Annotated in this window: 32 protein-coding genes and 2 pseudogenes; 18 read left to right on the forward strand and 16 right to left on the reverse strand. The window is 70.3% G+C overall.

Annotated elements, in window-relative coordinates:
• Positions 1 to 368 precede the first annotated feature (368 nt).
• From ACLZN2_RS43935 to ACLZN2_RS43970, 8 genes are all read right to left on the reverse strand, one after another.
• A complete protein-coding gene (locus ACLZN2_RS43935; RefSeq protein WP_416985412.1) occupies positions 369 to 1,028 on the reverse strand; it encodes a nucleotidyl transferase AbiEii/AbiGii toxin family protein in 660 nt (219 codons plus the stop codon).
• Positions 1,025 to 1,387: a hypothetical protein gene (locus ACLZN2_RS43940; protein WP_416985413.1), complete on the reverse strand. Its 363-nt coding sequence runs from the start codon at positions 1,385 to 1,387 to the stop codon at positions 1,025 to 1,027. The genes ACLZN2_RS43935 and ACLZN2_RS43940 overlap by 4 nt, the downstream gene beginning before the upstream one ends.
• Positions 1,388 to 2,132: 745 nt before the next feature.
• A complete protein-coding gene (locus ACLZN2_RS43945; protein WP_416985414.1) occupies positions 2,133 to 3,563 on the reverse strand; it encodes an NAD(P)/FAD-dependent oxidoreductase in 1,431 nt (476 codons plus the stop codon).
• A gap of 76 nt (positions 3,564 to 3,639) precedes the next feature.
• On the reverse strand, positions 3,640 to 4,989 hold the full coding sequence (locus ACLZN2_RS43950; RefSeq protein WP_416985415.1) for a peptide ligase PGM1-related protein: 1,350 nt from the start codon (positions 4,987 to 4,989) through the stop codon (positions 3,640 to 3,642).
• A complete protein-coding gene (locus tag ACLZN2_RS43955) occupies positions 4,983 to 7,496 on the reverse strand; it encodes an amino acid adenylation domain-containing protein (RefSeq protein ID WP_416985416.1) in 2,514 nt (837 codons plus the stop codon). Before ACLZN2_RS43955 ends, ACLZN2_RS43950 begins: the two co-directional genes overlap by 7 nt.
• Positions 7,493 to 9,376: an ABC transporter ATP-binding protein gene (locus ACLZN2_RS43960; protein WP_416985417.1), complete on the reverse strand. Its 1,884-nt coding sequence runs from the start codon at positions 9,374 to 9,376 to the stop codon at positions 7,493 to 7,495. The genes ACLZN2_RS43955 and ACLZN2_RS43960 overlap by 4 nt, the downstream gene beginning before the upstream one ends.
• Positions 9,373 to 11,073, reverse strand: a complete 1,701-nt coding sequence (locus tag ACLZN2_RS43965; RefSeq protein ID WP_416985418.1) for an ABC transporter ATP-binding protein — start codon at positions 11,071 to 11,073, stop codon at positions 9,373 to 9,375. Before ACLZN2_RS43965 ends, ACLZN2_RS43960 begins: the two co-directional genes overlap by 4 nt.
• A 1-nt stretch (position 11,074) precedes the next feature.
• Positions 11,075 to 12,115: a methyltransferase gene (locus ACLZN2_RS43970; protein WP_416985419.1), complete on the reverse strand. Its 1,041-nt coding sequence runs from the start codon at positions 12,113 to 12,115 to the stop codon at positions 11,075 to 11,077.
• A 388-nt stretch (positions 12,116 to 12,503) separates the two neighbouring features.
• Between ACLZN2_RS43970 and ACLZN2_RS43975 the strand changes: the two genes are divergently transcribed.
• From ACLZN2_RS43975 to ACLZN2_RS44040, 14 genes are all read left to right on the forward strand, one after another.
• Entirely contained in the window at positions 12,504 to 12,764 is a 261-nt protein-coding gene (locus ACLZN2_RS43975; RefSeq protein ID WP_416985420.1) for an acyl carrier protein, read from the forward strand.
• Positions 12,761 to 12,904 (forward strand): hypothetical protein, encoded by a 144-nt coding sequence (locus ACLZN2_RS43980; RefSeq protein ID WP_416985421.1) that lies wholly within the window; start codon positions 12,761 to 12,763, stop codon positions 12,902 to 12,904. The genes ACLZN2_RS43975 and ACLZN2_RS43980 overlap by 4 nt, the downstream gene beginning before the upstream one ends.
• Positions 12,901 to 14,097, forward strand: coding sequence for a cytochrome P450 (locus tag ACLZN2_RS43985; RefSeq protein ID WP_416985422.1), 1,197 nt, complete (start codon positions 12,901 to 12,903; stop codon positions 14,095 to 14,097). The genes ACLZN2_RS43980 and ACLZN2_RS43985 overlap by 4 nt, the downstream gene beginning before the upstream one ends.
• Positions 14,098 to 14,111: 14 nt before the next feature.
• The gene (locus ACLZN2_RS43990; RefSeq protein ID WP_416985423.1) at positions 14,112 to 14,315 is read left to right on the forward strand and encodes a ferredoxin; all 204 of its coding nucleotides are present in this window, start codon (positions 14,112 to 14,114) and stop codon (positions 14,313 to 14,315) included.
• Positions 14,312 to 15,217, forward strand: a complete 906-nt coding sequence (locus ACLZN2_RS43995; protein ID WP_416985424.1) for a 3-oxoacyl-[acyl-carrier-protein] synthase III C-terminal domain-containing protein — start codon at positions 14,312 to 14,314, stop codon at positions 15,215 to 15,217. Before ACLZN2_RS43990 ends, ACLZN2_RS43995 begins: the two co-directional genes overlap by 4 nt.
• 38 nt (positions 15,218 to 15,255) lie before the next feature.
• Positions 15,256 to 16,002 (forward strand): hypothetical protein, encoded by a 747-nt coding sequence (locus tag ACLZN2_RS44000; RefSeq protein ID WP_416985425.1) that lies wholly within the window; start codon positions 15,256 to 15,258, stop codon positions 16,000 to 16,002.
• Between the two features lie 13 nt (positions 16,003 to 16,015).
• The gene (locus ACLZN2_RS44005) at positions 16,016 to 17,062 is read left to right on the forward strand and encodes an LLM class flavin-dependent oxidoreductase (protein ID WP_416985426.1); all 1,047 of its coding nucleotides are present in this window, start codon (positions 16,016 to 16,018) and stop codon (positions 17,060 to 17,062) included.
• A 55-nt stretch (positions 17,063 to 17,117) separates the two neighbouring features.
• Complete coding sequence (locus ACLZN2_RS44010) at positions 17,118 to 18,440, forward strand: condensation domain-containing protein (RefSeq protein ID WP_416985427.1); 1,323 nt, start codon at positions 17,118 to 17,120, stop codon at positions 18,438 to 18,440.
• 409 nt (positions 18,441 to 18,849) lie between these two features.
• Complete coding sequence (locus ACLZN2_RS44015) at positions 18,850 to 19,278, forward strand: GntR family transcriptional regulator (RefSeq protein ID WP_416985428.1); 429 nt, start codon at positions 18,850 to 18,852, stop codon at positions 19,276 to 19,278.
• Positions 19,275 to 20,186 carry an ATP-binding cassette domain-containing protein gene (locus ACLZN2_RS44020; RefSeq protein ID WP_416985429.1) on the forward strand — a complete coding sequence of 304 codons (912 nt, stop codon included), beginning with the start codon at positions 19,275 to 19,277 and terminating at the stop codon, positions 20,184 to 20,186. Before ACLZN2_RS44015 ends, ACLZN2_RS44020 begins: the two co-directional genes overlap by 4 nt.
• Positions 20,183 to 21,139 (forward strand): transporter, encoded by a 957-nt coding sequence (locus tag ACLZN2_RS44025; protein WP_416985430.1) that lies wholly within the window; start codon positions 20,183 to 20,185, stop codon positions 21,137 to 21,139. Before ACLZN2_RS44020 ends, ACLZN2_RS44025 begins: the two co-directional genes overlap by 4 nt.
• Before the next feature lie 128 nt (positions 21,140 to 21,267).
• The gene (locus ACLZN2_RS44030) at positions 21,268 to 22,071 is read left to right on the forward strand and encodes a class I SAM-dependent methyltransferase (protein WP_416985431.1); all 804 of its coding nucleotides are present in this window, start codon (positions 21,268 to 21,270) and stop codon (positions 22,069 to 22,071) included.
• A 75-nt stretch (positions 22,072 to 22,146) separates the two neighbouring features.
• Entirely contained in the window at positions 22,147 to 23,244 is a 1,098-nt protein-coding gene (locus ACLZN2_RS44035; RefSeq protein ID WP_416985432.1) for an acyltransferase family protein, read from the forward strand.
• Entirely contained in the window at positions 23,208 to 23,987 is a 780-nt protein-coding gene (locus tag ACLZN2_RS44040) for a polysaccharide deacetylase family protein (RefSeq protein ID WP_416985433.1), read from the forward strand. The genes ACLZN2_RS44035 and ACLZN2_RS44040 overlap by 37 nt, the downstream gene beginning before the upstream one ends.
• A gap of 93 nt (positions 23,988 to 24,080) precedes the next feature.
• On the opposite strand, the gene ACLZN2_RS44045 is transcribed toward ACLZN2_RS44040, so the two are convergent.
• The 3 genes from ACLZN2_RS44045 to mmsA all read right to left on the reverse strand — a co-directional run bounded on the left by ACLZN2_RS44045 (position 24,081) and on the right by mmsA (position 28,107).
• Positions 24,081 to 25,190: a substrate-binding domain-containing protein gene (locus ACLZN2_RS44045; protein ID WP_416985434.1), complete on the reverse strand. Its 1,110-nt coding sequence runs from the start codon at positions 25,188 to 25,190 to the stop codon at positions 24,081 to 24,083.
• 74 nt (positions 25,191 to 25,264) lie between these two features.
• A complete protein-coding gene (mmsB, locus tag ACLZN2_RS44050) occupies positions 25,265 to 26,563 on the reverse strand; it encodes a multiple monosaccharide ABC transporter permease (RefSeq protein WP_416985435.1) in 1,299 nt (432 codons plus the stop codon).
• Positions 26,560 to 28,107 carry a multiple monosaccharide ABC transporter ATP-binding protein gene (mmsA, locus tag ACLZN2_RS44055; protein WP_416985436.1) on the reverse strand — a complete coding sequence of 516 codons (1,548 nt, stop codon included), beginning with the start codon at positions 28,105 to 28,107 and terminating at the stop codon, positions 26,560 to 26,562. Before mmsA ends, mmsB begins: the two co-directional genes overlap by 4 nt.
• Before the next feature lie 219 nt (positions 28,108 to 28,326).
• On the opposite strand from mmsA, the gene ACLZN2_RS44060 reads away from it, so the two are divergent.
• Positions 28,327 to 29,571, forward strand: coding sequence for an ROK family transcriptional regulator (locus tag ACLZN2_RS44060; RefSeq protein WP_416985437.1), 1,245 nt, complete (start codon positions 28,327 to 28,329; stop codon positions 29,569 to 29,571).
• Between the two features lie 31 nt (positions 29,572 to 29,602).
• On the opposite strand, the gene ACLZN2_RS44065 is transcribed toward ACLZN2_RS44060, so the two are convergent.
• The 3 genes from ACLZN2_RS44065 to ACLZN2_RS44075 all read right to left on the reverse strand — a co-directional run bounded on the left by ACLZN2_RS44065 (position 29,603) and on the right by ACLZN2_RS44075 (position 33,341).
• Entirely contained in the window at positions 29,603 to 30,682 is a 1,080-nt protein-coding gene (locus tag ACLZN2_RS44065) for a hypothetical protein (RefSeq protein ID WP_416985438.1), read from the reverse strand.
• A 58-nt stretch (positions 30,683 to 30,740) separates the two neighbouring features.
• A complete protein-coding gene (locus ACLZN2_RS44070) occupies positions 30,741 to 32,405 on the reverse strand; it encodes a hypothetical protein (RefSeq protein WP_416985439.1) in 1,665 nt (554 codons plus the stop codon).
• A 144-nt stretch (positions 32,406 to 32,549) separates the two neighbouring features.
• A complete protein-coding gene (locus tag ACLZN2_RS44075) occupies positions 32,550 to 33,341 on the reverse strand; it encodes a DUF2249 domain-containing protein (RefSeq protein WP_416985440.1) in 792 nt (263 codons plus the stop codon).
• Positions 33,342 to 33,415: 74 nt separating this feature from the next.
• Here ACLZN2_RS44075 and ACLZN2_RS44080 point away from each other — a divergent pair, with 74 nt between their 5' ends.
• The 3 genes from ACLZN2_RS44080 to ACLZN2_RS44090 are packed head-to-tail and all read left to right on the forward strand — an operon-like array spanning position 33,416 to position 38,105.
• Positions 33,416 to 34,156, forward strand: coding sequence for a helix-turn-helix transcriptional regulator (locus tag ACLZN2_RS44080; RefSeq protein ID WP_416985441.1), 741 nt, complete (start codon positions 33,416 to 33,418; stop codon positions 34,154 to 34,156).
• Positions 34,153 to 35,367, forward strand: a complete 1,215-nt coding sequence (locus ACLZN2_RS44085) for a hypothetical protein (protein ID WP_416985442.1) — start codon at positions 34,153 to 34,155, stop codon at positions 35,365 to 35,367. The genes ACLZN2_RS44080 and ACLZN2_RS44085 overlap by 4 nt, the downstream gene beginning before the upstream one ends.
• Positions 35,364 to 38,105: a multicopper oxidase domain-containing protein gene (locus ACLZN2_RS44090; protein ID WP_416985443.1), complete on the forward strand. Its 2,742-nt coding sequence runs from the start codon at positions 35,364 to 35,366 to the stop codon at positions 38,103 to 38,105. Before ACLZN2_RS44085 ends, ACLZN2_RS44090 begins: the two co-directional genes overlap by 4 nt.
• Positions 38,106 to 38,193: 88 nt before the next feature.
• On the opposite strand, the pseudogene ACLZN2_RS44095 reads toward ACLZN2_RS44090, so the two are convergent.
• Together ACLZN2_RS44095 and ACLZN2_RS44100 are read right to left on the reverse strand one after the other, a co-directional pair.
• Positions 38,194 to 38,481, reverse strand: a pseudogene (locus ACLZN2_RS44095) (respiratory nitrate reductase subunit gamma); the annotation flags it as partial.
• Positions 38,482 to 40,919, reverse strand: a pseudogene (locus tag ACLZN2_RS44100) (molybdopterin-dependent oxidoreductase); the annotation flags it as partial.
• Positions 40,920 to 41,062: the final 143 nt, after the last annotated feature.

Raw genomic sequence — 41,062 nt, forward strand, 5'->3', positions numbered from 1 at the left:
TCGACCGCCGCTACCTGTCGGAAGCCTCCATGGCCGAGATCTTCACCGCCAAGCCCACCGAACCCGAACCGCAGATCACCCCAAAACCGGAACCGAAACAGCTGCCGTGACTACACCACACCGCGGGACATGACCTCCGGGGAGGATCGACGGCGCAAAACGACGTCATTGTGAAAGCCCCGGAAACGAACAAAGTCGCGGGGCAGCACGGGGCATCCAGCTATCCCCGCGGGCAGCACGCCGAGGGCGACGACTTCCAGAAGATCTTGCTGCAGGCTTATCAACAGCGATCGGGCCCGAGAGGGCCGGACCGACACGTACAAGGCGCTGAGCGAGGCCGTGGCACCGAAGCACCTGGTGCCCGCCTCTCAGGCGTTCTCGTCATGAATCCGTGCACCCAGATCCTCCGCCCACTCCAGCGCCCAGACCTTGAGTTCTTCGATCTGCCGGGAGGTGAGCCCGTACGCGGTGTAGTCCTCATCCTCGTACCAATCCGCGCCGATCAGCCGGTCCCGGAGGTCTTCGAGGCTGAACTCGTCGTGAGCGCGACGGCGGCCCAGGGATTCGAGGTCGGCGGTGGAGCGGTGGCGGGAGGCAGCCTGGACGTCGATGAGGTCGCGGACGGTGCCGCGGTCGGCGAGGGCACGGACCTTGGTGCCGATCACGTCGTCGAGGGAAAGAACGGGGCCGTAGGGGGTCTGGGCAGGCGGAGCCCAGAACGCCTCCTTGAGGACATCGACCTCGCACTCCTCGCCGGTGTCCGGATCGGTGACGAGGAACCGGCCGCTGAGCGGATCGGTCTGGACGTGCGTGGTCCGCCATCCGCGCGCGCTGAGGCCTGCCGTGAGTGAGGCGACGATCTCCTGCATCGGAGCGGGATTCTCGGTGGCGACGTCAAGGTCACGGCTGAAGCGTTCGACCAGGCCGTGGGCCTGCACGGCGTATCCGCCGGTGAGGACCAGAGGGTAGGGGGAGCCAAGGTCGAGGATGTCGGCGAGGAGACGCTCGTGGAGCGGAGTGAGCTTCACGCGGCTGTCGTGTCGGCCGGAGCGGTGCGGAGCAGCTCGGGGAAGGCGTCCTCCCAGACCTCGCGGATGTAGGGACTGATCAAGCGCCGCAGCACGGGCCACTGCTCGGTGAGCAGCCGGTGGTGCAGGAGGACCACCAGGTCCTCACTCAGTCCTTCCGCGAGAACGGTCCGGTAGAGCGTCATGCGGGACTTCGGACGGTCCAGGCTGTAGCTCGTCCGCCCGGACCAGACGATGTGGAGCGGCAGATCCACGTTGCCCTCGACGGGGCCGGCCAGATCCTGCAAGCGCTCGGGCAGCCGGCTGCGGTAGCGGTCCCGCAGCACCTCGGCGCGGGCGGCGGTGATCGTCGTGTCCATGCATCCAGTATCGCTGCTGGGAGGCGGCGGCATGGCGGATACGGGGTTCCCTGTCGGATACGGGTCAGGCAGCCGCCCGCCCTTCCCTCGGACATCTCACCCAGGGCGCGCTTAGCGCATCATCGCCTACCCGCGCAGGCCCCCCGGTGGCGCGGCAACCGGCTGCCCTGCAAACCGGGGACCAGCCCGCCCGCGGACGCAGGTGATCATGACGCAGCAGGTCACGCGGAGGGCCGCGGCGGTGGGACCGGCTGCGGCTTCGGTCTCTCTGTCGGAAGTGACGACGGTGCCGAGGCCGAGGCCCATGGCGTCGGCACAGTGGACGAGAAGGACACCGGGGCGGGCAAGGTCAGGACCCATGCCGCGGTTGACCTGTCGAGTACGCAGCGAACGTCCCCAGCGGGAGCCAGAGACCTGTCGAGGTCACCCGCCATGGCGGCCACCTGGTCAGCAAGCTGGGACGCTCCCACGCCCGATGCTGACCGTTTGCTGACCCGAGCGGGGTCAGCAAACCTCTGACCTGCGGAAACAGTCAAACGCTAGATCTTGGACCTGAACATGGTACGAAGCACGGAGAAACTCCCGACTTGTCTGCTCCCTGCCTGCTTTGTGCAGGTCAAGGGCGGTCTCCGGAGACTACAACGATTCGCGTGTACGGTCAGCCGTCACCGGGTGTTCCAGGGCTCACACTGCCCGCCCGGACCGGGCTCCCCCAGGTGTCCCCCAACGCGTGCGATCGGGTCCCTCATCGCCATGCGGCGTAGTAGCGCCGCAGTGCTGCCCTCTTGTGGTCGTTCATCGTCACGAGGAATTCCGCGGGAGGGGTGAACTCCTCGTCCAGGGCGTTGGCCGTGTCGAGATACTTGCCGGCCAGCGACTCCTCGATGATGGCCGGCCACTCGCCCGTGATGTTCCACTTGCGCTCATAGCCGGTGGCAACCATGTGCGAGACGGCACTGGACACCACCTGCTCCCGGGTTCCGGGGGCCAGCGGCGCACGCACGGGTGCGAAGGCCCTCAGCTCTGCTGTCCGCCCGACCCCGCTCTCGAGCATGTCGGCCATTTCCCGGGCCAGGAGTGGCGACTGGTGCAGACCGTCGCGGTACGTGCCGCTGGCCATCCACAGCCCGGCCACGCCGGTGGCTCCGAACAAGGGGTAACCGTCAGCGGGGATCGGCCGGTTGCCGACCTGGACGTTCACCAGGGCGGCCTCCTCCAGGTCCGTGTGGAGCTGGTCGATGGAACAGTCGACCAGGAACTTCAGGTCCTTGAGATCCGCGTGCTCGCGGGGGGTGTCGGAAATGATGTTCGTCGCTCCGAGGTACAGCACTCCGTCGGCGCGGGGCACACAGTGCAAGCCGCAGGCGAGCGCTCGGTTCGGCGTCCGCAGCACCGAGCGCGGCAGCGACCGGTCCTTGGTGCGCACGAGCGCCGAGACGCCGTAGCCGCTCACCATCGGGGGGATCCTGCGGTGCACGTCCTCCAGGTCCGCGAGCAGATCCACCGACTGTGCACCCGCGGCCACGACGACCTGCCCGGCGCTGAGCGTCTGGCCGTTCGCGAGTACCACCCCGGTCACGGAATCGCCTTCGACCACGAGCGAGGTGACGTGGTCCTCGACGATCGTGCCCCCGGCCTTGAGCAGTGCCGCGTCCAGCTTCTCGAACAGCCGGGCGGTGTTGATGGCGTGCTCCTGCGGCATGTACAGCGCACGAAGGGGGCGGAAGAGCTCATTGGGCCGCATCCAGTCGATGCTTTCGGCATCGACCGACTCGTAGGGCTCGTCGTACTGGTTCAGGGCTGCCTCGATGACCGCGAAGTTGGTCGTGTCGATCGCGGCCGTGCCCACGGAGTTCAGGAAGACGAACGTGCCGTCCGCGGTGATCAGTTCGGATTCGCAGCCGGAATACTCCGAGAGCGCCAGGAGCCAGTCCGCCCAGAGCCGCCGGGCCTGATGGTCCAGAGACAGCTTGGACCGCCCGTGCTCGGTGGACATCAGCGGCTCGGTGACTTCGCCGAAGCACCCGAGCATGGCGCCGGCCGCGGTCGACGCGGCGTGCCGCCGGGCCGAGCCTCCGACCCGCGCCACGTTGGTCCCCCGGCGGGCCAGCTCGAAGGCTATGGACGAACCCAGCGCGCCGTTCCCAATGACGATGACATCGTGATTACTCGGCATTCTCCGGCCTTTCCTCAACTCGATCGACACGTACGGTGGAATTGCGAATGGCCCATCGAAGGCCGGGGGCACGGGTTCACCTGGAGAACAGCGCCTTGAGCTCTCTGTCACAGGCCCAGGCCGCGTCGAGGTTCTCGGCCACGACGCAGTACATGACGCCGTTGGTGTTGTCGAAGGCGTTCGTGAACACCACGCCCGTACGGGAGTCGGGGTCGTAGGCGAGTCCGGCTGCCTCGACCGTGGTGCGCGCGTCGGTGAAGGACTCGGCCACGCATCCCTCGGGCCAGACCCGCTCCAGGATCAGCCGGTCCTTTCCGAAGCCCTCCCCCACGACCCGGCCGCCGATGCAGCCGTAGATGTGGGTCGAACCGGTCACCCGCCCGTTGAACTCGGTGAAGAGGACGTCGCGTTCGGGCGTCACGATCGCGTCCGGGCAGAGGACCCCTCGGTAACCGAGGCCGTGCAGTGCCACCGCGAGGCGGCGGCCGCCCTCGACGATCCGCTCGACAACCTCCGGCTCCAGGCCCTGCGAGGGCATGATCTGGCCCACCGCGTAGGGAGCGGAAAGCAGTTCACCGTCGCCGAGGAGTCGCACTCCGTCGTCCTGCACGAGGAACTCCGAGAAGAACGCGGAACTGTCGCGGACATAGCGCTCGACGACGGGTCGGCCACGGCCCGAGGCGGTCACCCATTCCCAGCGCTCGTCCAGCCACGCGCCGACGTCGGCCCGGTCCGTGACGGTGATCACGCGGCGTGCGCCGATGGGGCGGAACGGCTCCCCCAGGGTGAGGATCTCGTTGCCGCGGCCGCCGGACAGGTAGTCGTGCTTGACGACGACAGGGCCGTCGGGCAGGAGCCGCAGGATCGCGTCCTCGGCCGCCTGCTTGCCGGTGCAGACGGCCCCGTCGGGCAGAGGCACTCCGACACCGCCGGCGATGGTCCTGAACGCGGACTTGCTGTTGACCATGACCCCGCCGGCCTGGTCGACGAAACCGTGCCCCGGCATCGCGGACGTGACGCCGATCGTGCGTGCCAGACGGGCCACCGCCGCGTCCGGCCACAGTCCGGACAGATGGGTCACCTCACGGCCGCCGACGGCCTCGGCCAGGGCCTCGACGAACTCCGGGTCCGCGAGACGGGCCGGGGACAGCGAGCCCTCGCTGCCCGGATGCACGGGGGGCACCACGACGGTCAGGTCGGCCGGGGACAGACCGGTCAGGGAGGTCACGTAGTCGAGGAACGCGTCGTCCGGGCGCACGGGCAGCACCAGGATGTCTCCGGCCTCCGCGAACCAGGCGATGCGCTGGACCCACCATCCGGTCCAGCCGCGGTCGCTCCGTACGTCCTCGCTGAAGTCGTTCCCCACGAGAATCCGGGTCGTGCGCCCCCCGGGCGCGGGGGACGTGGTCGGTGTCGGATTCAGCATGGCTTCTCCCGTTCGACGGCGGCGGCCACCGTGGCGACGGTGGGTGCGGTCAGGAACTCCTCCAGGGCGACCTCGACGCCGAGTTCCTCGTGCACCGAGGACAGCATCAGCATCATCCGGATCGAGTCGCCGCCACTGGCCATGAAGTTGGCGTGCAGTCCGGCCCGGGGGATGCCGAGCACCCGGCACCAGATGACGGCCACCGCCTGCTGCACCTCGGTGGCCACAGGCGTCTCGTCGACGGCGGGGGTGTCGTCGGGCAGGGGAAGCCGGGCATGGGCGAGTTTTCCGGTGGGGCCGAGCGGAAGGCGCTCCAGGCTGACGACGCGCCATGGGACCGCGTACTCCGGGAGAGCTCGCGTCAGGTACCCGTGGAGCTCCTCCGGGTCGGGCGGGAAGCCGGTGGCCGGGGTCACATAGCCGAGCAGCCGGGGAGCGGAGGGCCTGCGGTCGACGGTCACCACCGCTTCCGCGACCGTGGGGTGCCTGCGGAGCACGGCCTCGATCTCGGCGGGCTCGACGCGATGGCCTCGCACCTTGATCTGCCGGTCGCGGCGCCCCTGGAAGACCAGGGATCCGCCGGCTGTACGGCGCACGATGTCCCCGCTCCGGTAGCGGGGCGTGCCCTCCCCGGTCACGTCGAAGGCCGTCGCCGTGGCGTCGGGCAGGTTCCAGTATCCGCGGGCCACCCGCTCGGTGTGGACCGTCAACTCTCCCAGTATGTCGGTGGGGTGACCGTCCTCGTCGAGGAGCTCGACCTCGACGCCGTCCACGGGGTGCCCCACGGGCAGGGTCGTGGACTCCAGATCGGCCGGCCCCGCCAGGTGCTGCAGGACGAGCGTGCACTCGGTGGGTCCCAGACCGTTGACGAGACGGCAGTCGGCCGGGAAGACCGAGCGGACCATGCGCAGATCGTGCTGTCCGGCCTCCTCCCCGCCGAGAACGACCGCGCGTACCGTCGTGAACGCCTGGTCCGGCTGCGTGGCGTCGGCGGAGAGGCCGTCCACGAGGTGGCGGAAGAGGGTGGGCGTGCAGTGCACCAGGGAGGCTCGGGCTTCGAAGAGCCGGGCTCGCAGCTCCGCGGGCGTTGCCACGGGGTCGATGACGTGCAGGGTCGCCCCGGTCAGCAGTGCCGCGTAGAGGTCCATGACCGCCGCGTCGAAGGTGTGGCGCGCCAGGAGCGGAAGCTGCGCACCCGGGCCGATGCGGAGCCTGGCCGCGTAGGTCAGTGTGTGCGTCAGTACGTTGTGCCGTGTCTGCAGGACGCCCTTGGGGCGGCCGGTGGAACCTGAGGTGTAGAGCAGGTAGGCGGGGTCGGACGCGGGCCCGGGAGCCGTGTTCTCGGAGTGCGGCGGACCGTCCGTCGCTGCTGCTGATGCCTTCGCTGAATCGATCTCCATGACAGGTGCGTCCCCTGCCAGCGCTGCCGCTCTGCCCTTCAGGGGGCGGTCGGTCAGGATCGCGCAGATGTCCGCGTCCCGCAGGATCGCGCGCAGTCGGCCGTCGGGCTGCCGCGGGTCCAGGGGGACGTACGCGGCGCCGGTCCGAAGAGCGGCCCACGGGGCGACAACGGCACCGAGATCGTGCTCGCACAGCAGAGCGACGCGTCGCCCCGGCCCCGCGTGCGAGCTCAGCCGGCCGGCGAGCCGGTGCGTGAGGGCATCGAGTTCGGCATAGGTGAGGGTGCCTGAGGGGCCGGTCACCGCGGTCCGTGTGCCGTGCGCGGCCGAGATCTCGGTGAAGCGGTCGACGAGGCATTCGTCGGGCGCGGCGGGAGGCGGGAAGGTGTAGCCGTCGGGGACGGGGAGGGCCCATGCGGGTGGTGAGGGCGTGGGCTGGACGCGCAGTTCGCGCAGCGTGGACTCGGGGCGCTCCACTGCCTGTTCGAGCAGCGTCGCGCAGTGTCCCAGGAGCCACGACGCCGTCCGCCGGGTGAACAGGGCGGCGTCGTAGCGCAGCGTGAGGAGGAGGCGGCCCTGGTCGCGCGAGACGGCGAGCGCCGTCTCGAAAAGGGCCTCCCGAAGGCCCGGGGCGTCGTTCCGTGTGATCACGGTGCGCACGCGGTCGAGGAGCGCGGGTGGCGGGGGCCCGGCGTCGCGGACGGTGGCGCGGGCGTCGGCGATCGCGTCCTGGCATCGCCGGCGTTCCTCGGCGAAGGGCGCGGTGGGACGCAGCGCGAGCCGTACCGGGACGACCCCGCCGGCGGTGAACGGTTCCGCCCCCACGCCGATCACCATGTCCCGTTGCCCGGTATGGCGATGGAGCACGGCCGCCCAGGCGGTCGTGATCGTCACCATGGCGGACTCGTCCACGGCGTCGGCCGCACCGCACAGCCGGGCGGCGGACCGCGGATCGAGGGCGACGCTCTCGGCTTGGGCTCGGTGTTCCCTGGCCGTGAGCCGGGGCCGGTCCGTGGCCAGTTCGGGTGCCGTTGCACCGTCCAGACAGGACGCCCAGGGGTCGCTCAAGAGGACTTCCGGCCCGATCGCTCCGGTGGCGCGCGTCATGTCCCACTCCCTGGCTCGACATGGGTGGCGGTGGGGTTCGAGGGCGCCGTTCCGCCTGCCATCGCGGCGTGGGTCCCGCTGTGGTCAGCCGTGTGCCAGGACGACCACAACCGTGCGTACGGGCCGTCGCGCGCGACGAGTTCGTGGTGGGTTCCCGTCTCGCTGATCCTTCCGGACTCCATGACCACGATGCGGTCGGCGTCGTGCGCGGTGTGCAGCCGGTGCGCGATGGCGATGACGGTGCGTCCGGCCAGGACTCGGGCGAGGGTGCGTTCCAGGCGGCGCGCCGCGTGGGGGGACAGCAGGGATGTGGCCTCGTCGAGGACGACGGTGTGCGGATCGGCGAGGACCAGCCGGGCCAGGGCGAGTTGCTGTGCCTGGTCGGGGGTGAGCGCGATGGCTCCGGAGCCGACTTCGGCGTCCAGGCCCGGACCGGAGCTCCACTCCTCGGCGTGCAGGCCCAGACCGGAGCTCCACTCCTCGGCGTCGACGACCGCGAGGGCCCGCTCGAGGTCGGCCTCCTGCGCGTCGGGCCGGGCGATCAGCAGGTTGTCGCGCAGCGTGCCCCGGAACACGTGGTGCTCCTGGGTGACCAGCGCCACCGACCGGCGCAGTCGGTTCAGCGGGAGGTCCGCGAGGGCGGTGCCGCCGAGGGTGACCGCGCCCGCCGTGGGTTCGTGCACGCCGGCGAGAAGGCGGCCGAGCGTGCTCTTGCCGGCTCCGGACGGGCCGACGACGGCGAGCCGTTCACCGGCCGCGACCCGCAGATCGATGTCGTGCAGCACGTCGTGTCCCGTCCGGTACGCGTACCTGACCCCCTCGGTGACGAGGTCGCCGCTCGCCGGTGCCTCGGTGTCCGCGGCGGGCACCGCCGGGCGCCGGGGGGCGCCGGGGGGCCGCACCCCGAGGATGCGGGCCAGGGAGGCGCCGCCGACCTGGAGTTCGTCCATCCAGTACAGGAACCGGTCCACCGGCCCGGTGAGTTGCTGGACGTAGAGGGTGGCCGCCGTGACCTCGGCGAGGGAGACGTGTCCTCGCAGGTACAGCAGTCCGCCGATGATCAGGGTGGCGACCACGGGCAGGGCGTACCCGGTGTCCGCGACGGGCAGGTAGACGCTGCGCAGATACAGGGTCCGGCGCTCGGCCGCGTACGACTCCGCGATGTCCTCGGCGACGCGCCGCAGCCGTCGTTCGCCCAGGCGCAGCGCGTCGACGGTGCGTGCGCCGTCGACCGTTTCGCTGAGCCCGTCCGTCAGCCGCGCGTAGGAGGCGTTCGCGCGCAGGTAGCCCGCTCGTGCCCGGCGCAGGTACCAGCGGGTGGACGCCCACAGCACCGGCACGGCGATCAGGCACGGCAGCGCGAGCACGGGGGCGGTCAGGAGGACGGCGCCGAGGGTCAGTGCGATCGTCGCCGAGGCCACGAGTGTGTCCGGGACGGCGAGTTGGACGGTGGTCGCGAGGACGTCGATGTCGCGCGTGGTGCGCGTGAGCAGCTCTCCCGGGCCGATGCGCTCGACGAGGGGAAGGGGGAGCGACAGCGCCCGGTCGATGAACTCTTCCCGCAGCCGGGCGAGGACCTTCTCGCCGAGGCGCAGCGACGCGCGGATCGCGTAGCGGGTCAGGACGGCCTGCAGGGTGAGGGCGGCGCAGATCCCCAGGGCGAACCGTCCGATGTGGTCGGAGCCCCGGCCCGCGTCCTCGACGAGACGGCCGAGCAGTTGCGGGGCGACGAGACCGGCTGCCGTGGCCAGGCAGTGCAGGAGCAGGGAGCCGAGCAGTTCTCCGGGATGGCGCAGCATCAGCCGCCGGGCGTGGGACCGCACTTCCTCGCTGGTCGCCACGGGCAGGTCGGCGCCGGACCGGGTGGTCGTGGTACTCACACCGTCGCCTCTCGGGTGATGGTGGCCCGGTAACGGGCGTCGGTGAGCAGTTCGTCGTGCCGGCCGGTGGCGACCGCCGCGCCGCCCTCCACGTGGACGACGTGGTCGGCCCGGCCGAGCAGGGCGGGGCTGGTGGTGAAGACGACGGTGGACCGGCCGCCGCGGTACGCGCCGAGACGCTCGGCGATACGTCCCTCGGTGTGCGCGTCCAGAGCGCTGGTCGGCTCGATCAGGATCAGCACCTCGGGATCCATGAGCAACGCTCGTACGAGCACGAGCCGTTGGAGCTGCCCGCCGGAGAACTCGCCGCTCCCGGTGATCTGTTGGTCCAGGCCGTCGGGCAGGGCGTCGACGATGTCGTGCGCGCAGGCGGCGTCCAGAGCGCGCCGTAGCCGGTCGGGGGCCGTGGCGGCTCTGCCGTGCGGATCGAGTTCCTCGCGCAGGGTGCCGGCGAACAGCCGGGAGCCGTGGTCGACGATCAGGATGTGCCGGCGGACCTCGCTCAGGGAGAGTTCGCGCAGCGGGACACCGTCCAGGTCCACGGACGACTCCGTGTAGCGGCCGAGCCGTTCGGCGATGGGGAGCGCGTCGGCGGCGACGGCGCAGGCCACCGCGGTGAGGCCGCCCCCGGGCAGGGTGAGCTTCGCGTCGGGATCGTGCAGCGTGCCGTCCCCCGCTGCGGCGGGGAGCGGGCCGTCGCGCAGGTGTCGGTCGAGTGCGAGGAACCCGGTGACGTGCTCGGCGGAGACGGCGCCTCGGGTCAGCTGGTCGAGCATGCCGGTGGTGCGGCGTAGTTGTTCGGCGAGGAACACCGCGTACCCGTAGAAGGAGACGAGCGCGCCGGCGCTCATCGTGCCGCCCGCGACCAGTTCGGCCCCCAGCCAGACGATGGCCGTGGTGAGCAGACCGGGCAGCAGCAGACGCCCCGCGGCGACCTTGCCCTCGACGGACGCCACCCGTACGCCCTGGGCGCGCACGCGCTGGGACTGGTCGCGGTAGCGGGAGGAGAAGACGTCCTCGCCGCCTATGCCGCGCAGGACCCGAAGGCCGCTGACGATGTCGACGGACAGGTCGGCCAGGTGGCCCTGCTGGGTGCGCAGTTCCTGCTGGGCGCCCTGCAGGAGGCGTACGAGCCGTGCCGTCGCCCAGGCGATCAGCGGTACTCCGACCAGGCAGACCAGGCCCAGTCGCAGGGACTGGGTCAGCATGAGGGTGGCGACCATGACGATGGACACCACGGCGCCGCTGCCCCGGGCGGTGCTCTCGAGCGCGGCACCGATCCGGGTGAGGTCGGTCGTGCCCACGCTGACGACGGACCCTGTCGACACACGCCGGGGCAGTTCGACCCCGAGGTCGACGGCCTTGCCGGTGACCAGTTGCATCGTCCGGTACGAGGCTCCGAGCCGGTTCGTCAGCGAACAGCGGTCCCGGAGCGTGCCGGTGATCGCCTGCACCACGCCCAGGGCGAGGATCGCCGAGCCCCACCACAGCAGTGCCCGCTCGTCGCGGTGGACGAGCCCTTCGTCGATGCCCTTGCCGAGGGCGAGCGGGACCAGTGCCTGGGCCAGCGTGCACACCACGCCGTAGGCGAGCGCCGCGAGGGCCGGGGCACGCTGTTCGACCGCGAGCCACAGGAGATATCTGCGGGGCGACCGGATGTCCGGACGTCCCGGATCGGACTCAGGGAAATGTCGCATGCTAACCGGCCTTCGTCCCCAGCGTCAGTCCGTGTTCGTACGGCAGGCCGGACACCGTGTGCACATCGACGAAACCGGTCTTTTCCAGCCAGCGTTCGTAGTCCCGCGCGGGATAGGCCATTCCCTCGCCGCTCGCCAATGCGTTGAAGTACAGGCCGAGGCGCGCAGAGAATATTCCGGAGGTCTCGTCGTCCGAGACGTTGTATCCGTAGACAAATACCCGACCGCCCGGCGGGAGCGCATTGTATGCCTTCTGGAGGAGGAAGGATATGCGGTCCGCGGAGAAGATTTCCAGGACGTGGCTGAAGAGAACGGCGTCGGCCCCGCCCGGAAACTCTTCGGTGAAAATGTCGGTGGGGTGCAGCGAGATGCGCCCTTCGAACTCCCGAAGGGATGCCCGCTCCGCGATCCGGGCCACGCTGGGCAGATCCAGAATCGTAATTCTGAGTTCTGGATTCCGCGCCCCGAGCCCCGCCGATGTCACTCCGTCCCCGCCGCCCACGTCGAGCAGGTGCCGTACGGTGGTGAATTCCGGACGTTCGACGAGCGCGTCGAGGGAACGCAGCGTGAAGGCACTCATGGCGCGGTGGAACACCGCTTCGAGCTCGGGGTTCCCGGACAGTCTCTGGTAGAGCGTGGGCCCGTCCCCCGGATGGTCGGCGAGCGCGGTGTTGGTACCGGTGCGCACGGCGCTGGTCAGGTGCGCGAAGGCAGGGTAGTAGACGGCCTTCCAGCCACGCAGGATGTGCGTCCAGCTGTCGGGGGCGTCCGTCGCCAGCAGGTCGGCGGCGACCGGGGAGTTCGTGTAGACGCCGTCCGTCCGCGCGAGCAGACCCGTCGCGCACACCGCCTGCAGGAGAACGCGCAGCTGATGCGCGGGAACACCGGTGAATTCCAGCAGGCGGTCGAAACCGACTTCCCCCTCGTCGGCGACGCACTTGAAGATGTCCAGCTGGACGGCGGTCTCGACGGCGCTGAACAGCGCCGGCGCATTCACGAGGAATTCAAAACGTTCGTACGCCGGGTCCCCCTGGTTCGCCACTAGGCAGCCCCTCTCTGTCATTTTCGAGGATCGATCGCCGGCCAAAGGAAGGTCGATTACACCCCGAATCGGGCATACGGGATGCTTTACCCGCGCAATCGAAGCGCTTCACTGAATCGGTTCAATGAGTGCGCCAAGTATCGTGTCCGCTCCGTAGCCCTCTGTCAACAGGGAAGCACATCCGACTCTACGAACCAGTAGCATGCGCTTTTCAGTCAGATGGATCCAGCCATGCGAAACCCCCTTGACGGTCCCCGCACCCCCTGCCATGATCCCTAGGCCAAAACGATTCAATGACTCCTGTGTTGCTCCGGGAGTTATCCGCACTCCGCGCCCTCCGAAACGCATGGGGCCAGCCTTCCTCAGCACGCTCACAAAGGAGCGGATATTGAACGAGGCAGACGTACGGAAAGCTTTCTCGGAGATGTGGTGCGAGTCCTTGGGCTGCACCACCATGGAAGACGATTCCGATTTCTTCGAGAGCGGTGGCACCTCGATCACCGCCGTGTACCTCGCGGCGGTCGTACAGGAAAGATTCGGCATCGAATTCGATGCGCTCGAAGTCGTCCTCAAGCGCCGCGCGCAGGACGTCCTCGGTCTCGTCTCCGAGCGTCTGGGCCAGGCCGGCGAAGCCCCTTCGTCGACGTGAGACTCCTGACGAACGAACGGCCGTATCGCTCCGGTACGCCGGCCGCCGCCCCGAACCCGACCCTGCCGCCGCACGGCCCGGACGGCACGCGACCGCCGGCGCTGCTCAAGGGCATGGTGACCAAGGAAGCCGGGCTGTGACACGCGACGCCTTTCCGACCCTTCCCACGCGGCGGGACAACCCGTTCGATCCACCCGCCGCGCTGACCGAGCCGTACGACGCACTTCCTCTGCGGCGGCTGCGCTATCCGGACGGGCATCTCGGCTGGCTGGTGACCGGTCATGCGCTCGCCAGGACCGTGCTGGCCGACCCCAGGTTCAGCGCGCGGTCCGAGTTCAAGCGGGCGCCGGTGGCGCGGCCGGGCATCGACCCGTTCTACGGCGCGCCCGCCCTTCCGGGCTGGCTCGTCGACATGGATCCGCCCGCGCACACACGGATCCGCAGACGACTCGCGGGCACGTTCACCGCGCGCCGGATGAAGGCCCTGCGACCTCGCGTCGAGCACCTCGTGGACGCGCACCTCACCGACATGGCCCGCACCGGTCCCCCGGTCGACCTCGTCTCCGCCTTCGCCCTGCCGGTCCCGTCGCTGGCCATCTGCGACCTGCTCGGCGTGCCCGAGCGTACGCGTCCCGCATTCCAGCAGGACAGCGCCACACTGTTCAGCCTGACCGCCTCCGCCGCCGACGCCGCTGACGCCATGGAACGCCTCGACGGTCTCCTGCGCGAGCTCACCGAGGACAAACGGCGCCGGCCGGACGACGGGGTGTTGAGCGCGCTCGCCCAGGACGGCGCGTTGAGTACCGAGGAGATCGCCGGTGCGGGCGTGCTCCTGCTGACCGCCGGGCACGAGACGACCGCGAGCTCGCTGAGCCTGGGCACGTTCGCCCTCCTGTGCCACCCCGAGCAGTTCGACCGGCTCCGCACAGACCCGGCGCTCGTCGACAACGCGGTGGAGGAACTGCTGCGTTATCTGACGATCTTTCACTTCGGGGTACCGCGCACGCCCTTGGAGGACGTGACCCTCGGAGAGCGGCTGATCCGGGCGGGCGAGTCCGTCACCGTGTACCTGCCGTCGGCGAACCGCGATCCGCAGCGGTTCCCCGAGCCTCATGTCCTGGACCTCGGCCGACGCACCGCGGGCCATCTGTCCTTCGGGTTCGGACTGCACCAGTGCCTCGGCCAGAACCTCGCGCGCCTGGAGATGCGGGTGGCCTTTCCCGCACTCCTGAACCGCTTCCCCGGCCTTTCGCTCGCCGTGCCCCCTGACGAGGTCCCCCTCTCGGCCGACATGGGTTTCTACGGCGTCCACCGACTGCCGGTCACCTGGTGAGGAGTCAGAACACCGTGCACATCACCGTCGCCCCGCGCACCTGTATCGGGTCGGGCCGCTGCGCCCTGGCCGTGCCGGACGTCTTCGACCAGGACGACGGGGACGGATCCGTCGTACTCCTGACCCCGCGTCCGTCTCCGGCACTGCTGTCCGCGGTCGAGGCAGCCGCCGCCGACTGCCCGGTCGCGGCGATCTCCGTGCAGGAGGCGGTACGGTGACCGGTCCTTCCCGCGGTACGTACCTCTCCTCCCTCGCCCACGTCTGCGGTGACCGGCGGAAGGTGGCGGAGCTCACCGGCGCTCCGGAGGAGCTCCTGGCCCCGCTGGTCCGCGAGATCGTCCACTTTCGTGAGAGCGGCCAGGACATCTGGGAACTGGCGGCCGCTTCCGCCGGGCGGACCCTCGCCGAGAGCGGAGCGCGGCCCGACCTCGTCGTGTACGTCAGCGAGAACGACCCGGACGTCACGGGATCGCTGGCCCGGATCACCGACCGTCTCCGGCTGACCTCGGCGAACCATCTGGCGCTCGCGGGCCGTGACTGCGGCAACCTCGCCCCCGCCCTGGAGGTGGCCGCCGCACTCCTGGCCGGCGGACGACACCGCCGCGTCCTGTTGCTCCTCGCCGACCGGGCACTGACCGGCCGACGGGTCATGGCGAGCGGGCTCTCCGTGTTCAGTGACGGCGCCGCCTCATGCCTGCTCACCGCGGAACCGACGGCCGCCGCCCGGCAGTTGCGCCTGGACGCCGTGGCCTCCAGCACCGCGGTCCGCACCGCCGACAGCAGCGCCGAGACGGCCATCCTGTCGACGGTCGCTCTCGCGGCACGGAGCATCACCGCGGTCCTGGACGACGTGGGTGCCACTCGTCACGACTTCGCCCATGCCGTGCTGCCCAACTACCGCCCCACCGCACAGCAGTTCCTCATGGCGGCTCTGAAGCTGCAGCAGGAGCGTCTGCTGCCCGGGCCGGTCACCGAGATCGGTCACTGTTTCTCGGCGGACGTCCTCATCGCTCTGCAACAGCACTTGGAAGCAGGCACGTTGCCCCCCGGGAACCGCGTCCTGGCCGGGGTCAGCGGGCCGCACACGTGGTCGACCCTGGCCCTCACCCGCATCCCCTGACCGTCCACACACACCACACCCGGGACAGGAACCCAGACATGCTCGATGACTCGTTCGTCTCGGCGGTACGCACGCTCCAGGTCCCCGAGATGGGGACGGACGCGACCGCGCCGATGCTCTACTGGCTGATCCGCACCCTGCGCCCGCAGCGTGTTCTGGAAGTGGGCATGGGCTACACGACGCCCTTCCTCGCGCGTGCCCTGCGGGACAACGAGAAGGCGTACGAGCAGGAGAAGGCGCTGCTTGCCGATCCTGCCGTGGCCGAGCTCCAACCGCTGGCTCATGCCCCGTACTACGACACCCCGTACCGGCCGCGGTTGGTGTGCATCGACCGGATGACGGACCCGTCCTCCTCCGCTCCCCGCGTGATGAAGACACTGGAGGAGCTGGCTCTGGCCGACACCTGTCACCTCATCGAAGGAGACCTGCGCGGTTCGGCCGAGCGGGTGCGGGAGGCGGTGGGGCTGCTCGACTTCGCGTGGATCGACACCTGGGACACCTTGGCCTTCGTACGCGAGTACTGGGACCTGATCGACCCGTCCGGAGGCGTGTTCGCCGCGCACTACCTGATGACCTATCCCGAGGGGCGTGCCGTGCTGCGCTACCTGGAGTCGCTGCGCGGCCGGGACGGGGGCCGGATGGAGATCCTCAACCTCCGTGAGCCGCACCGGTTCGCGCAGAACAGCACCACCTTGATCCGCCGGACACGGGACTACACGGATCCGCGGGATCTACGCCCCCATGGCCCGGCCAACGACCCCACAGGCGTCCTGAACATCGGCTGACCGGAGGCGAGCGATGGTCCACGTCTACTCGGTCACCCCGCCGTCGGCCGGACCCGGCGAACCCACGCAGGACTACCGGAGCCAGGTGACGGCGGCGGCCCGACACAGCGAGCAGGCCGGCAGGCGGGGCATCCTGATCCCCCACAACCTGCACGAGGTCGATCCGTGGCCGCTCGCGAGCCTTGTGGGCGCCGTCACCGAGTCCCTGGTGCCCCTGATCGCCCTGCAGCCCGCCTCCATGCCTCCGCACACGGCGGCCGCGATGGCGGCGTCGTACGCGACGTTGTACGGCCGCCCGCTGTACTTCAACCTGGTCGCGGGCGCCCGGGACGACGAACTGCGCATGACCGGGGATCTGCTCGGCCACGACGAGAGATACGCGCGGATGCGTGTCTACGGACGCGTGCTGCGGGCCCTGCTCCGGGGCGAGACCGTCGACCTGGAGAGCGACTGGTACACCTACCGGCGGTTCCGGCTGGCTCCCTGCCCGGACGTGCTCGCCCAGTGCAGGGTCTTCGTGGCCGGTTCGTCCGAGGCCGGCCGTGCCGTTGCCGGGGAGATCGCCGATGTCGTGGTCACCCACCCCGCCCCGTACGAGGACTGGCTACGGGAGTTCCGCACGCCGCTGCTCGACAGCGGCTACGGCGGCGAGTTGGGGATCCGCGTCGGGATCATCGCCCGGTCCGAGCGGGCCGCGGCCTGGGCGGCGGCCAGGGAGCGGTTCCCCGAGACCTGGCAGGGCAGGCAGGAAACCCTGCTCAAGACGGTCTCCCAGAACTCCTGGTCCCGGCAGTTGGCGGTGCGGGCGGTGGGCGAGGACGAGGCACCGGCCGACGGCGCGGACGCCGACCCCTACTGGCTCGGGGCGTTCCGCAGCGGTCAGGCCAGTGCGCCCTTCCTGGTGGGGAGCCACGAGGACGTGGCGGACCGCCTCGGCGCGTATCTGGGTGCCGGTGTCCGGCACGTGCTCCTCAACGGCAGCACCCCGGACGACAGCGACGGCATCGCGGAGGTGCTGCGCACGGTGCGCGCCCAGGTCGGCGCGCCGGGTCCGCACTGACCCGGCTCTGACCGGTGAACCAGACGAACCCCGGACACGACGAGGAGGCCGCCCCATGTACGAGGCGAACGGAACAGCCGAGGTGAAGTTCAGCGGAGCACGGGGAGGCAGGGCCACCACCACGTGGGCGCAGCGCGACACGTGGCTGACGCTGGAGGCCAACAGGCCCCACACGGCCCGCTTCCAGGTCCCGCTCCTCGTGGAGGTTCCCGCCGGGCGCGGCCTCGGTGACGTTCTGGACGTCGTGTCCCGGCTCGTCGAGCGCCACGAGGGGCTGCGCACCGTCTTCACCCGTGTCTCCGACGACGGCCCGCCGGACCAAGAGGTAGTGCGACAGGGAACGTTGACGGTGCCTGTCGTCGAGGTCGATGCCGCACCCGCTCTCCCCGAGGTCACACGGCTCGTCGAGGAGCTGACGGGCATGGACCCGTCCGCCGGCCGGGACCGGGCGATCGACTTCGCCGTCCTCACCCGCGACGGCGCCCCCGCCTGGCTCGTCGCGTCGCTGTCCCACCTGACCGTGGACGCGGTGGCCGTGGACCTCCTGGCGGAGGACGGCGCCCGCCTTCTCACCGAGGGGAACGGGGCGTTGCCGCCCCCGCCCGCGCATCAGCCCCTGGACCGGGCGGAGTTCGAGCAGTCCGACCAAGGCCGAAAGATCCTCGACACCGCGCTGCGCGGCTGGGAGCAAGGACTGCGAGCGGTGCCGTGGTCGCTCTTCCGTACGCCTGTCGCCCCCGACACCGAGCGCCGGTTTCCCAGCGTGCGGCTGTACTCCCGGGGCACGGGAGCCCTCGTACGGGAAACGGCGGGCGCACGTGGGGTCAGCCCCTCCGCGATCTACGTCGCTGCCGCCGCGGCGGCGCTGGGCAGGGCGTTCTCGGTCGACGCCTGTGCGCTGGTGATCACGTGCGCCAACCGCTGGCTGCCACGCACCGCCCGGTACATGGGGTGCGTGGCCCAGCAGGGACTGCTCACCCTGCCCACCCTCGGAAGCTCGCCCGGCGATCTCGTGGACGAGGTGTGGCCGCGCATCCTGGGCCTGCACAGGACGAGCATGTGGGACCCCTACCGCCTGTACCGGCAGCTGCGCCCCGCAGAGAGCGGTGCCCGCCCCGCGCTCGACCAGTACGTCAATGTCCTGCAGGAGAAGGAAGCAGTCGTTCCGCAGGATGTCGGCCCGCTGGAAGACGGCGGTTTCCTGCTGCGCCACGAACCACCTGTGGCGTCCAGCATGCTCCGTTTCGGCCTGAACATCCGTACCGACGGCAACGATGTCGCCATACGGCTCTTCTCGGACCAGCGGTACGTACCTGTCTCGATGCAGGAGGAGACCGTACTGAACATCCACAGGTTCCTCAGCGACCGGCGGCGATGACACTGCTCGCCTCGGCCGACGGGAACCGGGTCGGGCCTGGCCCGAGGCGGACGGGCGCACCCGGATCGGGTACATCTACGCGACGATCCGGTTCGAGTCCCTTGTGCACCCTGGCTACACGTCGGTGGATTTCTGGGCGGCGACGTCGCGTATGAGCCGCCTGTTTGCGCGGCTGCGGCGGCGCCGGCCGAACGGCCCGATCGCAGGGCGTGGCGCCTGGCCGAAGCCACCCCGAGGCACGGGCGGCCGGCCTCGTCTCGCCGCCGCGCCCGCGGTGAGGCCCTCGTCTCCCTCCCACCGCGCCCAGAGCCCTGGTTGTTCTCCCCTCGGTGTTTGACATCACGGTCGGACATCCACCATGCTTCCATTAATTCATTAATACAACCATGGTGGAACCAAGGAAGGCGACGTGATCGAGTACCGGATCGACCGTGGCAGCGGCGTACCGGCCTACGTGCAGATCGTCGAGCAGACCGAACGAGCGCTCCGGATGGGCACCTTGCAGGTCGGGGACAAACTGCCCACGGCCAGGGAGGTGGTGGCGGCGACCGCCATCAACCCCAACACCGTGCTCCGGGCCTACCGCGACATGGAGCAGGCCGGCCTGGTCGAACTGCGCCGTGGCCTGGGCACCTTCGTGACGCGGTCGCTCGCCCGGCCCGGCGCCGAGAACGACTCGCCGCTGCGCAGGGAGATCACCGACTGGGTGGCACGCGCACGGGTCACGGGCCTGGAGAGGGCCGATGTCCTCGCCCTCGTCACAGCCGCCCTGGACGCCTACGACAACAAGCACGACAGCGAAGCCCCGGGCGACCGGGAACGAAAGGAGGACGCATGACCCGGCCTGACGCGCCGGCCGCGCTGTGCGCCACGGGACTCGGATTCCGGTACCGGAAGCGGGGCGGCCCGGCCCTGCGGGACTGCGAGTTCACCGTGCCCGTCGGCCGTATCACCGCCCTCGTCGGACGCAACGGTGCCGGCAAGAGCACCCTGCTGCACCTGGCCGGCGGACTGCTGCGGCCGGGTTCCGGGGAACTGCGTGTGCTGGGCGCCGTACCCGGCACGTCCGAGGCCCGCGCCCGAGTCGCTCTGCTGACCCAGGACAAGCCGCTCTACCCCCGGTTCACCGTGGCGGACACCCTGCTGGTGGGCGAGAAGCTGAACTCCTCGTGGGACCGGACCACCGCCGAGCGGATCGTCCGCGAGGGCGGCATTCCGCTCCACGCCCACGTCGGCGAACTGTCCCCCGGACAGCGCACGCGCGTCGCGCTCGCCCTGGCGCTGGGCAAGCGGCCCGAACTCCTGCTTCTCGACGAGCCGCTGGCCGACCTCGACCCCGTGGCGCGAAGCGAGATCATGGCGGAGCTGATGGCCGAGGCCGCCGAACGCGGCATCAGCATCGTGCTGTCCTCGCACGTCCTGCCCGAACTCGAGGAGACCTGCGACTGGGCGCTGGTGCTGCGGGACGGCCGTGTCGAACTGAGCGAGGACGCCGAGTCGCTGCGCGAGAGCCACACGATGCTGACGGGCTCCGCCGACCAGGCCGACGCCCTGACCCGAGAGCACACCGTCGTACAGCACCGCACCGTCGGCAGGCAACTGGCCGCCCTGATACGGCAGCGCGGACCGCTGCGAGGCGACTGGCACGTCGAACGGCCCAGGCTGGAGGACATCCTGATCGGCTACCTCCAGGCCGGAGCCCCGGGGCAGCCCGTTCCCGGCGACCAGGCGGAGGAGGCGGCGTGAAGGGCTCCCTCTGGCTCGCATGGCGCCAGCAGCGCGTGCCGATCGGCATCGGCGCAGCCGCCCTGGCCGTCGCTGCGGCGATCGCCGCGTACTACCGCTCGGGCATGCTGGACGCCCTGAACAGCGGGCTGTTCGACCACTGCGACACCGGTCCGCTGTACTGCACACGCTCCGACACCGGCCTGCCCCTGCTGCTGGATGTCGAGCCGCTGAAATACCTCGGGGCGCTGAACATCGCCCTGCCCGTCGTCATCGGCGTCTTCTGGGGCGCCCCGCTGCTGGGCCGCGACCGGGAACTGGGCACACACCGCATGATCCTCGCGCAGGGCGTGAGCCGCGGTCAGTGGTTCGCCTCCCGGTTCGCCCTGGCCGCGACGACCACGATCGCCCTGTCCAGCCTGCTCGCGGGAGTGTTCGCCTGGTGGTGGCGACCGGCCGCCGACCGGAGTTACGGCCTGTTCTGGTACGACGTCACGGCCCTGAGCGGCTCAGGTCCCCGTGTCGTCGCCGCCGCCCTGTTCGGGCTGGCGGCCGGCACCCTGCTCGGCCTGCTGGCCCGCCGGGTCCTGGCGGCGATGGGTCTGACCCTGCTGGTGACGGGACTGATGACGTTCCTGCTGGAGTGGACTCACCGGACCCGGCTGCTGGTCCCGCCGCACACCTACGTCAGCGCCGGCAGCACTCCCAAAGCACCGATGGGCGAGAAGTGGTCGACCGGCACCTACGGCCTGATCACCGCCTCCGGCCGCCACGACGACGTGCTGAACTGCCCCTTCCCATCGGGCGCCCAGCTCAAGGAGTGCATGGCGGCGCACGGATATGTCGCGCGCTTCTACGAAGCCAACCCGGCCGGTGACTACTGGAGCTTCCAGTGGACCGACACCGCCGTCCTCGGCGGCCTGGCCGCTCTGCTCACGGTCGTCACCTTGCTGCTCCTGCGCCGCCGCGTCTGACCGCGGACGACCGCCCCGGGGCACATCTGCCATACCCCTTCTCGTTCTCCTTTTCTCCCTCTCTCTTTCTTCCTTTCTCCTTCATCCCTGCCGGGATCCCCTTTCTTTCGCACGGAGGTCGCTTCGCCATGCCCGCCGACGCCAAGTCACCGAAGAAACTCCGCAACAACCGCGCCGCCCTCACCCACAAGACCGGTTACGCCCTGCGCCACCCCGGCCGCGTCATCCCGTACCTGCAACGGGCCGGCCGGGACGCCTGGCTGCGCCTCAAGCACCCCGACCACGTCGGCTACTACCGCGCCGTGATGGCCTCGGACACCCGCCGCAACCCGGAGGCCGCGGTCGGCAGCCAGACCCACGACCGCTGGCTGGCCCTCGGGCAGATGCAGTTCGACTACCTCATCGAACACGGCCTGCGCCCCGAGCACCGCATGCTCGACATCGGCTGCGGCAACCTGCGTGGCGGCTGGCGCTTCATCAGCCATCTCGGCACAGGCAACTACTACGGCATCGACATCTCGCCCGACATCCTGATGGCCGCGAAGAAGACGCTCACCGAGCGCCACCTCCAGGACAAGTTGCCGCATCTGACCATCACCGGCGACCTCACCCTGGACTTCCTGCCCGACGACCACTTCGACGTCGTCCACGCGCACAGCGTCTTCTCCCACTCCCCGCTGGACGTCATCGACCAGTGCCTCGCGCACGTCGGCCGCGTGCTGACCGACACCGGGTTCTTCGACTTCACCTTCGACCGCACCGAGGGCACCGAACACCAGGTGCTGCGCGAGGACTTCTACTACCGCACCGAAACCCTCCTGGCCCTGGCGCAGCAACACGGTCTGCACGCACGGTTCATGGAGGACTGGGAGAAGCGCCCGCACGGTCAGTCGAAAATACGTGTGAGCCGCTCGCCCCTGCCCACCACCTGAGACGGTTCCGTTTCCGATATGCCGTCCGACACACCGTCTCCCGCACAGCGGAGCGGGCCGGCGCGCCTGGCCGCGATGGACGGGCTCCGCCTGGTGGCAGCGGTCATGGTGGCCGCGTACCACTTCCTCGGGACACCCACCCCGCACTTCTGGGGAAGGGCCGAGCTCCGGGATTTCGCGCCGTTCCTGCACGAGATCAGCCGTTACGGCTGGCTCGGCGTCGAGTTCTTCTTCGCCATCAGCGGATTCGTCATCTGCATGAGCTGCTGGGGGCGGACTCCCGCACAGTTCACCGTGTCCCGCGTCGCCCGGCTCTTCCCGGCCTACTGGTGCGCCGTGCTGCTGGTCGTCGCGCTCGTCCTCGCCGCACGGATGGGCCACTGGCCCGCCGCCACCCGCATCGACCCTCGTACCGTCCTGGGAAACCTGACGATGGCTCCGGGACCACTGGGTCTGGAACTGGTCGACGGAGTCGGCTGGACGCTCTGGGTGGAGGCCCGTTTCTATCTGCTGATGGCGGCGCTGCTCGTCTTCGGGCAGTTGTCCTACCGACGAGTGGTGACCTTCTGCGCGGCCTGGCTCCTGGCCGGTGTCATCACCCTCGAACTCCGCTCCCCCCTCCTCGACGAGTTCGTGCTGCCCCGGTACACCGGTCTCTTCGTCGCCGGGATCGTGCTCCACCTCATGCACCGGTTCGGACAGAGCCTCCTGCTGTGGCTGCTGCTGGGTTTCGCCTGGGCCTACGAACTCACCGTGCTCGACCTACGGGTGGCCGACCACGCGACCACTCCCCCTGGCGAGAGCCCACCCTCCTGGGCCATGTGCGCGGCCGTGCTCACGCTCTGCCTCGGGCTGCTGGCACTGGCCGGCATCGGACCGCCGGCGCGACTTCGACGGCGCTGGCTGGTCACCGCCGGGGGCCTCACCTACCCCTTCTACCTCATCCACCAAAGCATCGGAATTCCCTTGGCCAAAGGCTTGCTCCGAGCATGGCCGAGGCTGGGGCCGCTCCCGTCGATGGCGGTGTCCGTCAGCTGCGTACTGGCGCTGTCCCTGCTCATCCACACAACGGTGGAGCGCCGGCTCGGACACCTGCTGAGGCACCGTCTGACGCTCGACTTGAAGAAAGGTCACGCATGCCTTCCAGCAAGCGGACAAGACGCTCTCGCATAGGCGTCACCATCGCGACAGCGGCGGCCACCGCCCTGGCCGTAGCGCTGACTCTGGCTCTGACCGTCACCACCTACGAACACACCTCACCGCGCGCCGCCCGGGTCGAGGCATCGGGATCGGTGGCCGGAGACGTCGACTGCCGCAGGGCGAAGTGCGTGGCCCTCAGCTTCGACGGCGGCCCCAGCCCGACGACCCCCGGGCTGCTGGACATCCTCGAACAGAACGGTCTGCACGCCACGTTCTTCGTGCAGGGCAGGGGCCACATCGCGAAATACCCGGACATCCTGCGCCGTATCTCGGACGAGGGGCACGAAATCGGCAACCACACCTGGAATCACCCGAGGCTGACGGACCTCGACGACGCCGACGCCCGTCAGGAGCTGACCCGCACGCAGGAGGCCATCGAGAAGATCACCGGCACGAGGCCTGTCCTGATGCGTCCCCCGGAGGGCCGCACCAACCGTCACGTGGCCGAGATCTGCCGGGACCTGGGGCTGGCGCAGATCCTGTGGAGCGTCACGGCCAAGGACTACGAGACGACCGATTCGGCCCTGATCACCCAGCGGGTGCTCGACCAGACCCATCGCGACGGCATCATCCTCCTGCACGACCTGCACAAGGGGACCGTGCCCGCCGTCCCGGGGATCATCAAAGCGCTCGAACAGCGCGGCTACACCCTCGTCACGGTGTCGCAGCTGCTCGCCCCTGCCCAGCCCCGTCCGGGCATGGTCTACCGGCCCTGAGGGACTGCCACGCGCGTGACGCCGTCAGGGCCCGTCGCTGCCGTCCCACGCCTCGGAGCATGGTCCGGGGGGTGGGACGGCAGCGGTGGGGACTTACTTGGTGAGCGGTGCCAGCTTCGGATCGTTGGCGTAGGACTCGGCCGCGTTCTCCTTGGTCACGATGACCGGCGGGAGGAGGTAGGCCGGGACGATCTTGACACCGTTGTCGTACGACTTGGTGTCGTTGATCTCCGGCTTGTCGCCCTTCTGCAGGGCCTTGACCATGTCGACCGTCTCGGCGACGAGGTTGCGGGTGTCCTTGTTGATGGTCGAGTACTGCTCACCGGCCATGATCGACTTCACGGACTCGACCTCGGAGTCCTGCCCGGTGACGACCGGGACCGGCTTGCCGGCGCCCTTCACCGAGGTGATGATCGCGCGGGCGAGGGTGTCGTTCGGGGACAGGACACCGTCGAGCGTCTTCGTGCCGTTGTACGTCGAGGTCAGCAGCGAGTCCATGCGCTGCTGGGCGTTCTCCGCCTTCCAGCCCTGGATCGCGGTCTGTTTGATGTCCGTCTGACCGGAACCGACAACGATGTCGCCCTTGTCCATGAGGGGCTTGAGTACGTCCATCGCGCCGTCGAAGAAGACCTTGGAGTTGTTGTCGTCGGGGGATCCGGAGAACAGCTCGATCGTCCAGGGACCCTTCGCCTTCTTCGCCTTCATGCCGTCGACGAGGGCCTGTCCCTGCAGCTGGCCGACCTTGAAGTTGTCGAACGCGATGTAGTAGTCGAGGTCGGGCGTGTTGGTGATGAGCCGGTCGTAGGCGATGACGGTCGCCCCGGCCTGCTTGGCCTGCGCCACCTGGGTGGACAGCTGTGAGGCGTCGGTGGCACCGATGACGATCACCTTCGCGCCCTTGGTGACCATGGCGGAGATCTGCGCCTGCTGGTCCGCGACCGTGGTCGACGCGCCGGCGTACTGCACGTCGGCCTTGAAGCCCGCGTCCTTGAGGCCGTTGGTGAACAGGTCACCGGCGAGCACCCAGTTCTCCGAGGTCTTCGCGGGCAGCGCGACGCCCACGAGGGAGTCCTTCGCGAACCCCTTGGCGGCGCTGCCGTCCGTGCCGGTGGAGCCCTCACGTTCGTTGGAGCATGCCGTGCCCAGGGTGAGCAGTGCGACGGCGCCGACTGCGGCAATGCCTCTGGTGATGCCTGTGCGCATGGTGAGCCCTTCTTGCCGTGATGCGGGGTGAGTTGCGCGCCGTCGGGTGCGGCGTCGTCGGGGATGGACCCAGGTCAGCCCGCGACCTGGGCCTTGTCGGGGTTGGCGGTCTGCTTCGGCGGATCGACCGGTGTGGCCGCCTCGCCGCGGTGGAACGGGCGCATCAGCGTTCCGATGATCGAGAAGCGTCCCCGCTTCTTGCTGTAGACGTCGAAGGCGACGGCCAGAAGGAGGACGAGGCCCTTGATCATCTGGACCATGTCGGAGCCGACGCCCTCCAGTTGCAGACCGTTGTTGAGCAGAGCCATGACAAGACCACCGACGATGGAGCCGCTGATGGTTCCGAGGCCGCCGGAGACCGCGGCGCCGCCGATGAACACGGCCGCGATGGCGTCGAGTTCCCAGCTCAGCCCGTCCTGCGGGCCGGAGGCCGCGGACCGCGCCACGAAGATCATGCCGGCCAGCGCGGCGAGGACGGACATGTTCATCATGACGAGGAAGTTGACCTGCCTGAGCTTCACCCCGGACAGCTCGGCCGCGCGGGAGTTGCCTCCGACGGCGTAGATGTGCCGGCCGCCGATGGTGTTGCGCGTGTAGTACGAGTACGCGAGCACCAGGACGATCAGGATGATGCCGGAGATGGGCAGGCTGGTACCGATGCGGCCGCCGGCGAAGCGCAGCGTCGCGAAGACGATGACGCTCACCATCACGGCCAGCCGTACGCCCGCCACCCACAACGGCGCGACGTCGGCGTTCATTTCGCGCCGGGTCTGCCGTGCCTTCCACTCCCGCCACACCACGCCCAGGCAGGCGGCCAGGCCGAGCAGCAGGGTCAGGTTGTTGTATCCGGTGTCCGGCCCCGCTTCCGGCAGGAAGCCGGCACCGATGTCGCGGAAACCGGTGGGGACCGGAACCGTGTCGGCGTTGCCGATGTACTGGTTGCCGCCGCGGAAGAGCATCATTCCGGCCAGGGTGACGATGAACGCCGGCACCCCCACGTAGGCGACCCAGAATCCCTGCCAGGCGCCGATCGCGGCGCCGACGAGCAGGCCGAGCACGATGCCCAGGGGCCACGGGAGCGAGTACTCCTGCATCGCCTTGGCGACCACGATGCCGGTGAACGCCGCGACCGAGCCCACGGAGAGGTCGATGTGGCCCGCGACGATCACCATCAGCATGCCGATGGAAAGGATCAGGATGTAGGAGTACTGACTGACCACGGCGATGAGGTTGCCGGAGGTCAGGGTCAGGCCTCCGGTCCAGATCTGGAACAGCACGACGATCGCCACGAGTGTGGAAATCATGCCGAACTGGCGGGCGTTGGAGGTCGTGCCTCCGAAGAGGTTCTTCTGCAGCTCTGTGATGCGGCTCATGGGGTCGCTGTCTTCGTGTTGGAGGTCATCTTCTTCATGAGGAGTTCCGGGTCCGCGTCGCGACGCGTCACCTCACCGGTGATGGCGCCCTCGAACACGGTGTAGATGCGGTCGCACAGGCCGATGAGCTCGGGCAGCTCCGAGGAGATGACGATGACGCCCTTGCCCTGGCCGACCAGCCGCTGGATGATCCCGTAGATCTCGTACTTGGCGCCCACGTCGATGCCACGCGTCGGCTCGTCGAGGATCAGCAGGTCCGGGTCGGTGAACATCCACTTCGCCAGGACCACCTTCTGCTGGTTCCCGCCGGACAGCTTCACGACCCCTTCGTCGACGCTGGGCGTCTTGATCCTGAGGCTCTGGCGGTACTCCTCGGCGATCCGGTGCTCACGAACCGGATCGACGACCCGGCGCCGGGCGATCTTCGACAACTTGGCGGCCACCATCGAGGTCTTGACGTCGTCCAGCAGGTTGAGGCCGATCGACTTGCGGTCCTCACTGACGTAGGCGAGACCGTGCCGAATGGCGTCCGCCACCGACTTCAGCTCGATCTCCCTGCCGTCCTTGAAGACCCGGCCCGACAGGTAGGTGCCGTAGGAGCGGCCGAACAGGCTCATCGCGAGCTCGGTGCGGCCGGCACCCATGAGTCCGGCGAAGCCGACGATCTCACCGCGCCGAACGGTGAAGTCCGAGCCCTTGCACACGAGCCGTTCGTCCGAACTCGGGTGCCTCACCGTCCAGTCGCGGACCTCGAAGAACACCTCGCCGACCTCGGGCGTGTGAGCGGGGAACCGGCTGCTGAGCTCGCGGCCGACCATGCCGCGCACGATGCGGTCCTCGTTGACGCCGCCGGTCTGCACGTCGAGGCTCTCGATCGTGCGGCCGTCCCGCAGGATCGTGATGGTGTCGGCGACGGCCTCGATCTCGTTGAGCTTGTGGGAGATCATGATCGAGGTGATGCCCCGCTCCCGGAAGCCACGGAGCAGGTCCAGCAGATGCCGGGAGTCGGTCTCGTTCAGCGCCGCGGTCGGCTCGTCGAGGATGAGCAGCTTCACGTCCTTGGCGAACGCCTTGGCTATCTCCACGAGTTGTTGCTTGCCGACGCCGATGTCCTTGATCAACGTGTCCGGGTCCTCGTGGAGCCCGACCTGCTTCATCAGCTCGAGCGCCCGCCGCTGCGCGGTCTTCCAGTCGATCGCGCCGCGCCTGCGGGGCTCGTTGCCGAGAAAGATGTTCTCGGTGATCGACATGCCGGGGACCAGCGCGAGCTCCTGGTGGATGATGACGATGCCGGCCTGCTCGCTGGCCCGGATGTCAGGGAACCGGACCTCTTCCCCCCGGTAGATGATGTCGCCCGTGTAGCTGCCGTGCGGGTGTACGCCGCTCAGCACCTTCATGAGGCTGGACTTGCCGGCGCCGTTCTCGCCGCAGATCGCGTGGATCTCCCCCTCCCTCACCTCCAGGCTGACGTCCGCGAGCGCCCGCACGCCCGGGAACGTCTTGGTGATCGACCGCATCTCCAGCAGGACCGGGTGTTGGCTCATGGGCGGAGCCCCGCGCCACGGAGACCGCGGCGATCACATGGTTCGGAACCCATGGGGATGCGACATTTCGTGGACATCAACTTGCCTCCGCCGAGCCTGCGTTGTGCCTTCATGTCCGAGCTGTAGGTCCGAGCGACCGGACTTTAAATCCATTTGTTTTACTAAGTCAACGCCCCGCGGCGGTATCGTCATTGAGCTGGAACAGAGAGGACCTCGCGCGTGCGGCAAGCAGGAACAAACCTCCCCAAGGTCGGGCGCTACAACCGAGCGGTGGTCCTCGACCAGATCCAACTCGCGGACGGCATCAGCCGAGTTGAGATCGCCCAGCTGACCGGCCTCACCCCGCAGACGGTCTCCGGCATCGTGCGACGGCTGCTGGACGAGGGGATCGTGCGGGAGGACGGAGCCAGCCGGGTCGCCAGTGGCGGCAAGCCCCGCACCACCCTGCGGATCAACGCGGACGCGGGCAGCGCCGTCGGGCTCGTCTTCGATCCGGTCGAACTCACCTGCGCCGTGGTCGACCTGCTCGGACGGCCGCTGATCGTCAAGCGGCGTCCCACCCCTCCCGGCACCGACCCGTCACACGTCGTGCCGGCCATGGCCGAGCTGGTCGCCGACGTGCTCGACGAGGCGAAGGTCCCCCGCGGCCAGGTCCTGGGACTGGGACTCGCCACGCCGGGCCCGATCGACCAGAAGCTCGGCATGATGGTCGACCCGCCTCAACTCGCGCACTGGACACGGGTGCCCTTGCAAAGCATGCTGAGCGAGGCCACCAGCCTGCCGGTGACCCTCGACAACGACGCGACCGCCGCCGCGATCGGCGAACGCTGGTCCGGAGTGGGCAAGGGGGTCGCGAACTTCGCCTACTTCTTCTTCGGTACCGGCGTCGGCGGCGGCCTGATCCTCAACCACCAGGTGTACAGAGGCGGTTCGTTCAACGCCGGAGAGTTCGGTCACTCCTCGGTACTGCCCGACGGGCCCGAATGCTACTGCGGCAGCCGGGGCTGCCTGGAGAGGCTGGTCAACCCGTCGGCGATCGTCACCGAGGTGCACCGCCGACTCGCCACCCGACCCGACGGCAACAGTGTGCTGTCGCACATGTTCGACAAGGACCCCGCCTCCGTCGACCACGCCGCGATCCAGCTCGCGGCGGGAGCCGGCGACCCCGTCGCCGCCGCGGTCGTCGACGAGGCCGCGGAACATGTCGCCTCGGTCGCGGTCAACATCGCCAACTTCATCGACGTGGACCTCATCATCCTCGGCGGTCACGGCATACGGCATGTGGAGTCGCGGTACGTCGACGTCGTCGCCTCCGCGCTGGCGAACAGACCGCTGGCCCGGCACATCCGATGCGTGGAGGTCGCGGCCTCCCCGCTCGGCACGGACGCCGCCGTCGTGGGCAGCGCCGCGCTCGTGCTGCACGCCACGTACTCCCCACAGCTGTCAGCGCTTCTGTCGGACTGACCGAGCACCGGGATGTCGTGCGCTGTGCGGGTCAGCAGGTCAACTCGCCCGACGCCGCGGGTTCGTTCGCGCCCGTGGAGAGCGAGATCTGCTTGACCTTGCCCGTGTAGTCGCCCACGGCCCCGTCCTCGGTCGACCCGTCGGAGTAGTAGAGGGCGGACGCCCAGGGCTCGGCGTCCTTCTCCAGCTGGTCCATCAGCGCTTCCATCGTCGCCGTACGGAAGTTCGTGTTCAGGCAGCCGCCGCCCAGGTACGACCAGTCGGGGTTGGTGCCCTCCGTCGGGTCGGTCGCCTTCGCGTCGGACGGAAGCAGGGCGAGCGCCGCCTTCCGCGCCCGGTCCTCGTCGACCGGGGACGAGAAGACGACGTCCACGCTGATGAGGTGGTCCTTCAGCGACTCGGCGGGCGGGACGGTGGCGCAGACGACCTCGTCCTTCGCCAGGCGGTAGGCCACCGGGTCAGACATGGGCATGCCCAGCTGTGCCGCGCACTCCTTGGACCACGAGACACGCGGATAGCGTTCGTCCCACCAGGTCACCGGTGAGGCGAGTCCCCGGCCGCCGAGGTCGTCCTCGGACGGTCCGCCGAGGGACTGCTCGGGAAGAGGGGCTTCCTTCAGCGGTGCCACGTGGGGACAGAACTCCGTCCGCAGGAAGTCGGCCATCGCGGCGGCCTGTTCCTCGGTCGCCCCGGCCGACTCGTCCGAGTACTGGATGCCCTCCCAGGTCCGGTAGCCGACGGCCACGTTGCGACAGGTGTCGACCTGGCTGGTCGCGAGCCGACGCCGGTCCTCCAGGCTGGTCTCGACGCCCACACCGAGACCGTAGTTGTTGGCGTCGCCGACCTCGCCGAGCTGGTTGACCAGGGCGTCGTCGACACCCGCGGCGGCGAGGAAGTCCTCGATCGACGTGTCGTCCCCGGTCGCCGCCTCCGTCTGCGCGGGGTACGTGTCCGACTCGTCGGCCGGTGCGGTCGACTCCGTACCCGTCACGTCCTCCGAAGCGGCGGAGGTGTGCGCGGCAGAGGATTCGGTGTCACTCCCGCAGCCGCCGACGGCAAGCACGGCGGCGAGGAGCAGAGCGGCGCCGGCGGGACGACGGTATCGGGACATGGGGCGACTCCGTGTGCGGGGAACAGACTTGGCGGGAACGGCGAGGCGGGAACGGCGATCACTTCGGCCTCTTCTTCGGTCGAGCGTCGACGACTCCGGGCAGGGGACGTGCACCCTGCAACGGGTCCTTCGCCTTCTTCCCCTGCTGCGTCTTCTTCGCTCGTGCCGACTTCTTCGCGGCTGCGGTCCTCTTCGCGTCCGCCGCTCCCTCGGCACGCCGAGTCTGCCTCGGCTTCGGCTTCGGCTTCGGCTTCCGCGCCGGTGTGTCCGGTTGGCTGTCCAGCCAGCGGCGGGTGGTCGCCATCTCGGTCACGAGCTGCGTGCGTTGCGGTTCCGGCAGCCTCGTCAGGGCCTCTTCCGCCCGCACCATCAGGGCTGCGGCGCGCTTCGGTCCCCGTCTCTGCCGTGCGCTGCGCAGAGCATGCCGAATCTCGGTGTCGCGGTACAGGGGAACACCGGCGAGAGTCTTCGGCTTCGGCTGGGCATCGGGCCATCGGACAAAGCCGCCCAAGCCCGGGACATAGTTGATGGTCTGGTGCTGAGCGGGCCGCTCCGCACTCTGCTGAGCGGCGATCCGACCGTCCGCGGTGAGCGGCAGCCGCGGCGGAGCCGTACGGGACGGCACCCCGTGCACGGCGAACGCCCGGTCCGCCTCACGCTGGCACCATCGCTTGAGTACCGCCGCCGTCGCGGGAACCCCGCAACCGACAGCGGCGAGCACATCCCCCACGTAGGGCGGCGGGTCGCTCTCCCCGGTCCTGATCAGCGCCGACAGCAACGGGCTCCCCTCACCGCCGCCGGTCCGCTCCACGGCGACCAGCAGACCGACGCGGTCCGGGTCGGACAGAGCGAGCAGGTCGCTTCCGGCGGTTCGGGCCAGCGCCTCCCAGGTGGGCCGGGTCCGAAACCTCGCGGCGCTCACCAGCGCCTCCTTCAGCGCGAGCACCTGGTCCTCGCGGGACCGCCGCACCGGCGCCGCACCGCGCCCGGCTCCCGCCTCGGCGGCCGGACCGCTGCCCGAACGGCGGCGCGGCTCCACTCCCGGGAGCCGGAGCCCCGCAGGGGTCATCGCACAGGCGTCGAGGGGCACCCAGGCCGTGCTGCGCCGGGGGTCCTCCGCCCTGAGCCGGATGTGCCGTACCGCACCGTGCGTCTCGAAGCGGAAGCGGAGTACGTACCCGTACTCGTCGTACAGCTCCTCCATGGTCTCCCGGTGGGCTGTACCCGGGCCGAAGACCCAGTCGAGGGTGGCCGATTCACTGTAGAGCCGCCGACGGGCCCGCTGCCAGTCCGCGTGCGCGAGCCTGCTGAACTGGAAGCGCACACGCTGTTGCCCGGCCGCGCCGACCCGGAAGTCGACGGCGTCTCCGGGGCCGGATCCGAGGTCGTGTGAAGTGGTCCGCCCCTTCAGTCGGTTGCGTCCGGCCCAGGCGGCGAGGTCGTCCTTGACGAAGAGATGGTCCGCGCTGGCCGCACCGTTGGCCGTACGGTGGCAGGAGGTGTGGGGCCGGTGAGCGAAGTGGCAGACCTTGTCGCGGTACAGGCGGTCCGACAGCTCGTTGCCGCACCCGCCGAGCTGGGTGCCGCACCAGTAGGTGTAGGCGGGGTGGCGTCGGCGCCAACGGGTCAGTTCGTCCGCGTCGGTCGGCAGGATGATCGCGCGCCCGGAGTTCCGGCCCCCGATCACCGCGGTCTGCACGAGTCTGCCGTCTGAGCCGTTCACGCATTCCCCCGGGCGACGCACGCCTGCCTGCCGAGAGGAACGGCGGGCGGACGACGGTTGATCAACATCAGTATGTGATCCATGCACTCGGTTCACAAGTGGTGAATCATCCCTGGGACGATCCCCTTCTCTCCCCCGGCAGCGTCAGACGTGCGTGAGCAGCAGGCGCCATGCCTCCGGGCCGCGCTGGAGGTACTCCACCGCGAACGCGCCCGGGTGGCGGTCCTCGATCTGGCCCAGCAGAGGCAGCGGGTCGTGCGGCGCGACCAGGATCATCGCCCGCCCCGAGGGCACCGCGGCGATCGCGCCGAACACCGTGGCGTGCCGCAGCGAGTGGGGGACGTCGCGTACGTCCAGCTCCGGCACGTCCGTCTCGTCCGAGCCTCCGCAGCCGCAGGTGCCCCCGCAGCCGCCACCGGACTCCACCGCCGTCTGGCCCTCGTGCCCGTGACCGTGCCCGAGGATGTCGTGCATGCCGTCCAGGAGTCCGGCGAGGGAGATGTCCGGGGCGCCCGCCAGCAGCGGCAGGATCAGCGTGTTCTCTTTCTCCAGGTGCTCCTCGAACAGCACCTGGAGCGCCCGGCCTTCGGTCGCCGCCTGCACGGCCGAACCGGCGGTGCGCAGCGCCTCTACGAGCGCGGCGAGCCTGCGGTGCTCGGCGAGCATGCCGTCGATCAGGAGACGGGCGGCGGGCAGGTCGTGCGCGACGGGGTAGAGGGTCTCCTCCTCGGCGGCCGCGTGCGGCAGCAGGTCCCGGTCGCAGAAGTCGACCAGTCCCGCGCGCACCGCGCCGGCCGCCGCCGGGTCGCGGTCCGCGGCGGCGATCAGCATCGCGACCCGTCCGGCCAGCTCACCCGCCAGCTGCGTGTGATGCGCCTCGGCGGCTTCTGCGGCCGCCGCGTCCTGGGGGTCCGATGCGATGGTCAGGGTGCTCATGAGGGTCGTCCTTCCAGCAGCCGACAGCCCGTCTCAGTTCGGTTTCGGGCCGATGACTGCAATATAGTACGGACATGACCGTGGAAAATAACGGGCCGCTTCCCGGCAGCGGATCGAACCGCGTACCGCTGTCCCGGCAGCGCCGCGGTGTCCTGCAGCAGCTGCGCGGCCAGGCCGCCCCCGTCACCGCGGGCGCGCTCGCCCAGGTGTGCGCGCTGCACGCCAACACCGTCCGCGAACACCTGGACGCCCTGGTGGACGACGGCCTCGCCGTCCGCGAACGGTCCAACCCCTCCGGACGTGGCCGCCCCGCCTTCCGCTACCGGGCCCGCCGGCCGCAGGAGTCGCCCGCACGCGAATACGCCGGGCTCGCCGCCGTCCTCGCCGCGCAGATCGCCCGCTCCAGCGCGGACCCGCGCCGGGACGCCCTCGCCGCCGGTGAGCAGTGGGGGATCCTCCTCACCGCCCGGCAGACACCGACGGCGGATCCCAAGGAGGCGCGGACCCGGCTGCTGGGCCTCCTCGACGAGATCGGCTTCGCCCCGGAAGCAGACCCGGAAGCGCGTCAAGTCCGGTTGCGGCGCTGTCCGTTCGTGGAGACGGCGCGTGAACACCCCGGTGTCATCTGCGGTGTTCACGAGGGACTGGCCCGGGCGGGGCTCGCCGTGCTGGGCGGGTCGCCGCAGGAGGTCGAGCTGCTGCCGTTCGCCGAACCGGACGCGTGCCGACTGCACTTGGGCCCGACCGGGCAAGCCGGCGATGAGGACGGCGCCGAGCACCCGGCCTCGGACGGCACACCCGGAGCGCACCGGTGACCCCGGCGTCCCGCTCCGCCCTTCGCGGCACCGCCGCCCGGCGCGCGGGAGCCCGCCGCGCACCCCTGCTGTTCGCCGCCGGACTCTGCCTCCTCGCCGGTCTCGACGCCGCCCTCGGCCTGCTGGGCCTCCCGGCCCCGGTCACCGCCGACCGCCTCCCACAGGTGCACGGCGTGCTGATGGTGCTCGGCTTCACCGGCACGCTGGTCGCGCTGGAACGCGCCGTCGCCCTGGGCCGGCCCTGGGCCCATCTGGCCCCCGGATGCCTCGGCGCCGGGGGCCTGTTGTTGCTCAGCCCGGTCGACCTGGTCGTACCCCGGCTGCTGCTCGTCGCCGGATGCGCGGCCCTGGTCGCGCTGTACGTACGCTTCTGGCACCGGCAGCCGAGCGCCGCCCTGATCGCTCAGGCCGCGGGCGCCGTCTCGGCACTGGGTGCGGCGCTGCTGTGGCTGGGCGGGACCGACGTACCGCGCATGCTGCCCTGGCTGGTGGCGTTCCTCGTGCTGACGATCGCCGGGGAGCGGCTGGAACTCGCCCGGGTGGCCGTCCTGGCACCCTCGACGGAACAGACGTTCCTGTGGTGCGTCGGCGCGGTCACCGCCGGCGTGGTCGCCACCCTGCTGTGGCCCGCGACCGGCACCGTCCTGCTCGGCGCCGCTCTGCTCGCCCTGGTCGCCTGGCTCGTCGTGCACGACGTCGCCCGCCGGCTGCTGCGCTCCACCGGCCTGCCCCGCTTCACCGCGGCGTGTCTGCTCGCCGGGTACGCCTGGCTGGGCCTGGCCGGCGCCCTGTGGCTGCTCACCGGGCCGGTCACCGAGGGGACGCGGTACGACGCGGTGGTGCACGCCGTGTTCCTGGGCTTCGTGATGTCGATGATCATGGCGCACGCCCCGGTGATCCTGCCCGCCGTCCTGCGCCGTCCCCTCCCCTACCACCCGGCGCTCGCGGTGGCGGCCTGGCTGCTGCAGCTGTCGCTGGCGCTGCGCGTGGTGGTCGGTGACCTGCGGGACGTCCGGGGCGCGTGGCAGTTCGGCGGGGTGCTCAACATCGTCGCCGTACTGCTGTTCGTCGTGTCGGCGGCCACCGGCTCCGTCATCGCCACGCGGCGCGCGTCGGCGACGGCCTCTGCCGCTGCCTCTGCCGATGCTTCTGCCTCTGCGTCTGCGTCTGCGTCTGCGTCAGCCCCCTCCGACCACAGGACCCGCCGGTGACCACGAACCTGTCTCTGTCCACGGCGAGCGGATCCGCGCCGAAGCCCCCCGGCCACTCCCCGCGCGCCCGCTGGCACCTCGGTGTGAACGCGGTCGTGGTGGTCTGGCTCGCCCTCTTCGCCGCGGTCGGGTCCGCCCACCACTTCCTGCCGCACGCCTTCTGGCTGCTCGTCCACGCGCTGCTGCTCGGGGCGGTCACCAACGCGATCGTGATCTGGTCGGGCCACTTCGCCGCCTCCGTCCTGCGGCTGCCCGAGGCGAACCGGGGTGCCCCCGCCGCACTGCGTCTGGTCTGCCTGAATCTCGGCGCGGTCGGCGTGATCGGCGGCATGCTCTTCGAGCGGTGGTACGTCGTCCTGGTCGGCGGCTGCCTGGTCGCGGCGGCGGTCACGGCACACGCCGTATGGCTGGTACGGCTGATGCGGCGGGCGCTGCCCGGCCGGTTCTCCATGACCGTGCGCTACTACGTGGCCGCCTCCGCCCTGTTGCCCGTGGGTGCCGCGTTCGGCGTCGTCATGGCGCGCGGTGATCTCGCCGGTGATCTGCCCGAACGGCTGCGTGTCGCCCACGAGACGATCAACCTGTTCGGCTGGGTCGGCCTCACCGTCGCCGGAACGCTCATCACCCTGTGGCCGACGATGCTGCGCACGCGGGTGGCGGACGGCGCGGAACGAGCGGGCCGCGCCGTCCTCCCCGTCCTGCTCACCGGACTCGGTGCCGCCGTCGTCGGCACCCTGTTCTGCCCGCCGCCCCTGGCCGCACCCGGCGTGGTCGTCCACGCCGCCGGGCTGGTCGTCGCGGGCCGGCCCTGGCTCCGCGAGGCCCGGGCGAAGGCGCCGCGGTCCTTCGCCGCGTGGTCGGTGGCCGCGGGCTGCGGCTGGCTCGCCGGATCGCTGGCCGTACTGGCCGGGATCCTCCTGACCACGACCTCCTGGATCACGGTGGGGGCGCGCATACCGCTGCTCACCGCGCCGCTCGCCGCGGGCTGGATCGCCCAGGTACTGCTCGGCGCGCTGAGCTTCCTCGTCCCCGTGGTCCTGGGCGGCGGCCCCGCTGCCGTGCGCGCCGCCACCGCGAGCCTCGAACGAGCCTGGCCCGCCCGGCTGGCCATCACCAACGCCGCGCTGCTGCTGTGCGTGCTGCCGGTGCCGTCGACGGTGCGGGTGGCGTGCTCGGTGCTGCTGCTGGTGATGCTGCTGTTCTTTCTGGTGCTGCTGGTGCTGACGGTCGTACGAGGCCTGCGTGACCGGCGCGGTGCGGCCACCCCGGGGGTGCCCGCGCCCGCTCCGGCCGAGCCCCCGGCCCGCCCGCACCGCGTGCTCGGCGGCGTCGCCCTCGGACTCGCGGTCGTGATGCTGGCCGTCGCCGGCGGCGGTGCGGCGGACGTGCGGTCGCTGCCGGTCGTGGAGCGGTCCGCCGACACGAACGCCGACGGCGACGCCGTGAAGGCGACCGGCCGCACCACCACGGTCACGGTGACGATCCGCAGCATGCGCTTCTCGCCGTCCTCCGTCGACGTACCCGCCGGAGACCGCCTGGTGATCACCCTGAACAACACGGGCACCGACACCCACGACCTGCTGCTGGAGACCGGCGCCCGTACCGACCGGATCAGCCCGGGACAGAAGGACACCCTGGACGTGGGAGTCGTCGGCCGGGACCTCGACGGCTGGTGCTCCGTGGTCGGGCACCGGCAGATGGGGATGGTCTTCGCCGTGAACGTCACCGGAGCCGACACCGGAGCCGACACCGACACGGACTCCGACGCGGACTCCGGCACGGACGGCAGCGGGACCACCCACGACCACAGCGGCGCCGGTACGGCTCAGGAAGCCACCGGCGACTCCGCCGCCGACGCGTTCGACCCGATGGCCGAACCGGCCGTCGGCTTCACCGCCCGCGACGCCCGACTCCCGTCCGCCACGGGCGGATCCGGACGCGGGGTGATCAAGAAGACGCTCACCGTGCGGGAGGCGACGCGGGAAGTCGCCCCCGGCGTACGGCAGAAGCTGTGGACCTTCGACGGAACGGCCCCCGGACCCGTGCTGCGCGGACGCGTCGGTGACACCTTCGAGATCACCCTCGTCAACGACGGGTCGATCGGCCACTCGGTCGACTTCCACGCCGGATCGCTCGCGCCGAACGGGCCGATGCGCACCATCAAGCCCGGCGAGTCCCTGACGTACCGGTTCACGGCCACCCGCAGCGGCATCTGGATGTACCACTGCTCGACCATGCCGATGTCCCTGCACATCGCCAACGGCATGTTCGGCGCGGTGATCATCGACCCGCCCGGTCTGCCCGAGGTGGACCGTGAGTACGTGCTGGTCCAGTCGGAGTTCTACCTCGGCAAGCAGGGCGGTACGGCCGACGCCGCCAAGGTGAACGCCAAGGACTACGACATGGTCGCCTTCAACGGCTGTGCCAACCAGTACGATCACGACCCGCTGACCGCCGAGGCCGGTGAGCGCGTACGGATCTGGGTGCTGGCGGCCGGGCCGAACGTGTCCAGCGCCTTCCATGTCGTGGGCGGCCAGTTCGACACGGTGTTCCGTGAGGGTGCGTACGACGTGAAACGGGGCGGGTCGCAGAGCGGGGGCGCGCAGGTCCTCGATCTCGCCCCCGCCTCGGGGGGATTCGTCGAGCTGTCCTTCCCGGAGGCCGGTGACTATCCGTTCGTCACGCACGCCATGAGCGACGCGGAACGGGGTGCGCACGGCGTCTTCCAGGTGCGGTGAGCGGTCGGCGTCTACCGCTCGTCCACTCCTGCTCGGGTTGTTCGAGCGCGGCCCGGATGACCAACTGGCAATCGACGCCCGTGACTCGTCACCCCACGCGTTCCCAGCCGCGGCGCGGAGGGCGGGTGCCGAGGAGGGTGTCGCGGCTGCGGTAGACGATGTAGGGGCGGGTCAGGTAGCCCACGGGTGCGGTGAGCATGTGCACCAGGCGGGTGAAGGGCCAGGCCGCGAAGAGCAGCAGGGAGCTGGTCGCGTGCAGTTGGAACAGTACCGGGGCCTCGGTCATCAGGTCCGGGTGGGGCTGGAAGTAGAAGATGGAGCGGAACCACGGGGAGATGGTCTCCCGGTAGTCGTATCCGTCGCCGACGACGTTCGCGGCGTGCACGAAGGGGTGCATGTCCGTGCTGGACAGGTCGTGCTTCTCGTACCAGGTCGCGGCCGGCAGGACGATGTCGGAGTAGACGGTCGTGCTGGTCATCCGGAAGTCCAGGGTCAGCAGCAGGTCGAGCTTGCCGGCGGGGGGCCTCCTCCCGCCACTTCACGTCCTTCGGCCGGGCCCCGGGCGGCGCCTCCGTGGCGCGCACGTTCGAGTCGGCGCCCAGCAGGTGCTTGAGGAAGTACTCGTTGCCCTTGGCCGAGGAGCCGAGCAGGTTGGCCCGCCACACCGTCAGGACGCGCGGGAAGTTCTCGGGGGCGTCGGGGTCCTCACCCGCGAACCCCAGCCGCCCGGCCGTGAGTTCCTCCACCACGTGCTCACCCACGGCACGCCCTGCCGCCTGCGCCTCGTCGGCGAGGTCGAGAGGGTTGCGGTCGAAGGTCGGGTACGACGGCATCCAGCCCATGCGCGCCGACTGCGCGATCACGTCCGCCGTGGACTTCCCGGCGAACGGGCCGCCCCCACCGGCCGCGGCGAGGTTGTCGGCGGCGAGCGGAGCGAGATGGGGGTACCCCCGGCCGGAGGCTGGGGGAGGGGCGTAGCGGAACTGGTCGCTGTGCAGGTACCAGTACGCCGTCTGGATCATCTGCCTCGCCGGCCGGTTCCAGTCCGCGGCCGCCGCGATCGCCGAGTAACCGGTGAGGGGACGCACCTTCTCCTGGCCCACGTAGTGCGCCCAGCCGCCGCCGTTGACGCCCTGGCAGCCGGTCAGCGTGGTCAGTGTCAGAAACGCCCGGTAGATGGTGTCGGAGTGGAACCAGTGGTTCGTCCCGGCCCCCATGACGATCATCGAACGGCCGCCGGACTCCTCGGCGTTGGCCGCGAACTCCCGGGCGATGCGGGCGGCCTTCCCGGCCTCCACTCCCGTGATGGCGGCCTGCCAGGCGGGGGTGTACGGCTCGCTCGCGTCGTCGTACGAGGTGGGCCACCGGCCGGGCAGACCGTCGCGGGCCACTCCGTACTGGGCCAGCAGCAGGTCGTACACCGTGGTCACCACGCGTCCGGCGATCCGCCTGACCGGTACGCCGCGCCGCAGCCGGCCGGCGCTGCCGTCGGGGGCGTCGAAGCGGGGCAGTTCGACGGCGACCGGTGCCTCGTCGCCGCCCTCGGCGGACAGCAGGGGCCGGGTGTCGCCGAGGTCCAGGTTCCATTTTCCGGCGCCGGCCTCGCCGTAGCGGTCGCCGAGCGTGCCGTTCGGCACCACGGGCTGCCCGGTGGCCGCGTCCAGCAGCACGGTCCGGAACTGCGCGTGCTCGGCCGCGGCGGCCTCTCCGCCGAGGTCGGCGGCGGTCAGGAACTTGCCCGGCGTGTACGTGCCCGGCTCCCCCTCGGTCGCGTCGAGAGCGACCAGGAAGGGCAGATCCGTGTACTTCCTGACGTAGTCGGAGAAGTACGGCGTCTGCCGGTCGACGAAGAACTCCTTGAGGATCACGTGCCCCATGGCCATCGCCAGCGCCCCGTCGGTGCCGGGCTGGGCCGCGAGCCACTCGTCGGCGAACTTCACGTTGTCCGCGTAGTCGGGTGACACCGCGACGACCTTCTGGCCCCGGTAGCGGGCCTCGGCCATCCAGTGGGCGTCCGGGGTGCGGGTCACCGGCAGGTTGGAGCCCCACATGATCAGGTAGCCGGCGTCCCACCAGTCCCCCGACGCCGGTACGTCGGTCTGGTCGCCGAAGCCCTGCGGGGAGGCGACCGGGAGGTCGGCGTACCAGTCGTAGAACGACAGCATCACGCCGCCGAGCAGCGAGTGAAGCGGGCCCCGGCGGCTTGGGAGACCATCGACATCGCCGGGATCGGCGAGAAACCGGCGAGCCGGTCGGGGCCGTACTCCTTGATGGTGTGCACATGCGCGGCGGCGACCATCTCGACGGCCTCGTCCCAGCTCGCCCGGACGAGGCCGCCCTTGCCGCGCGCCCGCTTGTAGCGGCGCGCCTTCTCGGGGTCGGAGACGACGTCGGCCCGGGCGGCCACCGGGTCGCCCAGCCTCTGTTTGGCCTCCCGGTACAGCTGCAGCAGCACGCCCCGCACGTACGGGTGGCGGACCCGGGTCGGCGAGTACGTGTACCGGGAGAACGCCGCCCCGCGCGGGCAGCCGCGCGGCTCGTACTCGGGGCGGTCCGGGCCGACCGACGGGTAGTCGGTCTGCTGCGCCTCCCAGGTGATGATGCCGTCCTTGACGTACACCTTCCACGAGCACGAGCCGGTGCAGTTCCGCCGTGCGTGCAGCGCACCACCTTGTCGTGCGACCAGCGGTCCCGGTAGAACTCGTCCGCCTGCCGGCCGCCCCTCCTGTGCAGCGAGCGCAGGTCCTCGGAGACGTCGGCCCGGGTGAAGAACCGGCGGCTGCGCACCAGCGCCTCCGTCAGCTCGCCGTCCATGCCCGCTGCCCGTGTCCGGCTGGTTTCCGTGCCCACCGTGCCACTCCGCCCCGGGCGTGCAGGCCCGTTCGACTCGTGATCAAGTCCGGCCGCACACGACTCTACGACCGCTGTCCGAAGCGGTCACGCAACACGAGCGGCGG

The organism is Streptomyces sp. T028 (genome assembly GCF_048159505.1).
GTDB lineage: Bacteria > Actinomycetota > Actinomycetes > Streptomycetales > Streptomycetaceae > Streptomyces.

Coding starts and splice junctions, on each gene's coding strand:
- ACLZN2_RS44080 (WP_416985441.1), top strand. CDS start 33,416: ATGACCGTGGAAAATAACGGGCCGCTTCCCGGCAGCGGATCGAACCGC.
- ACLZN2_RS43940 (WP_416985413.1), bottom strand. CDS start 1,387: ATGGACACGACGATCACCGCCGCCCGCGCCGAGGTGCTGCGGGACCGC.
- ACLZN2_RS44020 (WP_416985429.1), top strand. CDS start 19,275: ATGACCCGGCCTGACGCGCCGGCCGCGCTGTGCGCCACGGGACTCGGA.
- ACLZN2_RS43945 (WP_416985414.1), bottom strand. CDS start 3,563: ATGCCGAGTAATCACGATGTCATCGTCATTGGGAACGGCGCGCTGGGT.
- ACLZN2_RS43950 (WP_416985415.1), bottom strand. CDS start 4,989: ATGCTGAATCCGACACCGACCACGTCCCCCGCGCCCGGGGGGCGCACG.
- ACLZN2_RS44005 (WP_416985426.1), top strand. CDS start 16,016: ATGGTCCACGTCTACTCGGTCACCCCGCCGTCGGCCGGACCCGGCGAA.
- ACLZN2_RS44030 (WP_416985431.1), top strand. CDS start 21,268: ATGCCCGCCGACGCCAAGTCACCGAAGAAACTCCGCAACAACCGCGCC.
- ACLZN2_RS44040 (WP_416985433.1), top strand. CDS start 23,208: ATGCCTTCCAGCAAGCGGACAAGACGCTCTCGCATAGGCGTCACCATC.
- ACLZN2_RS44075 (WP_416985440.1), bottom strand. CDS start 33,341: ATGAGCACCCTGACCATCGCATCGGACCCCCAGGACGCGGCGGCCGCA.
- mmsA (WP_416985436.1), bottom strand. CDS start 28,107: ATGAGCCAACACCCGGTCCTGCTGGAGATGCGGTCGATCACCAAGACG.
- mmsB (WP_416985435.1), bottom strand. CDS start 26,563: ATGAGCCGCATCACAGAGCTGCAGAAGAACCTCTTCGGAGGCACGACC.
- ACLZN2_RS43965 (WP_416985418.1), bottom strand. CDS start 11,073: ATGCGACATTTCCCTGAGTCCGATCCGGGACGTCCGGACATCCGGTCG.
- ACLZN2_RS44010 (WP_416985427.1), top strand. CDS start 17,118: ATGTACGAGGCGAACGGAACAGCCGAGGTGAAGTTCAGCGGAGCACGG.
- ACLZN2_RS44035 (WP_416985432.1), top strand. CDS start 22,147: ATGGACGGGCTCCGCCTGGTGGCAGCGGTCATGGTGGCCGCGTACCAC.
- ACLZN2_RS44045 (WP_416985434.1), bottom strand. CDS start 25,190: ATGCGCACAGGCATCACCAGAGGCATTGCCGCAGTCGGCGCCGTCGCA.
- ACLZN2_RS44000 (WP_416985425.1), top strand. CDS start 15,256: ATGCTCGATGACTCGTTCGTCTCGGCGGTACGCACGCTCCAGGTCCCC.
- ACLZN2_RS43955 (WP_416985416.1), bottom strand. CDS start 7,496: ATGACGCGCGCCACCGGAGCGATCGGGCCGGAAGTCCTCTTGAGCGAC.
- ACLZN2_RS44065 (WP_416985438.1), bottom strand. CDS start 30,682: ATGTCCCGATACCGTCGTCCCGCCGGCGCCGCTCTGCTCCTCGCCGCC.